The sequence below is a fragment of the Acinetobacter nosocomialis NIPH 2119 genome (genome assembly GCF_000368085.1).
GTDB classification, from domain to species: domain Bacteria; phylum Pseudomonadota; class Gammaproteobacteria; order Pseudomonadales; family Moraxellaceae; genus Acinetobacter; species Acinetobacter nosocomialis.
In genome coordinates this window covers 2341091-2394159 of sequence record NZ_KB849239.1, presented here as the reverse complement: position 1 = coordinate 2394159, position 53069 = coordinate 2341091, and the positions used below count along the sequence as shown (strand labels likewise).

Sequence of the window (53069 nt, the reverse complement as noted above, 5' to 3'; positions counted from 1 at the left end):
GCACCGACTGCACCGACTGCACCGACTGCACCGACTGCACCGACTGCACCGACTGCACCGACTGCACCGACTGCACCGACTGCACCGACTGCACCAGAGCTTCCTTTAACAGTTAGTAAAACTCAGAAGGAGGAAGTTAAAAAACAGGCTAGTAGCGTTAATACAGAAAGTGTTCCAGCTAAAATTTATTCATCTTCACAAAGTACTTCTCAAACTGTTTCAATACCAGATCCTTCAAATGATCGATCTAAATTTACAAGTATTGATGGCGTGGAGTATGTAAATAATGAGTATCTTGAAGACCAAGAATTTAATCTTGAAGGCAAAAAACGCTTTTATGTTATGCCAGATGGTTTAGGACGAACAGAGTTTGTTGAGCGGAAAAAAGGTTTAAGTAAATCTACATTAGAACAATTTTTTAATAAGCAATCTCAGGAAGATCAAGGAGCGATTGTTTTAGCTCCAACCTACATACGTCTGTCTCAAAAAGAATTAGAAACAACTTTTGAGCAAGATAAGTGCTTTGTTCAGGGCTACAAAAAGTCAATCAAAGTTCTTAGAGCAAAAAAAGAAGTAAATTTATGGCCTCGTAAGCCATTAAAAGAAAAGTTTGAATACGAGCTAGTAAAACTTGAGCCATCTGTACAACATTTACAGCTTATGTCATTTGCAGCGAGTAATTCCGCACCTCTATATTATTGGCCTTTGGCTATATTTTTAGATGAGAAGGGTTGTATTTTAGAGGGTGCAAGTGGGTTCAAGAGCAAGTCTTATCCTTCTACAATATTACAACATGCATCAATTCAAGGTACTTTAAGAGTGCCACCTCATGCACGTTATATGATGTTAACTCCGTTATCTTCCTCTGTAGATGTAGCAGAACAAGAGTTATCTAATCAAGGACAGATTCAAATTTCAGTATTACGTTAAAAATAAGTAGGGTATCTAATGAATAAAAAATTATTTTGGCCTTGTGCTTTAACCACATTGGCAATCATGCTGAATGGTTGTGGCGGTGGTAGCTCGACAATTAATGAAGATCCAAGCTCTGGTAGCAATAACGGAAACTTATCTTCTGGCAGTTGTACACCGACCACAAGTAATATTGGTGCAGTAGATACAACTTGTTTACAATTCGCTTTAGATTATCCGATAGCTGGTATTAATTTTGATTGTAGTTCAGCTACAAATTTTCATTATGCTACAAAATTTTCAGGAAATGCTGTAATTGGATCATGTAAAGTTGGTGATACGGCAAGTTTTTATATTCAAAGTAAAGATAATAAGAAGGTTTACTTAGGAAACGTTAATCTTGATACAGTTGGAAAGTTTACTTCTGTTAATTCTAATACCAAGCAAAGCAATCCTATATATTTAAGAATATTAGATTTAGCAAGTGGAATTACAGGAAAAACACCAGTAAGCTTAGATAAAAATGATGAAACTATTAAAGTAGCAATTGCTTTAGTAAAAATTTTTCAAAGCATTGGTGTAGAAAATGGTGATAATGTTATCGGTGATATACAACCAACTCAACTTACAGATACAAAAAAAGATCAACTTACGAAGATTTCTCAGAGTATAACAGCTACCGAATTTCAGAACGGAGCTTATGCAAACATTTTGAAACCATGGTTAGATCTAGACCAAATTTCTGATGATGAAGCATATAGGCTTTTAGTACAAACAACTAATTTAAGTAATGCCGGTGTTTTTCAAGCATTCAATCTCCTTCTTAACTCAACAGTACTTCAGACTTATCAAGTGTTTAATGGATGTAATAGATCTACACAACAAGAGTGTTTTATTAATACACCTAACTTGCGTCATTCCACAGATGATCTTTATTTATTATCGGATCGTCAAGGTTATACGCTAGGATATGGTCTGCAGTGGAAGGGGGATGCGATTATTGCTGGAACTGAGGGTAATCAAGTAGTACAAAATCCTTATTCATTAACTTCAAAAGTTAAACCAGCTAAACTCAATGTATATGCACAAAATAATTGGTTAAACCCGGTTAGTCGAGAAGTTCAGTCAACTACACCACTCCGGTTGAGTTTTTCTAATAACCCAAGCGAAGATCTGCAGATTTATCAGGGAAAATTTTTTAATGATTATGCAGTAGCAGGCACAGAGGCATTCTATAAATACTTAACAAAACTTAGTACAGGTAATCCACAGCATTACGGGCTCTGGCGTCAAAATGTTGATGGAGATAGTTACAATGGTATGTTGAGTATTATTAAAAGTAGCCCTATTAGTTATCTAGAGCAAAATGTTTTTAAAACATTAGGTAATGTAAAAACAGGCGAAAATTATATTTTTCCTCTTTATGCTACTTTGACATTCAATTTTTCAGATACCACTATTCAACCTGTAAATTTAGGTATTGTGATTGATGAGCATGGAGATATTCGGACTGATATCAAACCTAATTCGACAACAACGGATATGTCAGGTCAATGTGCTACGGTATCAGATGCAAGTTTAGTTGATAGCAATGGTGTGCAACAATATCGAATTGGTACTACAGCAGCGACGGTTAATGACCCTTTAAATGCTGATCAATCTGTATATGTCCGTATGATTTTATCTAATACTAAATTTGCCAATATCGATGGTGTTATGGTTGGGCTGACTTTTGCAGGTGTTTCTCCAGGTCCTGCAAAATTGAATCTATTTAATTTATTGGCAAATAAGGTAGATAGTACAAGCATAGATTTTGATAATAATACTCCTTGGTATAATCAATATGCGGCAGCTCAGGCTAGCTATAATAAGCTTGATAAAGTAACCCCTACTGAAGATGATAAAGCTTTAGCCAAACGCCAATTGGGTACGGTCACAATTAAACTAGCTGATCAGTCTATTCCAGCATGTAAAGCGATCAAAATTAAATCTTAATTAAACAAAATAAAAAAGACCGTGAAAGCGGTCTTTTTTATTAACTAAATTAACCTGTATGGTCTAAACGAGTTCCTAGTGTTTCTAGGTGCGTTGGAAAAACTTGTTTTTTACGATCTTCAAAATAATGTCTGAGTGTGTGTTCGACACTCGGAAAGGCAAGTTCACCCCATGGAATCTCATGCTCTTCGAATAATCGGCTCTCTATGCTTTCTTCACCCGCACCAAAAAGTCCATCTTTTAGCTGAGCTTTGAAAAGTACATAAATTTGACCAATACGAGGAATATTGTATATACAGTAAAGTTGTTCTATTTCAATTTCGGCTTCTGCTTCTTCACGAGTTTCTCGCGCCGCACCTTGTTCCATGGTTTCGAACAACTCCATATAACCAGCGGGCAAAGTCCATAAGCCATAACGAGGTTCAATTGCACGACGGCAGAGGAGTACTTTATCTTCCCATAACGCTAAGGCACCGCAGATTACTTTGGGGTTTTCATAATGAATATTTCCACAATGAGTACAAACACGGCGTACTTTATGATCACCTAAAGGAATTTTTTGTTCGGTTTTATGCCCACACGCTACACAGAAACTCATAATTATCATCGAGTATAGAGATGCCTCAGCATAACTGAATTTTTGGACTTACGCATCAACTCTATTCCCTAAGTTTGATTTTCAGATATGATGCAAAGAGAGACAGAATAATAGGTGAATGGTATGGAAGAGCACTTGCTAACACAAAAGTTACAGCAAAGATTGCGCTTTTCCACCCGCATACAAGAAGCACAAGCTGCAGTACTGATTGCGATTACAAATGAAAATAATCCTAAGGTACTGCTTACACGCCGTTCAATACATATGAACAACCATGCGGGGGAGGTTTCTTTTCCGGGTGGCAAACGTGACCCCAGTGATACAAGTAATATTGTTGTAGCGCTAAGAGAAGCTCAAGAAGAGACGGCTTTAAATCCGTTTGATGTACAGTTGCTAGGTGATCTGCCTATGCAACGTGCAAGAAGTGGCTTGTCTGTAAAACCGATTGTTGGGCTTATTCCTCCTGAGGTAACTTTAATTCCTCAGCCCACCGAAATTGATCGAATTTTCTTTGTGCCTTTACAGCAACTTATAGAGACGCGTCCGACGCCATATGAAGTTCGATATGCTCATCAATCTTTATACTTCCCAAGCTTGCAGATTGATAATGAAATTATTTGGGGCCTCACAGCGCGGATGTTAATTGCCTTATTTAAATATGGTTTAGGCTACCAAAAAGAGTGGCCATTTCTACTGAACTCACCAACGTTTGGAATGCCAAAATTTTCTCATAAAAAATAAAGATCAGGACTGATAAATTATGATGTATAGCTATCAAGGACAGCATCCAAAAGCCTTACATGAGCCATGGGATGGCTGGGTTGCTCCAACCGCAACGCTTATTGGACAAGTAGAATTAGGCCGTCAGGTCAGTATTTGGTTTGGTGCTGTAGTACGTGCCGATAATTGTATAGTGCGCATTGGTAATTTTTCTAATATTCAAGAAAATTCTGTATTACATACTGATGCTGGACTTGAGCTAAATATTGGTGAATATGTCACGGTCGGACATAAAGTCATGCTGCATGGTTGTACGATTGGTGATAATAGCTTGATTGGTATGAACGCCGTCATTTTAAATCGAGCTGTGATTGGTAAGAACTGTATTATTGGTGCTAATGCTTTAATACCAGAAGGTAAAGTGATTCCAGATAACTCAGTAGTGATGGGTTCACCAGGCAAAATTGTGAAAACTTTGGATGAAGATGGCGCGGCAAAAATACGTTTGAGCGCACTACATTATGCTGAACACTTTAAAAGCTATACCGATTTGAAAGAATTTCACTTTTAAAATTTTAGTAAGATATTTTCTATGCCAAGCACTCGCTTGGCATTTTTATTTAGATAGGAACAACTCGCCTAACAGGGCCGAGTGGGGTATCATAACTTCCGTTTTTAATCTGATTGAATACTAAGGTTGTGCATGAAACTGCTGGCGTTGGAAACTGCAAACGAGCAATGTTCCATTTCATTAATTGATGAAACCCAAGAACTATTTTTCCAACTCGATACGCGAGCGAAAGCACAAACTCAGACCATTCTGCCAATGATTGAGCAAGGGTTACAACAAACCGAACTTGACGTAGCTGGTTTAGATGCAATTGCCTTTAGCCGAGGGCCAGGTTCTTTTAGTGGTGTTCGAATTAATGCTGCTGTTGCTCAGGCTTTAGCTTGGTCACAAGATTTACCTGTGGTTCCCGTTTCTACCTTGCAAGCTCTCGCACAAGCGGCTTACCGACTTGAAGGATTAGAGCAGGTAACTGCGGTACTCGATGCACGTATGAACGAAGTTTACATTGCAAGTTTTGTTCTAGATGAGCAAGGCATCATGCAGTGTATCGATGAAGAAAAATTAATGAACTACGAGCAAGCGGCTGCCTATGCAAAGCATTGCTTGATTGGTTCAGGTGCTAAACTTCTTCAAGCTGATGCAGAGTATCAAACAATCACTGCCACTGCACAGGACATTGCTTCGATTGCACGTGTCTATGCTGCCCAAAAGCAGTGGGTTGATGCTGAACATGCTTTACCGGTTTACTTGCGTGATGATGCATGGAAAAAAATTGCGGATCAGGGTAAAGCAAAGTAAAGGCACTGCGCATGCATATATATTTTGAAGTGGATTTTCAAGAACAAGCACAGCATTACCAAGCTGTGCTTTCTTCTAGAGGCGTGACTGCCGATTTACAGCCGATTGAAAAGCTCAATGCCCGTTTTTTACGTTTAAATCCTGAATTAGCACTTTGTGTAGATGAAAACGGACTTTGGTTATCTGCGAACGGCATGAAAATGCAGCCTGACTGGAAAGCTGAAATCCCACGTTTAAAACGAGCAAGTCTTAAATCGGAAATGATTGCTCGTGCTTGTCAGTTAGGGGAAAAGCCAGTACTGGTCGATGCTACAGCGGGCTTAGGTCATGACAGCTTACTTATGGCTTATCTGGGTGCCCAAATCCAGCTTGTTGAGCGTCATCCGATTTTATTTACTTTACTTGAAGATTCAAAAGCTCAGGCACAGCGTGATCCATTTTTAAGTCAATTTATAGATCGTATTCAACTAATCTTTGCTGACTCTGCAAGCTATTTACAGCAATTAGATCAAGACGCACAAACGGTTGATGTAGTCTACCTTGACCCGATGTTCCCACAGCGCGACCAAAACCAACAAGCAATTAAAAAACAAGCCCAGGTCAAAAAGCAGATGCAACTTTTGCATTTACTTTTACCCGAAGATGGAGAAATGGATTTGGGAGATAATTTGCTTGATTTGGCCAAAAAAGTTGCCAAGCGAGTGATTGTAAAACGTCCACGCTATGCTGTTTTCTTAGCAAATCAAGAGCCAGCTCATCAGTGGCAGGGGGATGCTTGTCGTTTTGATGCTTACTTTCAGTAAGCTTATGTAAGGTTAAGTTTTATTGCTTGAATAATGCACAAATATATGTGATATAGTTCGAAAGCATGATTGCTAAAATTCTTAGCAGGCATACACTTATGATGCCTGACAAAAACGAAATTTTTGAAACCTTTTTATGATTGATCTCAAACCTTCCATTAACTTTTGGCATGATTTTAAAAGTAACCAGCTTGCCGGAATGTGGTTATTTTTGGGGTCAAGACGTTCCTTACAGATCGTACATCCCTCTATTCTTCAACTTATAGTTTGGGGAATATTAGGCGGATGTACCAACTCACTTTATAGCTGGCTCGTAGCTGGTCAAATGGGTGATTTTAACTCCCAAGGCCTAATTGGGTACGCACTCTGGCCTTTTATTGCGCTTATTGTTGGTATTTTTTTATCACAGCGTATTAATCAGCCGCGTTTAATGTTAGTTCCAGCCTTACTGTGGCTAGTTTTAGATACCAATATTTTATTAATTCAATGTTTAATTCAATATCTGGGCTCTAATGGTTATTTGAACTTTGTTCCCGACGCTATTTATAACGGTATTTTACCGAGTCTGTTTGTGGCACTTTTTGTGTGGCAAAGTTTGGCAGTTATTTGGGTTTTCTCGCGTGAGCTGAAATGGCCTTGGTGGGAGCGGGCGTTGGTCATGGTTGCGACCATTGCAACTATGGTTGTTTGGCAGCTTTCTGTAAAAGATCAGCCTATTTGGAAAGTGGAAGATTCTCCACCTACCTTTGCCGAAGATGCTTTCTATGCACAAAGTAAGTTACTTCATGATGCGTTAGAGCAAGTCCAATATGGTGAGCTAGCGAAAAGCCACTGGTACTTCTTAGGTGTTGCTGGCGACAGTTACCAAGACGTTTTTAAATCGGAAGTGGTTCGTATTAAAGAACAATTCGATACACGTTTCGGTACTGTCGGACGTTCGATGATGTTGGTCAATAATCCAGATACTCGAACCGAAATTCCGATTGCGTCTAAAACTAGTATAGAGTTGGCTCTACGCCGTATGGGCCAGCAAATGAACCGTGATAGTGATGTGTTATTTTTATATATGACATCGCACGGTGAACAAAACCATTTTGAAATTGAAAATGCACCGCTAGATTTGGGGCAAGTCGATCCGAAATGGTTACGTGAAACGCTTGATAAAGCGGGGATCCGTTGGCGTGTAATTGTCATTTCCGCCTGTTACTCGGGAAGCTTTATTCCGGCGTTACAGTCACCTGATACATTAATTATTACGGCATCTGCTGCGGATAAAACTTCGTTCGGTTGTAATAACGAAGCTGACTATACTTATTTTGGACGAGCTTTCTTTGATTTGGCGATGCGAGAGCAGTCTTCTATGAAAGATTCGTTTAATGCCGCTAAGCAAACTGTGACGAAATGGGAAGTCGCTCAAGGTGTAGAACCTTCGGAGCCACAATGGATGATTGGTAAGAATATGGAACTTATGCTACCTCAGTTGGAAAAATATCTTTTTCCTCAACCAAATACAGGTAGTGTAAATATTGCTCAGACACAAACAGAGGCTAAAAACGATGCAACTCCTGCAAAAAAACCGCTGCTTTGAGGGTGAGCAGCGCATTTATCAGTTTGATTCTCAATTATTAAAAGATTCTACTAAGTTTGGGGTTTATTTGCCACCTGCTGCTTTAGAAGGTAAACCTTGCTCAACTTTGTTTTACTTAGCGGGTTTAACGTGTACTGAAGAAACTTTTGCCATTAAGGCACATGCACAGCATATGGCAGCCCAGCTTAGTCTTATATTGATTACACCTGATACTTCTCCTCGTGGTGAACAAGTCGCTGTAGGTGACCATTGGGATATAGGGCAAGGTGCTGGCTTTTATATTAATGCAACGCAAGCGCCTTGGTCTGAGCATTATCAGATGGAAAGCTATTTAATTGATGAGTTATATCCACTCATTTTAAAAAGTTTTCCGGTAAATGCTAAACAAGTTGGTGTCTTCGGACATTCGATGGGGGGCCATGGTGCCTTAACTTTAGCTTTTAAATATCCTGACAAGTTTAAGTCGGTATCTGCATTTGCACCGATTTGCGCGCCAAGTGAATGTGCATGGGGTGAAAAAGCATTTAGCCATTATTTAGGTACAGACCGCGATAGCTGGTTGGCTCATGATGCTACAGCTTTAGTCTTAAAAAATGGTGCAGTTTTTAGCGAAATTTTGGTTGATCAGGGATTGGATGATCAATTTTATGAACAACTTCACCCTGAAAAATTTAAGCAAGCATGTTTAAAAGCAGGACAGCCCTTAACTTTAAGACAACATGCTGGCTATGATCATGGCTATTATTTTATCCAGACCTTTATGGATGAGCACTTACAGTTTCATGCAATCCAGTTAGAAAAGGTAACATCAGCGAGTTAGTGCTGCCACTCCACCTGAAATTCTTGTTGAGCCATACGGTTTAGGTGATCAAGGACAACTTTTTCCAAGTGGCCGTGATCATCTAACTGACTATCAATAGCAACATTTAATTGCTCTGTTTGAGGTGCAAGTGTAATGGTTGCACTAGGCATGAAGATTTTAAAATCTTGATCAGTTTCTTGTACTTCAAATTTGTGCTTCCAATGATTGACTAGACGTTTTGCAATGCGTTTACCATCATTTGTTAATAGATGAGTTGTGCTTTTCATTATCAATCCTCACATTGGTTTAATGTACCTTAACAAATTCGTTTGGCACTTAGCATTCTATAGTAGCAACGTTACGTTGCAAGTTTGAAATGTTGCCATTTAAGCAAGGAAGAGCGGGCCAACTAGGTTCTTTTTTGTTATAATTTTTAGCCTCTCCTTAAACTTCTAGCCAGGTCATCCACCTATGTCCAAGCCTTATTTGATTGCTCCTTCTATTTTATCTGCCGATTTTGCTCGTTTAGGCGAAGATGTAGACAAAGTGTTAGCTGCAGGTGCAGATGTAGTGCATTTTGACGTTATGGATAATCACTATGTTCCAAACTTAACTTTTGGTGCAGGGGTGTGTAAGGCTCTAAAAAAATATGGTGTTAAAGCTCCTATTGATGTGCATTTAATGGTATCTCCAGTTGATCGTATTATTGGCGATTTCCTAGAAGCTGGCGCAGATATTATTACGTTTCACCCAGAAGCATCTCACCATATTGACCGTTCACTACAGCTTATTAAGTCTGGTGGTGCTAAAGCAGGTCTAGTTTTCAATCCAGCAACCCCATTACATTATTTGGACTACGTACTTGATAAAGTTGACCAAATTTTATTAATGAGTGTAAACCCAGGTTTTGGCGGACAAAAGTTCATTCCAATGACTTTAGAAAAATTACGTGAAGCTCGTAAAATTATTGATGCAAGTGGTCGAGATATTCGCTTAGAAGTAGATGGTGGTGTTGGTCCTGCAAATATCCGTGAAATTGCAGAAGCTGGTGCAGATATGTTTGTTGCTGGTTCAGCAATTTTTGGTCAACCAGATTATAAAGTTGTAATTGATCAAATGCGTGCAGAGCTTGCTAGAGTTGGTACTGTGAGCGTTTAAAAAAGCTTATTAAGCTGAGAGTAAACTTGTGGATAACTTTGTTTATAACTTTATGGATAACTGTGTTGATAACCGTATGGATAAAATGTTGGTAAAATAAACAAAAAAGAGATCAACCGTTTACTCTCTACACAAAATATATGAAAAAAGAACGCTTTGGCGTTCTTTTTTTATACGTATTGGATATTTTATTGTCTGTTTTTTTATTAAGCTTTGCTAAAAAATGACCTGTGCAAAAAATGAGATGGAGCTGTGTAAAACTTTTAAAACATAATAGATAGAAAACTGTAAAAGTGTCATGAAAAGTAAAGCTAAATTTGATTTAATAAGATTTTAGTAAGAGACCTAGATCATTAATGACAGTAAAAATTTTAGCGGTAGATATGGATGGGACTTTTCTTAATTCTAAGAAGCAGTACAACAAAGCACGTTTTTTAAAACAGTATGAACAACTAAAACAAAATAATATTCATTTTGTGGTGGCCAGTGGTAACCAACTTGCAAAGCTTGTTACTTATTTTCCAGAAATTAATCATGAAATTGCTTTCATTGCAGAAAATGGGGCACATGTTGTAGATGCAGGGCAAGAACTCGCTTTTGCTCATTTAAGCAAAGAGCAATTCATTGAGATTTTAAATGCGATTGACCCAGTATATACCTCTAAAATGGTGATCTGCGGAAAACAGAGTGCTTATGTACATACGAGTATGAATGCAGAGGACTACGCTAAAGTCGCTCGATATTTTGAGAAGCTGACAGTTATCGATGACTTTTATGCGTTAGATGATCTGGTATGTAAAATTACTTTTACTGCTCAGGAAAACGAAAGTTTTGCAATTTTTGAACATTTTCAGAAGCAAAGCTTCGTAGCAGATAAGGTTTTAGTGCCTGTTTCTAGTGGCTTTGGTTTTATTGATTTGATCCTTCCAGATCAACATAAAGCGCATGGTTTGAAGCTATTACTACAAAAATGGCAGATTGAAGCCAATCAAGTGGTTGCGATTGGCGATAACAATAATGATATCCAGATGATCAAAGCAGCAGGTTATGGGTTTGCGGTTGAAAATGCTATTGAAGCTTTAAAAGCAGTAGCACCTTATACAACACGAAGTAATGAACGAGAAGGTGCACTAGAAGTGATTGATTTAGTTCTTCAGCATCAACCTCCGTTTGCTTAATGACCATAAAAACAATCAATTAAGATGTAAAATTGTATCTGTTTTAAAACTTGGTTATGCTTATACCCCATAGATAAATGGATTGCTCAAGGCAATAAATGATGACGCTGCAACACTTACGCAAGTATGCTTGGTTTGTGTTCCTAATGACTTTGGTCATTGGGTGGAGTGGCGTGTCTGTTGCTCAGATGCCTATGCAGCGTGATCTTCATACAATGCCATGCCATAGTAAACAAATGACACATCACACTATGCATGTTCAAGCTGATAATCAGGCGATATGTCATCAATCTATGGTTAAAGTTTCTCATCAACATGGTGAACACTGTCAAGACTGTAACCCAGTGCATTGTCAAATGATGAATCTGGCTTTACAGCAAGCTGTACCAGATATTGAAACATCATTTATTCCTATTTCATCTCAATTTAGTAGTATTTATCAGGCACAGCATTTAGCTGGATACTGGCAAGAAATCTTACGTCCACCAAAAGCTTAATCCTTTCTTACTTATTTTTTTAGTTAAAAGGATTACAGCAATGTCTCATAAAACAATTAGCAGCCTCGTCGCTGTATTTGGTCTATTGGTTTCACCATGGACCCTCGCGGCAATTAAGGAATATCACCTTAATATTAATGAACAACAGGTCAATGTTACGGGCAAACCCCTTAAACGAATTACCGTAAATGGCAAGTTTACTGCCCCACTTCTTGAGTTTGAGGAAGGGGATGAGGCTGTTATTCATGTTCATAACCAATTAAAGAATCAAGATACCTCTTTACATTGGCATGGCTTATTACTACCTGGGTTAATGGATGGTGTGCCCGGTTTCAATGGTTTTAAAGGAATCGCGCCAAACGGAGATTTTGTTTACCGTTTTAAAGTGAAACAAAATGGCACATATTGGTATCACGCCCATAGTAAAGGCCAAGAACAAGATGGTTTATATGGACCACTCGTGATTTATCCAAAAGGAAAAATACCCGTTGCGGCGCATGAAAAAACTGACCGTGATTATGTGGTGATGCTTTCAGATTTTCATCAGTCTTCTAGCGATAGTATTTTAAAGAATTTAAAGAAATCTGCTGAGTATTATCAAAACCGCCGTGAAACCGTATCTGATGTTTGGAAGCAAGTGAAAACACAGGGCTTAAAAGCAACTTGGCAAGATCGTTCGATGTGGAATCAGATGCGGATGTTAAAAACCGATATGTCTGATGTGACGGGTTATACTTTCTTGGTTAACGGCAAGACACCAGAGCAAAACTGGACAGGTAACTTTAAGACTGGCGATAAGGTTCGATTACGATTTATTAATGCTTCAGCTATGTCTTTTTTTGATGTCAGAATTCCAAATTTAAAAATGACTGTCGTGAGTGCAGACGGACAGCCAGTTAAACCTGTTGCAATTGATGAGTTTCGTATTGGTACAGCCGAAACCTACGATGTCATTGTAGAACCTACGCAATCAAATTATCAGATTGAAGCAGAGTCTATTGACCGCAGTGGTTTTGCTATCGGCACTTTGCACAATGAAAATACCCAAGCTGTAGGGCCAATTCAAATGCCACAGCCGCGCCCACGTGCTTTATTAACCATGGACGATATGGGCATGAGTCATGGGGGTAAAAGCGATCAACATGCTGACCATCAAATGAACATGCAACATGACATGTCGGCTATGCCTGAGATGAAAAAAGAGACGAGTCAGGCTAATCATGATCACACAATGATGAAAATGGACCATGATATGAAAGATATGTCATCTGACGGGCATGACCATTCTATGATGCACATGAAGCATGACATATCGGCCATGCCTGAAATGAATCAGGATATGCAGACTATGTCATCTAGCGAACATGATCACGCTATGAAGAATATGAATCATGAGATGCCTGTGCAATCTGAGAATAAGTCCAAAAAAGATGAACCCGTTTATGGCTGGGCAAATGCTTCAACACCAGCAGATATGAAAGCACTGCAATATAGTGATTTGCAGTCTTTAATACCGCAGCCAGATACTCGTGCGCCCGAGCGTGAATTAGTCATTCGTTTAGGGGGCAACATGGAGCGTTATATCTGGACTATTAATGGTAAGAAATTTAACGAAGCTGAACCATTACAAGTTAAATATGGCGAACGTATTCGCTTGAAGTTTGTAAATGACAGCATGATGGCTCATCCAATGCATTTACATGGCATGTTTATGCAATTGGAAAATGGTCAACAAGCTGAAAACTTACCAAATAAACATACCGTTATTGTTCCACCCGGAAAAACCGTTACTGCGTTATTGACAGCCGATGCTTTGGGAGAATGGGCGATTCATTGTCATTTGCTCTATCACATGAGTGCGGGAATGATGAATAAGTTGATTGTTGCTCAAGTAAATGACAGCCAACAACCAGCTCAATCACAGCCACCTGTTCAATCTGAAAATGAGAAAGGAGCTAGTCATGCGCATCACTAAGTTATTTTCTCAAATGATATGTTGCGGTGCTTTCTCGGGTATATCTTTATTTGCTTTTGCTCAAGAACCTTTAACACACGATCATTTACGCGAACATGGTGGACAGGTTTATCAAGCAACTAAGATTGATACTGGCTGGACTCAAAATGAAGAGGGTGAAGGCAGTTTTTCTTCTGAATTGGAAAGCTGGGTGGGAACGGATGAAAATAAATTGTTCATTAAAGCCCATGTTGAAAAGGCCGAGTCGGAAGATGCCAATTATGGCGGTTCAGTACTTTATAGCCACAATGTAGCTGATTATTGGGATGTACAGGCTGGGGTAAACTATGAACGTTTACAACGGGAAGACGAAAAGCAAGAACGCTGGGCTGGTGTAGTGGGTTTACATGGCATGGCGCCTTACTTTTTTGAAACCGATGCCTATCTTTATGTAGGTGAAGATCAGTTATGGAAGTTAAGCCTAGAGTCTGAAAGAGATTTGCTTTTTACCCAAAAGTTGATTGGTAAGCCCTATTTAAAAGCAAACGTTGTTTTGCAAGATGAATCTCGCTATGCCAGTAAAACGGGATTATCGAGTTTACAGGCAGGTTTTCAAACCCGTTATGAAATCAATAAAAAGGTCATGCCATTTGTTGATGTCGGTTATGGTTATGAAAAAGGTTTAAAACAAACTGCTTGGCAAACTGGAACCGACTCTAAAAATGGTTGGTATTATGGTGCAGGGTTAACACTAAAATTCTAATTGCCGAACAAAAAGTAAGCTTAATGACATGCCATTAGTTTATACTAATGGCATTGTTTTTTGTGTCAGTTATGGTGCAAAGATGGCTTTAGAAAAACAAGAGAATCAAATAAATGTAAATAAAAGCTGCTCAAGCTGTGGGTGTTCAAGCGTAGCAACTCAGGAATATTCTATGCCGAGTGAACCTATGGCAAATAAAATCCAATGGGTGAGTTATTACCATATTCCTCACATGGATTGTGCAGCAGAAGAGCAGATGGTGCGAATGGCGTTAGCACCTTATGCTGGACATATTCAAGAACTTGAATTTGATTTGCCTGCTCGGCATTTAGCGGTGTATCACAGTACAGAAGCTGAAAAAATTACCCAAAGTCTGCAACGCCTAGGTTTAGGGGCAGAGTTACAGCAAACTCAACCTCACTATGAACCCATTGAAAAGCCTAAAAAGGTACGTGTTAGCTCTTCAGCCAATGCAGCACAAAAACAGGTTTTACAATGGTTGTTACTTATTAATGCAGTGATGTTTTTTATCGAATTTATGGCAGGCATCATTGCGTCATCAACAGGATTAATTGCTGACTCACTCGATATGTTTGCCGATGCGGCAATTTATGGAATTGCTTTATTTGTGGTAGGTAAAAACCTCAATGCTCAATTAAAGGCTGCACATATTTCCGGATGGTTTCAGTTTGGCTTAGCCATGATTGTGTTAGTTGATGTATTACGTCGTTTTATATACGGCAGTGAACCTGTTTCAATTCTCATGATTTTAATTGGTGGTTTAGCGCTTGCAGCCAATGTTAGTTGTCTTTATTTAATGAGAGATCATAAGGAGAGTGGGGCACATATGAAGGCAAGTTATATATTCTCTGCCAATGATGTCATCGTAAACTTAGGTGTCATTATTGCGGGAATATTAGTTGCAATCACTGGCTCTCGTTATCCTGATTTAATTATTGGATTGATTATTGTTTTGTTTGTTTTAAATGGTGCTCGGAAAATTCTACAACTCAAAAATGAATAATATTTTCTGATAAAGGCAAGCTTGAGTTCGGGTTTGCCTTCATTTTTTATTTTAAAGTAAACTGAGTCTTCACATAAGGAGGAACGACCTCCCCCATAATGGGTAATCATGTCGGGACGACCTGACACTATAAAAATTAGTGAATGTTATGGCTTGGGCTATTTTAATTTTAGCAGGTGTATTTGAAATCATTTGGGCATATTCTATGAAAATGTCTGAAGGTTTTACACGTTTAACCCCTAGTGTTATTACCGTAGTTTTTATGATTTTGAGTGTAGTTCTACTTTCAATATCAATGAAAACTTTACCTCTTGGTACTGCTTATACGGTTTGGACAGGCATAGGTGCAATTGGATCATTTTTAGTGGGTATATTTTTTCTCAATGAACCTATTGGTGCAATGAGAATGATTGCCGCTGTACTGATTGTATCGGGACTGGTTCTAATGAAAATTTCGTCTCCATCTTAAAAGGATAAAGTATGTTGCTGTCTTATAAGTATATCAATTCGCCTGTTGGGCAATTAAAACTAGTTGCGAATGAAAATGCTTTGGTGGCAGTACTTTGGGACAATGAAAATCCAAAACGTGTTCGACTGGCAGAGCTGGTCGAACAAGCTGAGCATCCGGTTTTATTAAAAACTGAGCAACAGTTAAAAGAATACTTTGAAGGCAAACGCCGTGAATTTACATTGCCATTAGATTTTGAAGGTACACCATTTCAAAAACAGGTATGGACCGCATTACTCAGCATTCCTTATGGCGAAACAAGAAGTTATAAAGAAATTGCTGTTCAAATTGGAAATGAAAAAGCAGTGCGAGCAGTAGGGGCTGCCAATGGTAAAAACCCAATTTCGATTATTGCACCTTGTCACCGAGTCATTGGCGCGGGTGGCGCTTTAGTAGGTTTTGCTGGTGGTCTTGATAAGAAAGATATTTTATTAAAATTAGAGCAAAAATAAGCTATTTTTAGCGCTCGATTTTTTCAGGCTTTTCTAATAAGCTGTCAATACTGATATTTCATATAAAGCGGGTTTTATGACCTCGCTATTTTCTGAAATATTGATCTTTTCATAACAAACTCTGGATGTTCTAAAAATGGCTGTCGGCGACGTAACAATGCCACAAATGCATGTGGTAAAAGGTGTAAAAATTGGCTCAACAGAAGCATATGTACGTTACCAAAACCGACGAGATTTAGTCATTTTTGAGTTTGCAGAAGGTTCAAATGTTGCGGGTGTATTTACTCAAAACGCCTTCTGTGCAGCACCTGTTCATGTCTCTAAAGCTCATCTCGCTCAAGGCAATCCTCGTTATTTAGTAATTAATACAGGTAATGCCAATGCAGGTACTGGACCTACAGGCTTAAAAAATGCTCAAGCTACTTGCGCGAAGTTAGCTGAGCTTGCTGGTGTGAACAGTTTTGAAGTACTTCCGTTTTCTACAGGGGTGATCGGTGAACAGCTTCCAATGGAACGTTTACTTGCTGGTCTTCAACCTGCATTAAATAGCGTACAAGATGCTGCTTGGAATGATGCAGCAACTGGCATTATGACGACAGATACAGTCCCTAAAGGTGCATCTGAACAATTTGAACTTGATGGCATTACTTATACCATGACCGGTATTAGTAAAGGTGCAGGCATGATCCGTCCAAACATGGCAACCATGTTGAGCTTTGTTGCTACAGATGCGCCTATTAGCCGCGATTTAGTCCAAAAGCTATTAAAGACCACGGTTGAGCATTCTTTTAACCGTATTACCATTGATGGTGATACCTCAACAAATGATTCTTGTATTTTTGTGGCAACTGGTCAGGCTGGTGGTGCTGAAATTACATCGGAAAGCGACGCGCGCTACGCAAAAGTATTAGAAGTGCTTGCTCGTGTCATGAACCGTTTAGCACAGTTAATTATACGTGATGGCGAAGGTGCGACCAAGTTCATTACTGTTGCGGTAGAGGGCGGCGGTAACATTCAAGAGTGTTGTGACATTGCTTATAGCATTGCGCATTCACCACTCGTTAAAACTGCACTATTTGCATCTGACCCGAACTGGGGACGTATTTTAGCGGCAATTGGCTACGCAGGAGTTAAAGACTTAGACGTGTCTAAAATTCAGGTGTGGTTAGATGACGTTCAAATCTGTAAAGATGGTGGTGCAGCCGAGGACTATACCGAGGAAGCGGGTGCGCGCGTTATGGCACAAACCGAAATTACCATTCGCGTTGATTTAGGTCGCGGTCAAGCCAAGGACACAGTCTACACATGCGATTTATCTTACGACTACGTCAAGATTAATGCAGATTACCGTTCGTAAATATTCAGTTATAATCAAGCCTCGACAAAGAGGCTTTTTTATTAGCCCCATCTTTTGATATTAAATGATTCAATTTAGTAAATCATTTAAGCAGTAACGTTATATGCGAGCAGGTATGCCAGCATGAAGGATAGAGAAGACGTTTTATGAGTGATGCGACTTTAATTGCCAACGATGCAAAAAACATTGTACAAGCGCATTTAGACCGTTTAGGTGAACCAAAAGACAACCGCCTAAGTGAAGAAGCAAAACAACAAAAGTTTGCACAGATCGAAGCAGAGCTCAAAAAACGTGATGCTGTCCTTGTTGCTCACTACTATTGCGATCCCGATGTACAAGAACTTGCAGAAAAAACAGGTGGATGCGTTTCTGACTCTTTAGAAATGGCCCGTTTTGGACGAGATCATGCAGCCTCTACACTGGTTGTGGCTGGTGTTAAGTTTATGGGAGAAACAGCTAAAATTCTGTCTCCTGAAAAAACAATCCTGATGCCGACACTTGAAGCAACCTGTTCACTTGACTTAGGTTGTCCAGTCGATGAGTTCACAGCATTTTGTGATCAACACCCTGACCACACCGTAGTGGTTTATGCCAATACATCGGCTGCTGTTAAAGCACGTGCGGATTGGGTAGTGACTTCCAGCTGTGCAGTTGAAATTGTTGAGCACCTAGACAGTTTGGGCGAAAAAATTATTTGGGCACCAGATCAGCACTTAGGTCGCTATATTCAAAAGAAAACTGGTGCAGATATGTTGCTTTGGGATGGCGCATGTATTGTGCATGAAGAATTCCGTGCACGTGGCATTGCCAACATGAAAGCACTGTATCCAGACGCTGCTGTATTGGTACATCCAGAGTCGCCAGAGTCGGTAGTAGAAATTGCTGATGCGGTAGGTAGTACTTCTCAACTCATTAAAGCTGCACAGACTTTGCCAAATGAAAGACTCATTGTGGCAACTGACCGTGGTATTTTCTACAAAATGCAGCAAGCAGTACCAGATAAGATTTTAGTTGAAGCTCCAACAGCGGGTGAGGGAGCAACTTGTCGTTCATGTGCTCACTGTCCGTGGATGGCAATGAATGAACTCGACGGAATTTTAGAAGTTTTACAAAAAGGCGATCAAGAAATACATGTTGATCCAGCGCTTGCTGAACGTGCCAAAATGCCTTTAGATCGAATGTTAGCCTTTAGTGCATCGTTAAAACGTTAAAAAGGCTCAAAATGCTTGTTAAATATACATTTGATAAGGATTTTTAACTTTTTTTGACAATAGGTGTTGACGTCTGAGGGCGTCGCGCCTAGAATGCACACCGTACCGCACGATGTGCGATACAGCAAAAGCTGAGATAGATCGGAGCATAGCACAGCCTGGTAGTGCACCTGGTTTGGGACCAGGGGGTCGTAGGTTCGAATCCTACTGCTCCGACCACTTAAAAGAATATTTTAAGATCGGCGAAGTATCGCATGATAAGCATCATCGGTTAAGCGCCTGTAGCTCAGTTGGATAGAGCATCCGCCTTCTAAGCGGATGGTCACAGGTTCGAATCCTGTCAGGCGCGCCATTTGGTAGCTTGGTACATAGAACTTATTTGATGGTGGATGTAGCTCAGTTGGTAGAGCCCTGGATTGTGATTCCAGTTGTCGCGGGTTCGAATCCCGTCATTCACCCCAATTTCGGAGCATAGCACAGCCTGGTAGTGCACCTGGTTTGGGACCAGGGGGTCGTAGGTTCGAATCCTACTGCTCCGACCATATTTAAAAGCGTTCAAGCTTTCTCAAATATTGGAAATAATTTCTTCTAGTCTTACAGACAGAAGGAATTTTTTTGTTTTTATATATTTAAATTTTAATTCATACACACTCCAATATTTGAACTTGTTTAAATAAGTTCTGTTCTCTGCTATTGATATTTCTGCCTTAACTCATCTTTTTCTTGTTCTGATAAAAATGCGATTTTAAGTCCATTTTGTTGAGCTGTATAAATTTGCTCAGGACTTAAACCTGCCAGTGGAGCAGCAGTTAAATATTCATGTTGTATTTCAATACCTTCGACAGCAGGGTCATCTGTATTAATGGTGGCAAGCACACCATGTTCTAAAAAAGTCTTTAATGGATGTTCTGCTAAAGAGGGTACTGTGTTGGTTTGAATATTTGAGGTGAGACAAGATTCAATACCAATCTGGTGTTTTGCCAAATAATCTAAAAGTTTTAAATCTTGAACCGCTTTAACACCATGTCCAATTCGTTCGGCACCTAATTCTTCAATGGCTTGCCAAATACTTTCTGGACCGGCAGCTTCACCTGCATGTACCGTAATGTGCCAACCTGCATCACGTGCTTTTTTAAAGTGATCAATAAATAAATTACCCGGAAAACCAAGCTCATCTCCAGCAAGATCCAACGCTTTAATATCATTTTTATGGGCGAGTAGAGCATTTAACTCTTTTTCACAGGCTTCCTGACCAAAAGTACGGCTCATAATGCCAATTAAATTCGCTTTTACTCCGTAAGCTTGACTGCCTTCTTTTACGCCCGCAATAACCGCTTCAACAACGCCTTCAAGAGGGAGTTGATGGGTCATGCCCATATAACCTGGTGAAAAACGTAGTTCTACATAGTCTAGGCCTTGTTGTGCTGCATCTTGCATGTTTTCAAATGCAATACGCTTACAGGCATCTAAACTCGCTAATACTTTTACGCCCCAATCGAGCTTCGATAAAAAACTTAATAAGTCAGGTTGGTTATCCATCACTTGTACGTGTGGTCGCAAAGATTCAATGTCGTAAGCAGGCAAATCTAAATGGTATTGTTGGCCTAATTCTAAAATAGTTTGAATGCGGATGTTGCCATCAAGGTGGCGGTGTATATCTGTAAGCGGGAGCGTTTTTGTAATCATAGATTTCTTCTTATCTGTTTGCATCAATTTATCATGCCTGTTTAGAGCCACTGATAAAAGTTTGGTTTTGCTATGTTTTTGTGAAAAGCGTTGAGTTGAGTTTTTTGAACTTACTATATTTGTATAAGTTTTAATTTTGATGACATTGTTCTGGCCTAAGAAGATAACGCAGTCTGTGTAAGATACAAGCACCAAGATTTTTATTGTTTTTAATTTCGCTGAGCCTGTTTTTGTTGACTCTTCAAGAGTAGATTGGCTGAAGAATGGTCATTGGTATTTTGGCTTTTACTTGTAAAGATGAATAAAGGCTTGCTAAAGACCAAACCGATAAAGCGATTAATTTATCTGTAGAAATCTATTTCTGGCAAGTAAATGAAAAAGAAGAAATAGGAAGCACTCCAATGAAGTCGGTACTTTGTCATCAAGCAACATTACAAGTCGTGGATCAACCGAACTTAACACCTGCAAAAGGGCAAGTTTTATTGGAAGTGGTGCGATGCGGGATCTGTGGTTCAGATTTACATATGCAGCACCACTGCGACCACATGCATGATTTGGCTGCACGTGTAGGGTTTAATGGTTTAGCGAAGTCCACAGACCCGTTTGTACTAGGACATGAGTTTTGCGGCAAGGTTTTAGACTACGGTCCAAAAACACGTCATAAATTTAAAGCCGACACACTCGTTTGTGCAATGCCGCTTTTAAACGTTGATCAGCATGGTTATTTGTCTACAGGCCTTTCTCCAAATGCTTCGGGTGGCTATGCCGAGCAAGTATTGGCTCAATCAAGCTTGATATTTGAAGTACCGAATGGTCTAGATGCAGATAGTGCTGCCATGACTGAACCTATGGCAGTTGCATTGCATGCGGTTCGCCGTAGTCGTGTAAAAACGAGTGAACCTGCGATTGTGGTCGGTTGTGGTCCTGTCGGGCTAGGTGTCATATTAATGCTTAAAGCAGCGGGGGTTAAAACTGTAGTTGCCAGTGACTTTTCACCAAACCGTCGTAAGCTTGCTGAGCAATGCGGTGCCGATATAGTGGTAGATCCTAAAGAGACATCACCATTTGCTAACTGGAAAGAATTTGGTTTGCTTGGCAATGTTTCTGATGCCATTAATATGGGCATGGGGCTGTTTGATAAATTGCAAGCGACACGCTTACCGTGGTGGCATGGATGGCGCATGATTGATAAATTAGGCGCTCTGCCAAAACGTCCTGTTATTTTTGAGTGTGTTGGCGTACCGGGCGTTTTACAGCAAATTATTGAAGGTGCACCTTTGTTTTCCCGAATTGTTGGGGTGGGCGTGTGCATGCAAAGTGACAAAATAGAACCAGCACTTGCGATTAATAAAGAGTTAGAAATTCAGTTTGTATTGGGATACACGCCGCTTGAGTTCCGAGATGCGCTACATATGATTGCAAAAGGTAAAGTGAACTGTTCACCGCTCATTACAGGTGTTGTTGGCCTAGAAGGTGTTACGAGTGCATTTGAAGCATTACGTGACCCTGAACAGCATGCCAAAATCTTGATTGACCCGAAGCGTAGTGGTTCAGATATTCAATTAATGAGTCATTAATTTCAAAGTTATTTATGCTTAACTAAAAGATTGTGTTTTGATTAATCACAATCTTTTTTTATGAGTATAGGTGTAGATACGTGGAGTTTAATAAAAGCTGCTGAGCTAATTCGTATTGGTCTTTAGTTGTTCTAGTTCTTGGTAAATCCACTCAACAAATTTTTGAATAGTCGGTGAGATGTCTTGGCTCGAATGAATGAGATAGTACTTTCGGCTGCCTTTTAGTTTTTTATTAGAAACAATCACCAGTTCCTTTTTTTGCAGTTCAGACTCAATCAACATTTGTGGAATTAAAGCCATTCCCATGTCATGACTCGCGGCAACTGCAAGCATTGAAAATAACTCGTGACGTTGTCCATCAAAAGGCTTCGGGTGCTGCATGTGATGAGTCAGAAACCATTCTTGCCAAATGCTAGGCCGAGTGGTTTGTTGCAGTAGGGGGATTTTCAGTAGATCTTCAGGGCTTAAATCATAGGTATTTTCATTAACCATGACCGCATCTGGAAAATACTTTTCGATGAGTTTTGGTGAGCACACAGGTACAATTTCTTCATCCATTAAATAATGTGCTTGTATGCCGGGCCAATGGTCAATTTGCTGCTGCGTACCTGCAAAAATAGCAGCATCAAAAATATTATCGTTAAATAAAAAAGGTTTCGTACTGGTTTCTAAATGAACCGTAATTTCAGGGTGTTTTTGATTTAAAAGATGGAGCTTGGGTAACAGCCAGCGCGTTGCAAAGGTAGGAACCACACCTAACTTTAATGTTCCACCTAAACCCTTATGAGAAATCACATCGGCTGTACATTTCTCTAGCCCTAACAAGTAGGGTTTAATGCTTTTAAAATATTGTTGTCCTGCAATGGTTAGCTCGACGCCATGCCGAGTACGTATAAAGAGTTCAACACCTAAGAAATCTTCTAACTGCTGAATTTGGCGCGAAACTGCACTTTGAGTAATGCATAGCTCTTGCGCAGCATAGGTATAACTTAGATGTTTTGCTGCACTTTCAAAGCAAATCAGGCCCTGAATGGACGGGATGCTTCTTCGCATAAATAAATCCTTTTATTTGTCGTCATATTTCAAAACAGCATATGACCTAAATGCAGATATCCGAGTTTATTATAAAAATAAGCCATTTTTAATGAAATACAACGAATTAAATCCTTAAATTTAACGTAACTCATTTTAAATATGCGTAAGTCGCATATCTGCATGAACATTTATCGTTTGATTACTGCATTTTTCATGCATAACATCGAGTTAAATAAAGAAGATCCAATCAAGCAGAGGATGCGATGAATCACATGGTGACAACAAAAAAAGCAAAAGTTCAATTTAACTGGCAAGACCCATTTTTAATTGAGCAACAGCTTAGCTCAGATGAGCGCATGATTCGTGATGCGGCTCATGCCTATTGTCAAGAACGTTTGCAACCACGTGTACTTGAACAATTTCGTCATGAAACTACAGATCCATCTATTTTTCGTGAAATGGGAGAGCTTGGCTTACTGGGGCCAACCATCCCTGAGCAATATGGCGGTGCAGGTTTAAACTATGTGAGTTATGGTTTGGTTGCGCGTGAAATTGAATATGTGGATTCGGGTTACCGCTCTATGGCGAGTGTGCAAAGCTCATTGGTCATGGTTCCAATTCATGAGTTTGGTACCGAAGAGCAAAAGCAAAAGTACTTACCTAAACTTGCCACTGGTGAATACATTGGCTGTTTTGGTTTGACTGAACCTGATCATGGCTCAGACCCAGGCAGTATGATTACTCGTGCTAAAAAAGTTGACGGTGGTTACCGTTTAACTGGCGCAAAAATGTGGATTACCAATAGCCCAATTGCCGATGTATTTGTGGTTTGGGCAAAAGAAGTTTCTGCTGAAGGTAATGTAGGTGACATTCGAGGCTTCATTTTAGAAAAGGGCTGGGAAGGCCTATCTGCACCTGCCATTCATGGCAAGGTCGGTTTACGTGCATCGATTACAGGTGAAATTGTAATGGATAACGTTTTTGTACCTGAAGAAAATGCATTCCCTGAAATTCGAGGTTTAAAAGGTCCATTTACCTGTTTGAACAGTGCGCGTTATGGTATTGCATGGGGGGCGATGGGTGCTGCCGAGTTCTGCTGGCATACTGCACATCAATACACCATGGACCGTAAACAATTTGGTCGTCCGTTGGCTGCAAATCAGTTGATTCAAAAGAAATTGGCAGATATGCAAACTGAAATTGCTTTGGGTTTACAGGCAGCTTTACGTTTTGGCCGTATGAAAGATGAAGGCATTGCATCAGTTGAAGGTACATCTTTAATTAAGCGTAATAACTGTGGAAAGGCACTTGATATTGCTCGTATGGCACGTGACATGATGGGTGGAAACGGCATTAGTGACGAGTTTGGTGTGGCACGTCATTTGGTCAATCTTGAAGTCGTAAATACCTATGAAGGCACACATGACGTTCATGCCTTGATTTTAGGTCGTGCACAAACAGGCATAGCCGCATTTAGTAACTAACTCATTCATTTTTAAAGGTAGAGGTGTTCTTTCGGGAGCACCTTTAGGGATTTTTACGCAAAAATTTATGGAAAATGACAAGATTCATCGTAAGGATACTCATGTGAAGATGTGCCTCTGTGTACTTAAAACCAAATGTAAGATGATGAAAATATAGAAGATTAAGTCATACAGAAAACATAAGTAAGCTACCGATGACTCATTTGGGAAAATGAGGAACTAAAGATGAACAATGACGTTCAAGTAATATCGAAAGAATTAAGAAATACATTTCCAAGTAACCTTGGAACATACGAAAGGATTGGACCTCATACATGGAAATGGGCGTTGTTATTTGCCTATTTTGCGATGGTGGTCGATGGCATTGATATTATGCTGCTGTCTTATAGCTTGACCAGTTTAAAAGCAGAGTTTGGGTTAAGTACCTTTCAAGCGGGTGCCTTAGGTAGTGCTTCTTTGGCGGGTATGGGTATTGGCGGTATTTTGGGTGGTTGGGCATGTGACAAGTTTGGTCGCGTACGGACCATTGCCAACTCGGTGACTTTCTTTTCTGTAGCGACTTGTTTGTTAGGCTTTACGCAAAGCTTCGAGCAATTTATGGCTCTACGCTTTATAGGTGCTTTAGGAATCGGAGCACTCTATATGGCCTGTAATACCTTAATGGCTGAATATGTACCGACTACTTACCGTACCACGGTATTGGGCACGTTACAGACGGGTCAGACCGTAGGTTATATTGCTGCAACGTTATTAGCTGGTGCAATTATTCCAGATCATGGCTGGCGCGTTTTGTTCTTCCTGACCGTAGTACCTGCTTTCGTTAATATTTTCCTGCAACGATTTGTGCCAGAGCCAAAATCTTGGCAGCTCACCAAAATTGAAAGCTTACAAGGCAATAGACAACCTAAGGAAATGGTTGTGGCTGAAAAGCCAAAAAGTAGCAGTATCTATAAGCAAATCTTTAATAACTTTAAGCACCGTAAAATGTTTTTGTTATGGATGACCACAGCATTCTTCTTACAGTTTGGTTATTACGGCATTAACAACTGGATGCCAAGTTATTTAGAAACAGAAGTGCATATGAACTTTAAAAACTTAACCAGTTATATGGTGGGTTCATATACAGCAATGATTTTAGGCAAAATTTTAGCAGGGTATCTTGCTGACAAATTTAACCGCCGTGCTGTTTTTGTGTTTGGCACAATTGCGAGCGCCGTGTTTTTGCCAATCATTATTTTCTTCAATACCCCTGACAATATTTTGTATTTATTAATCACCTTTGGCTTCTTATATGGCATTCCATACGGTGTAAATGCGACTTATATGGCTGAAAGTTTTTCAACTGATGTACGCGGAACAGCCATTGGCGGTGCTTATAACATTGGTCGTGTCGGGGCAGCGATAGCACCAGCCACCATTGGTTTCTTGGCATCGGGTGGAACTTTTGCTATGGCCTTTATTGTGATGGGTGCTGCGTATTTTGTTGCAGGGGTATTGCCAGGCTTATTTATTAAAGATCGTCAGTACGATCCACAAAGACAATCATAAACAATGACAGGGAGGTGCATTAGCGCCTTCTAAAAAGATAAGGGTATCGTTATGGGTGCATTACAAGGAATTCGAGTTTTAGATTTAAGTCGTGTACTTGCAGGGCCGTGGTGTGGGCAAATCTTGGCAGACCTTGGCGCGGAAGTGATTAAAATTGAACGTCCTCGAGTCGGTGATGACACCCGTATGTGGGGACCGCCATGGATGCCTGATCAAGACGGAAGTATGACCCGTGAATCTGGCTATTTTCAGTGTACTAACCGTAATAAATATTCGGTTGCGGTAGATATAACCACACCCGAAGGTCAGGCCTTAATTTATGAAATTGCCAAGACTGCCGATGTCGTGATTGAAAATTATAAGACAGGGTCTTTGGCTAAATATGGTTTGGACTACGCGTCATTAAGTGAGTTGAACCCGAACATTGTTTATTGCTCGATTACCGGTTTTGGGCAAGATGGCCCGCGTGCAGAAGAACCCGGTTATGATTTTATTATTCAGGGTATGTCTGGCTTAATGAGCATTACTGGCGAGCCTGATGATGTAGCAGGTGGTGGTGCGCAAAAGGTTGGTGTGGCTGTGGTAGATATTCAAACTGGATTGTATTCCACCATTGCCATTCAAGCGGCACTGATTGCACGCTCACACACAGGACGCGGTCAGTATATTGATATGTCACTCCTTGATGTGCAGGTCGCGGCACTGGCAAATCAGGGAATGAATTATTTAGCTTCAGGTAAAGCGCCACAACGCATGGGTAATCAACACCCAAGTATTGTGCCGTATCAAACTTTTAAGGCTAAAGATAAAGAATTTATTATTGCTTGTGGCAACGACAAACAGTTTAAAGATTTGTGTATTGCGATTGGTTATCCAGAGTTGCTCGAAAATGATAAGTTTGTGCGCAACCAAGACCGCGTAAAATATCGAAATGAACTGATTCCTTTATTGTCGGAACACTTTTTGCAGAAAACTGCTAAAGAGTGGGTCGAGAGGATTCATGCACTTAAAGTACCCGTAGGTGTTATCAATTCTATTGAAGATGCTTTGGCTGAACCACAAATCGTGCATCGTAATTTGGTGGTCAATATTCCTCATCGTTTAAATGAAAACTTCCAAACCATTGGCTCACCCATCAAACTGTCTGATACTCCCGTTGAATATCATCATGCACCTCCAGAGCTTGGTGAACATACTGCTCAAATCTTATCGAGATTTAAAACAGCAGAAGAGCTTGCTGCATTAAAAGAGAAGGGCATTATTGATGGGAAAATTGCTTAAGCTATTACCGTTTTCAATATGTCCATTCAATTATCATTGTAGTTGAATATAAAAAACCGCTTTTATAGCGGTTTTTTATTAGGAAGTTTTTCTAATCTTAAACATTATGACTTCTTGGAAATACGCTCTTCGATGGCGAATTTGAGTAAAGAAGCACTGCGGTAAAAACCATGTGCGAACTTTCCAAATGGCATGGTAATGAAGAATGTCATGACCGTGGCTAAATGGAAAATCAGTAAAAGTGCCATGTAAGGGGTATTACGAAATGCCATAAGTACTAGCCCTGAAGCGCTAACGATAAGTAGAAGGAAAATAAAGCCTCGATCTACAGGTTTTTGCTCACGGTCACCATGTAATGGGTGACGTTTAAGATTTAAATAGAGCAAGCCCGATGGACCAATCACTAAGCCAATCCCACCCAAAGTACCCAAAATCACAGGCAAGCTAAAGATAGGGTAAGGCGCATGTAGGTCAAGAAAATAGTGATATAAAGTCGCTACACCCGTAGCTGCAAAGCAGAGCATAAAGCCATAAAAAGTCAGGTGATGGAACACACGGCGGATTTGTGTGTAACGGTCATCTTGCTCATTACAGCCTTTGCCATGTCCACCATCTAAATATTTAAGTGTTAATACATTTTGGGTGGCTTGAACTAGGTCTGGTTTCTCAACTTTGCCATGAATGACTTTAGACGTCTGTCGCCAGAATTTACTAATCCCAATGCCGAGCAGAACAATCGCAACTGTAAAGGTCGCTCCAAACAGTAGCGCTAAAAAGTTATGCGGGAAAATCGCATAGAAATTACCTTGATAGCCTGCAAACAGGTCGGTGCCTTTGTACCACACCACAGCTAACATGCATAAAAAGAAAATAGCTGATAGCGCCGAAACAAAAGGAATCCCAACAGACTTATAAAGTCGGCCTAAAGGCTGAGGGGTCGCAAACTCTTGGTAAGTTTCCAAACGTACTTGCGCCATCGCTTTTGGAATATTTACACCAAACTCATGTGGCGGGGCATATTGGCAAGCATGTAAACAAGCACCACAGTTATGGCATAGGTTTGCGAGGTAATGAATATCGGCTTGATTAAACTCAAGACGTTTGGTCATGGCCGCAAATACAGCACAAAATGACTCGCAGTAACGACAAGCATTACAAATTTGTAGTGCTCTTTGAACTTCCTGCTCATGGTCAGAGAGCTGAACAACTGGAATTAGGGCTTTAGTACTAGCATTCATGTTCAACTCCTTGTGAAAGTGCATAGTGGGCTGCATTTTTTCCTGCAATGCGTCCAAAGGTCGTGCCAATCGACATACCGACCCCAGCGGTATAACCCTGACCGAGTACGTTACCTGCCATCATTTCACCTGCGACAAACAGGTTGCGGCTGGCTTTATTGTTAAAACGCACAGCAGCATCATCTTCGACTTTTAACCCTAAATAGGTAAAGGTAATGCCGGGTTTAAGGGCATAGGCATAGAAAGGTGGGCGATCGAGAGGGACAGCCCAATGGGTTTTGTTGGGAACAATATTTTGGGTAGTGCAGTCATCTAAAACGGTATGGTTAAAGGTGCCTTGCACACAGGCTTGGTTAAATTCTTCTACGGTGTGGCATAAGGTTTTTGCATCTAGTCCGATTTTTTCGGCCAGTTCTTGAATGCTATTTGCTTTTACACCCGCAAACACAGGTGGCATAAAGCGCCCAATCGCTTTTGAGTCGATAATCGAATAGGCAATTTGCTGTGGCTGTTTGGCAACAAGGCGGCCCCAAATCGCATAACGTTTTGGCCAGAAGTCTTCGCCTTCATCATAAAAACGTTCGGCTTTGTTATTGACCACAATACCCAGTGAAACGCAGTCAATACGAGTGCAGATGCCGCCGTCATATAACGGTGCGCGTGCATCTACGGCGACACAATGCGATTGCGATGGGTCACCAATAATATCGGCGCCTTGATCTATCATAAATTTGAGTAAGTTGCCTTGATTAAAGCGAGTTCCACGGATAATGAAATTATCGGCAGGCCATTCGCCGTTTTCATTTTGTCCCCATGCTTCTCTTAACCATTCCAAATTTGACTCAAAACCACCTGCGGCCAATACACAGCTTTTCGCCTTAAACACGCGGCCATCTTCCGCAATTGCAGCTTCAAAATGTCCTTGGTTTAACTTTAGATCTTTAATTTTTGTGTTGTATAAAATCTCAATGCCAAGTTTTTCAGCACTACGGTAATACGCATTAATAAGGGCTTTACCGCCACCCATAAAAAAGGCATTGGTACGTGCAACATGTAAAGCACCCGATAGCGGCGGCTGAAAATTCACACCATGTTTACGCATCCAGTCGCGGCAGGTGGCTGTGCTACGAATAACGAGACGAGCTAAGTGCTCATTGGTTTTTCCGGCAGTGACTTTAAGTAGGTCTTGCCAATATTCCTCTTCGGGATAAGCATCGACTAATACGTCTTGAGGAGCATCATGCATGCAGCGAAGGTTACGAGTGTGTTGTGAGTTACCACCACGCCATTCTTTGGGTGCTGCTTCTATGACCAGCACAGAAGCGCCACTTTCTTTTGCTGTGAGTGCGGCACACAACGCAGCATTCCCACCACCAATCACAATTACATCATGCATGGATTTCTCCCTTTCTCAGCTAAGGCTAATGTAGCTTTAAAAGGGAAGGTGAAGTGAGAGGCTAAACTTGAATGGGTGTTTAGTAAAAATAAACACTAATGGCTTAAGTGTTTATGAGTTCAGCACCGGGCCAGCGCTTTTCATTAATGAGGTTGGTGACACAAGCGCGAATCACCACTTTGGTGGCTAAAGTAGCAGGCGAGAGTTCTTCTTCAGAGAGACTAATTAAATAGTTAATACGTTCAATGGTAGGTTCTACAACGCGTAGCAAACATAGATCTTGCCGCGAGTTTAACGATGCACCCGCAGGTTGAATGGTTGCCATTTCGAGTTGGCTAATGCTTTCCATTAACAAATGCAGCCCATCAATTTCATAGGCCACTTTAAGCTGATGAATTTTCTGTTCGAGCAACAAGCGTAGTCCATGTCGTTGGCTTGGCAAAATCAGGGGAAGTTCTTTAAGCTGCGAATGATTAATGGTCTGGGTGTCTATACAGCTTTCAAGATGGTACTGACTCAGCACTTCTTTAGGTGAGATTAAAAACATCTGTTCTTTAACTAAAGGCTGTATGGCCCATTGTGGGTCGACATCGTCACTAAAGATGATGGCAACATCGAGCTGCCTTGCATTAACTAAAGCTTTTAAGTCACCTGATAAGCCTTCGATTAAACGGACTTTAATATCGGGATAGCGGTTTCTCATAAGTTTTAAAAAATGCGTGCCTATAACAGACGCCACACTCGGTGAAAAACCCACGGTGACATGACCACTTAAACGTGAGGAGTGCGCAGAGTCTACCGCATGGTCTAAGTGTCTAAGCGCCAGTTGAACCTGTTGAAAAAAAGCTAAACCCGCAGGGGTAGGAACCGTACCCAAAGCAGTACGTTGTAAAAGGCGAATGGAAAGCTCACTTTCTAATTTTGAAATTTGCTGACTTAATGCAGATGTTCCAATATCGAGATTTTTTGCAGCTTTACCCAAGCTTCCAGACTCGATCACTGCAATAAAATACTTTAATTGTTTAAGTTCCACGGCAAATTCTACTTTGACCTTTGTTAATTATTCTACACTGGTTTATTGCTATACATTTTGTTCTATTGCTTTGAGTAAACCGTTCAAAGAGTAAAGGCAACACCTGCTCAAGACGTTGCCTTTTAGAGCTTTTATTATTTAACCTGCTCAAGACCCTGTTCTTCAATAATTTGTGTCGCTTGAGGCGATTTCACAAATTTGATTAACTCTTTTGCGACTTTTGCATGTTCCGAGTTTTTACCAATACCAGCAGCAAATACGGTAACTTTTTGGTAAGGCGCAGGGATTGGACCAACTAACTCAACTTGACCATATTTGCCGGTAAAAGGTTTGATTTCACTAATTTGCTGGAAACCAATATCAAACTGGCCTTCGGCAATACGTTTTGCAACGCGGTCGCCTACCACTTTTTCTGCTTTACTCGAAATTACTTTGTATTCGACAGGCGGGAAGCTTGGAAAAACATCTTTTTCAAGATGTGTACCACTCGCACTTGCTGAATAGCCGATGTGCTTGGCATTTAATAAAACTTTTTCAAATTTTGCCGCAGAGCTAATGTCTGGCTTTGGTGCACCTTTAGGCACAGCCATACCAATGCTTGAATTGACTAAAGCGCTTTGTGAATTTGGGTCGACATAACCTTTTTCTGCAAGTTTGTTCAACTCAGGAGCAGCCAATACCACCACATCAAAGCGTTCACCACGATCGAGACGGTTTGGAATTGCAGTTGGCGATTCACCCATAGATGAACCAGACGAAAGGTGAACCGTATGACCAGTTTGCTTTTCAAATATTGGAATGAGTTTTTCCATAGATGAATAGAAACCGCCAGAGCTAATCACTTCTAACGTATCTGCGTTAGCAAGCGTTGAACCTAAGCCAGCACCAGCTAGGCAAATGGTCATGAAGATAGGGGACTTTTTCATAGTATCTCACTTTTAATGACAGGAGAGCACAGTACGGAGACTTAAGATCTGCCGTACTGTTCATTAAAATTTCAGGTTAAGTAGTTAGTTGTTTTAAGCGCTAACCTTTGCAGGTTCAGCAATCGCGTCAGATTTTTTCTGCTTAGAACCGCGACATAGATATAAACTTGAGATGAGACTACATACCGCAGCAAGCATGAGCCAGAACGCTGGTGTGCTTGCATTGCCAGTGTTTTCTACTAGGAAAGTACACGCCATTGGAGTCATACCACCAAAAATCGCGGCTGCAAGACTAAACGCTAAAGAGAAGCCAACGGTACGAACACGTTTTGGCATTACTTCGGCAAGTGTTGCGACCATAGTCCCGTTGTACATACCAAAGAAGAACGAGAAGTAAGCAAGCGTGATCAGTAAGTTTGAAAAACTAATGTCGCTTACCAACCAGCTTAAAACTGGATAGCTGGTAAAAATCGCAAGAGTCGTAATACCCACTAACACAGGACGACGACCAATTTTGTCTGAAAGTAAGCCACCCATTGGTAACCAGAAGAAATTCGATAAACCTACAAACACGGTTGCTAATAGGCTGTCTGTGACCGACATTTCTAAAGTACGTTTTGCATACACTGTGGTGTAAACCGTAATGAAATAGAACGTGGTTGTGGTCATCGCACTCATCATCATACCGGCAAGTACAATGCGCCAGTTGCTCGCCAATGTGCTGAAAATTTCTTTGGTTGAAGGATGAGTTTTTTGTGCTTTAAATGCTTCAGTTTCTTCTAAGGTACGGCGGAATAAGAAGATTAAAGGAATGATCAAACAACCAATTAAGAACGGAATACGCCAGCCCCATTCACTCACTTGTGCATGAGTTAAAACGGTGTTGAGCCAATAACCAAATAACGCTGCAAACACGACCGCAATTTGTTGGCTACCAGACTGCCAGCTAGTAATAAAACCACGGTTTTTATCGGTTGCAATTTCTGCAAGGTAAATCGACACGCCGCCAGATTCAACACCTGCCGAGAAGCCCTGTAACAGACGGCCAATGACCACTAAAATAGGGGCCATAATACCGATGGTGTCATAACCCGGTACAAAGGTAATTAAAATCGTACCGATAGCCATCAAGCTTAAAGTCACAATCAACCCTTTACGACGACCAATTCTGTCGACATAGGCACCCAAGAAAATAGCGCCAAGAGGACGCATAAGAAAGCCCGCAGCAAACACGGTAAATGTCATCATTAAAGAGACATATTCATTATCTGAGTGGAAAAATTTTGCTGCGATATAGGTGGCATAGAAACCAAAAAGAAAAAAATCGTACTGTTCTAAAAAGTTGCCACTCGTTACGTTTAATATTTTTTTAAAAGTAGCCCTACGGTTATTAACGACATCCATTGGAGACCTCCTTGGCCTGACAAAATGGAAACATTCACGATCTTCAAAGTTTGGACGTAAATTGATTCAATCAATAAACCTAAATAGGAAATGGGTTAGAGATGAGATTTAAAGGTGTCCTTGGTAGAAAATGTGATGCCTTGTTTCCAGTTAAAACTACACATCTATATTTCGATAAACAGAAAACCACTTATCATTCGTATAAAAATGTAATCTTAAAAAGCAGGGAGGAGTGAGAGGCGAAAATTAATTAGGTATTTAGAAAAATTAATGACCCTTTAAACAATAATTTCAGAACATGGCCAAATTTGGTTTTGAATTAACTCTTTCACACATGCCTTAATGGCTGACTTGGCAGCAAGTGCAGCAGGTGATAATTCTTCTTCGGCAAGGCTCACCAAATAGTTAATTCGTTCAACTTCGGGGTCGACGACCTTAAGCAATTGCAGCTTGTGTTTATACTCTTGTAAGCAAGCACTTCCGGGGCGAACACTGGCAAGGTCAAGATGAATCAGGCTGTCCATAAGCAAATGCAAGCCATCAATTTCATAGACGACATTAAGCTGTCCAATCTTGTGCTCAAGCAGTTTTCGTAAGCTATGGCGTTGACGTGGCAACACTAAAGGAATATCACCAATTTGCTGCGACTGAATAATGCCGCTTTTAATACATTCGCTAAGTCCGTATTTTTCGAGCACTTCTTTGCGTGCCATTAAATACATTTGCTCGCGTACTAAAGGCTGTATAGACCACTGTTTATCAATTTCATTGGTAAAAATAATGGCGATATCAAGCTGACGTGAATTAATCGACTGAATCAGGTTTCCCGACAGGGTTTCCACAATCTCTAAACGAATATCTGGATAACGTTCAGACATTAGTTTCATTAAAGGGATGCCAATCAAAGCGGTAATGGTCGGTGGAAAACCAAGGCTCACATGACCAGATAGCCGTGCTGAATGGGCAGCGTCTATGGCAAAGTTCACTTGACGCAAAATCAGTTGCGAGTGTTTTAAAAAAGCAAGACCTGCTGGGGTTGGGGTCACACCAAAAGCATTACGCTGTAATAAGCGAATGCTTAACTCTTGCTCGAGCTTACTAATTTGCTGACTAATCGCCGAAGCACCGACATCGAGCTTTTGGGCAGCTTTTCCAATACTGCCCGATTCAACGACCGTCAAAAAATACTTTATTTGCTTGATTTCCATAATAAATGTATTCGCTCATCATCCTTGATTTATAGAGATATGAAGGATTGGGAAATCTATCATGCGTTTTAATATTAACAGCAATATATAAAAAAGTTTCTTAAAAATTAACGAGCTCTACTGAAACTTGGTAAAAAGTAGAATCACACCTAATACACATAAAATAGAGCCAATCAACTTATTAATCTGTACTTGCTTGGCTAACATTTTTTGTCTCAGCAGCATGGATGAAAACAGTACAGCCACCAGTGAAAACCATGCAAAATGTGCAAAAGACATAAAAAAGCCATAAGCCAAGAGAATGGTTTTCGGGGTGGTTAAACTCACAATTTGCGTATAGGTACTAATCACAAATAGCGTGGTTTTAGGGTTTAGGGCATTGGTAAAAAAGCCGTACTTTATCGCTTGAAAATTGTCTATAGCGGTTAAAGCAGCAGTGTCTAAAACTGGTTTTTGCGTAAAAGTTTTATAGCCAATATAGATCAGGTAAAGCGCGCCAATATACTTCACAATATTCAAAATTTGCGGCGTATAAGCCATCACAAAGGCAACGGCTACAAGTGTATAGGTTACATGTACCAACACGCCAAGCGATATGCCGAGTGAAGTGAACACACCTTTTTTTCTGCCGTACAAGTAACTATTTTTGGTCACAATCGCGAAGTCAGCGCCGGGGCTTACCACTGCCAAAATCGTAATGAGAATAACCGCAATAAACTCTGCCATTATTTTGCCCCCACACTGCAAAAGAACAGTTTTATCTGTACTTTTTGGAATGTATTCGAGAGGAGAACTGTTTTACTGAAAGCTGCTATTCTTTTGGTGAGAAAGATTGGGGCTTTACATTTATGAAGGTAGATATAGATATTTAAAATATTTTTCATCATCTAAAATAGGGTTTAATAAAGATGATTTTTATTTTGAACAGAAACCTAAAAATAAAAATCGATAAAAACGACTACATATCTATGAGTTTTTGGAATGATCGAAAGAATATCGCTGAATTCACTAAAATTTTTCTATTTTGTGGCGAAGTATGGCAGCGTGACTTTAGCTGCAAAGAAATTATTTGTGACGCAAAGTGCGGTCAGTAAACAGATTTATAATTTAGAAGAAGCTTTAAATACGACTTTATTCGAGCGAAAAAATAAAACGCTTGTGATGACCGAGCAGGGTGAAACTTTATTGAGTTGTTGCCATCAGGTGTTTGGTCAACTCGATGAATGTTTAATACAACTCAGCCAGCCTAAAGCTGAAAACAAACAACTGGTTTTGTCTTGTGAACCGACTCTTTCCATGAAATGGCTCATTCCGCGTTTATCTAAGTTTAAAAAGCTTGGTCATGATTTTGAGGTTGTGCTACTCACAGCAGGCGGCGTGGTCGACTTTGAAAAAGACAATATTGATATCGCGATTCGTAGAAATGATTTTGATTGGGGTGAGCATATTTATAGTGAAAAAATTGCCGATGAATATATCGCTCTAGTTCAACCAACCAAGCCATCGGAAACCAACGACGTACTGATCTCGACCTCTAGACCGAATTTTTTCAAAAGTATGAGCCGCATTGCTGAGTTAAAGCAAAATTTAAAAGGCTACACCAAAGTTGAGCTTGAACATTTTTATCTATGTTTAGAAGGTTGCTTGGCGGGACTCGGCGCGACGGTCATTTCAATTTATATGATTGAAAAAGAGCTTGAGTGGAACTTACTGCAAAAAATTTCACCAATCGTTCAAGACGGTTCAGCCTATTTTTTACTTTCTCATCGTGCTTTTGAGGAAGATCCACGCAAAACCATATTTTTAGAATGGCTAAAAGCAGAGATGAATGAGAGTCAACATAAATTGCTTTAGGTTGAGCATTTTTATTTAAAGAAAAATTGTTTAATTAATTGAAAATAATCATAAATTCTAAATTTTCAGGCGCTACAACGTGAGCGCTGTATATTGAATTTCTGCTGTCTAAAACCTCCTAAGATGAAAAATATTTAACTTCCTACTTATTTATTAAACCCTAAACATGAATTTCACTCAGTTTTGAATGAGACTAAATCATTTTTATTCATGTTGTGATTGCGGTATAAATCTATCCATGCTCTGAAGCGCTCCAGTTATTCACTTTTGATAAGACCACAAGGCGCAAAACTGAAAAGGTTGGAATGTTCAAAAAGAGCAAAAAGATTTTTTAGGTTTATCTCAGAAATTAGGGTACTGATCACAATGAGTAAAGAATTTACATTTACGATTAAGAGTATTTGTTTCGATGAGAACTATCGTCCAGCAGACAATACGCGTATTACCACCAACTTTGCTAACTTGGCGAGAGGGATGAGCCGCGAAGAAAATTTGCGCAACACATTACGGATGATCGACAATCGCTTCAATGCCTTAGCTCATTGGGACAACCCTAAGGGCGACCGTTATGGCGTTGAACTTGAAATCATTTCGGTTGAAATGAATATTGATGCCGAAAACCGTACCAGCGGGCTTCCTCTTATTGAAATATTGAAAACCAATATTGTTGATAAGAAGACCAATGAACGCATCGAAGGTATTGTAGGTAACAACTTCTCGTCTTATGTACGTGACTATGACTTTAGTGTGTTGTTGTTAGATCACAACAAAAACAAGTCTACGTTTAGCACGCCAGAAAAGTTTGGTGAATTGCACGGCAACTTGTTTAAGAGCTTTATTAACTCTGAGACTTATAAAGCCAACTTTAAAAAGGCACCTGTGATTTGCTTAAGCGTTTCAACAAGTAAGGTGTATCACCGTACTGAAAATGAACATCCTGTTTTGGGTGTGGAATACAAGCAAGAAGACTATTCATTAACCGATGAATATTTCCAAAAAATGGGCTTAAAAGTTCGCTACTTCATGCCGCCGCATAGCGTTGCGCCGTTAGCGTTCTACTTTACTGGCGATTTGTTGAGTGATTACACCAACCTTGAGTTGATTAGTACCATTAGTACGATGGAAACCTTCCAAAAGATTTACCGTCCTGAAATTTACAATGCAAATTCAGTGGCTGGAAAGTCTTATCAACCAAGCTTGAAGCACCAAGATTATTCACTTACTCGAATTGTGTATGACCGTGAAGAACGTAGCCGTCTGGCTATAGAGCAGGGGAAGTTTGTTGAAGAGCAATTTATCAAACCATACCAAGCGATTCTTGAGCAGTGGTCTGCGAATTACGCTCCTAATTAATCAACATATAGGTCATTTATTATGAAAAAGTTATTACCGACTTCAACTGCTGGCAGCTTACCAAAACCGTCTTGGCTTGCAGAACCTGAAAAGCTTTGGTCGCCGTGGAAACTCGAAAACGAAGGCTTAATTGAAGGTAAAAAAGACGCGTTACGTTTAGCGTTGCACGAGCAAAAACTTGCGGGCATTGATATTGTCAGCGATGGCGAACAAACCCGCCAACACTTTGTGACGACATTTATTGAACACTTAAATGGTGTAGATTTTGAGAAGCGCGAAACAGTTCGTATTCGTGACCGTTACGATGCAAGCGTACCGTCTGTGGTTGGTGCGGTGTCTCGTCAAAAGCCTGTGTTTGTTGAAGATGCAAAGTTTTTACGTCAGCAAACTGATCAGCCAATTAAATGGGCATTACCTGGCCCAATGACCATGATTGATACGCTTTACGATGGTCACTACAAGAGCCGTGAAAAGCTTGCTTGGGAATTTGCCAAAATCTTGAACCAAGAAGCGAAAGAGTTAGAAGCTGCTGGTGTAGATATCATTCAGTTTGATGAACCTGCATTTAATGTCTTCTTTGACGAAGTAAATGACTGGGGTATTGCGACTTTAGAGCGTGCAATTGAAGGTCTAAAATGTGAAACTGCGGTGCACATTTGCTATGGTTACGGTATTAAAGCCAACACTGACTGGAAAAAGACACTCGGTTCAGAATGGCGCCAGTACGAAGAAGCTTTCCCGAAACTTCAAACTTCTAACATTGATATCATCTCGTTAGAATGTCACAACTCTCGTGTGCCAATCGACTTACTTGAACTTATTCGTGGTAAAAAAGTCATGGTCGGGGCAATTGATGTCGCATCTAACCAGATTGAAACACCAGAAGAAGTGGCTAACACACTGCGTAAAGCGCTTCAGTTTGTAGACTCAGACAAGCTTTACCCGTGCACAAACTGCGGTATGGCGCCTCTTTCTCGTGAAGTGGCACGTGGCAAGTTAAATGCGTTAACGGCAGGTGCAGAAATCGTTCGCAGAGAACTTACGGGTTTTGAACTTACTGCTTAATACTTACCAATAAGTGGTATAAAGGGTTACTTTTTTGATGGTAGTTGATAATCAAACAAGTAACCCTCATTTTACTTACTACATGTCGCTCTAATCAGAACGCATGTCGATAGTACCTTCCTGATGGAGTTGGGCGGTATAGCAAACACACAGGACAAGGTACGGTTCAATTTAGGAATAATGTCATGGTTCAAGCAACAGACTTTAGAAATGCAATGTCTTTACTCACAAGTGCGGTTAGCGTTGTGACCACGGCAGGCATGTCTGGCCGTTTTGGATTTACTGCCTCTGCTGTTTGTAGTGTGACTGACACACCGCCGACATTATTGGTGTGTATGAACCAAGCTGCGAGCTCACATGCACATTTCCTAGATAACAAAATCTTAACGGTGAATGTTTTAGGCGCGCACCACGAACATATTTCAAAAGCATTTTCATCTAAGCTCACACCAGAAGAACGCTTTAAACATGGCGAATGGATTGAGTTAGAAACAGGTTCACCTGTGCTGGAAGATGCTTTGGTAAGTTTCGATTGTGAGATTGAGCAAATTCAACAAGTCGGCACACACACGATTTTTATATGCCCGATCGTAGCGATTAAACAAAGCCAACATGACCAAAGTTTGGTTTACTTTAACCGTGCTTATCACCAAGTGGGGCAGACAGAGACTGTCTAATCCTACTTATCATTTCGTTGTTTCATGATAAAAGACTCATTAAGAAATCAATAAGCACGGATCGCTTCTGTTTAATTTTAAAAATATAATTAAATATAATATCTTAAATAATAATTAAGTTAATCTAATGAAAAACAATAAGAAATTTAATCACTTGTCATTAAAGCTACATTGACACATCTCAGCTCTCGGATTATGCTTTGCGTGCTGGCCACATTGCCAGCTGGCTTTGACAGGCCAGAACCTAAGTACATTGAAAAAACTTGTTTTTTTAATGTAGACTCGTTCGTCCCCCTTTTTTGTTGCGGTAGGACGGAAGGGGGACACCCTCGGGTGTGCTGATTCTTAGGTTCAGTCTGTCAACCCTCTTTCGTTCTGCCACCATTATTTGACAGTAATGCGGTAGGACTTCTTTTACCTAAGGAGTCGCTCATGCGTAACATTTCTATTTTGTTGGCAACCATTGCCAAATCTTTTATTCCTATATCGTTTAGCACATCTTTAGAACTTTTTAATTAAATAAAAGTTTTAACGTATTAGCTCGTCACGACTAAAAACTTATATCAACAACAAAATTTGAGATGTGCCAAGCACCGTCTTACGGCTTTGCTGTGCCTTTTTTCTCCCAGAAAGGGCACAGGCTTTTTATCTCATTTAGAAACAACAAGAATTTATAACGGTAAAACTATGCCAACTTTAGAAATATCTTCCAGAAAATTGCAGGTTATTCAAACAGCAATCCAACTCTTTACCACGCATGGATTTCATAATGCAGGGGTAGACCTGATTGTTGAAAAGGCCCAAATAACCAAAACCACCTTTTATAAATATTTTGGCTCAAAAGAAGGGTTGATCGAAATGTGCATCGCCTTTCAAAAAAGCCTGCTCAGAGAAGAAGTGCTCTCCATTATTTACTCAAGTCGTTACTACACCCAAAAAGATAAACTCAAAGAAATTATTGTTTTTCATACCAATCTAAACAGCCTGTACCATTTGCTGCTTAAAGCGGTTTTTGAAATAAAACGGCTGTACCCGCAAGCCTACCGTATGGCAGTTGAATACCGAAAATGGTTACATCGGGAACTTTTTGACCTGATTTTTAGCTGTGAGACTCGTGCTTTTAAATTTGATGCAGATATGGTTTTAAACCTGATCGATGGTTTACTGCTACAGGTTTTAAGCTCAAATAGTTTGGATGAAAGAGATGTGGTGTTGGAGAGGCTTTGGGGGAAAGCCATCTGAGGGATGGCTTTTTTATTACATTAAATTTTAAAAATAATTAATTAATAAAAGAGGGTGAGTTCGCAATAATACATTCGCTTATCCCAGAAATAGCTTTAATACCCATTTTAAAAGTTGTATGTTCTTGTGTTGATCTAGTCTGGTCCCATAGGAAAACTATTACTTTAGCATCAGAATAGCTTTCCGAGGATAAGTATAAGGAGGCATCTTCTCCAATTTCACCAATTAATTCAGAAAATGACTTCGAAGTATTTTTTCTATATTTAACTTCAATTAGAGTATGCAAAGATGGTATATATAAATCTATCCTAGGTTTTTTTTGGCCTATTGATGGTAAATTTTCCTCGTCTTTGATGTCTGGGAAAATAGGGGCCAGTAAAGTATATAATAAATTTTGAACATGATATTCGTTATTTATTTGCCAGCGAACAATTTCTGCTCCTTGTGTTCTTGGTTTTAACTCCCAAGTCCATCTTCTTAAATTAGGTGTAATATTATTTAAATAGTTACACAGATCTTCAAAAGACCACCCATTTGGAGGAACTGTCGAAATATCTTTATCTGCCTTATCAAAAACGTAAATTAATGCAGCTAAAATATTTTCAGAAAAGTTTTCTTCGATAAAGCTATTTTTAAATTCTGTATTTAAAAAAATATGGATTAGATTTAATCTGTTTTTATTTTCATAAATAGGTTGTATTTTAAGATAATGTAAAAATAAAGGAATAATAGCGGTATTATATTTTTTATTCTCTCCAATAATAAATAGGGAGATATCTTTTTCATAAGAATTCAAGTGTCCTTTATTTATTTGATTGGGTAAAAAACTGGATATCCATATTTTAAATTTCTCAGTTAACTCTAAGTCTTTTAAATTATCGACATAAATTTTTATAGATAATAAACCCCAGATATCCATAACCCATGGCCTAGGTGTTCCATCCACGATAGCTGCTTGCCCAAATAGTCTAACTAACTCATTGTGTAAATCAACTTCTTTATTAATTAAGCTTTCTATTGTGCATTTTTCATAATTTGTTAGATTTGAAATATCAATTTCAGTAAAAGGACTTAAATTCAAATGAATTAAAAATGCTTTAAGGAAATTATTACTCCTTGAAAACAAATGTAATTTGTTTAGTAAGAACTCTCTTAATTCAAAATTATTATTTATAAGAACCATTGTGTCTGCCCTAGTTTACCTAAAAGAATAGTATCATCCCAACCAGATAGTTTATTTAACCATCCTAAGTTCTCTGCAATTAAATCAGAATAATGAATAGTAACTGGTAAAGGGCTAGGGAAATAGCTACGCCATGAGTGTGAGGAAAAACTAAAAATTTGATTAGAGAGATATTTTAAATCTTGGAAAGAAGAATCTTTATGTAAACTAACTATAACTCCTTGAGGATGACCATCAGATACTTGTTTTAATTCTTTTTGACCTACCAAGTAAAGTAGAATTTCATGAGAAGACAATTCAAAATATTTACCTCGCTTAGGAGCAAGTTTTCCTTTGTTCTCATTTTTAGTAGAGTGATCAAATAAATGTAAGCCATGATCTGATGAGATTTTTAAAAAAGCATATTCGATTTTATATTCACTATATTTTTTAATAACTTCTTTTACTGCTAAAATTTCATTTTTATTAAATGTTTTAACTGCTGCATGAAATATTAGGCGAATAGTGTCGTTACTTTGCCAATTCATAAGTTTTTCTAATTTTTTAATTGTTTGCTCTAGAGTATCAATTAATGCACAGCAATATTCATTTGGTGCTACTGCTTTGGATGTATTACTTACCATATAACTTCCATCTCCAGAAAAGACAGTCGTAATTCCCATAATTCTTTGATTTAATGAGTCTTCTTCTATGATTATATTAGAACTACCGATACCAATTACCAATTCATGAGATATTGTAGGTGATGACTTAAGTAACCATGGCTTTCCATTCATTTTAGCGTAGCATGCTAATGCCATATTATTTAAAGAATATTCTAAGTTTTTATCATTTTGGTTTGTTAGTTCTATAGTAAAATCTTGAACTGGAATTTGATGTTGAAAAAACATTTTTTTACTAATGAAATATGGGTTTTGCTCTACTAATAGTTTTTTAAAAGACTGTCTTGTTTGTACTAGAGCAAGATCCCATTGAGAAGAGTTTTGATTTGTTCTAGTTTGAATAGCTTTTTGAATAGCCAGTTGATAGCTCCCTAAAGAATCATCGGATGTTGTAAAAAATTCAATTTGACTAAGGCCGATATGAAATTTTCCTTCAAAACCGGTTTTAAAATTGTGACTATTAGGAATACCTTTTAAAAATTTATGTAGAAATTGTTCAACCTTTCCTTGTTCCTTAGCATTACAAATTACACAAATAGAAGGATTATTTCTATCAAAATAATTTCTAGTGTAAGGTCCATAGTCTTTAAGACCATTTTCTTTTGAATTGTTTTCTCTACTATTTGAGAAAAAGAATCTAGGATAAACTAAATTTTTACACTGTTGACTAATATCTGGAGGTAATCCTATATTTATTCTATGCCCATTAAAAAGAAAAATGCCTTTTTGACTAAAAAAATCCCATATTTTTCCAATGTTAATCTGCTTGCTTGTTCCCTGAGTAAAGGTAGATATAGCTTTCTTTATACTTTCTTGAATTTGTTCAAATTTATATGGGAATTTATAAGCTAAATAATCTTTTGTATTTTTACTGTTTGCCTCTAAAGTAATTTCTTCTGCAGAATATTTTTTTATTTTATCACATGATTGAACTGTAACAATATTGTTGTCTATACTTAAAATTTTCCCAACTCTTTTATACTTTTCATTTTGCTTGCTAATCACATATCTATTTATTAAATTAAAACCATCATTAATAAAGTAAATTAAACTTTCCTTGTTATATTTTTTTGTTGAGCAATCAATAGTTAAACATGGAACACCTTGTATTATTCTGGTATCTATACTATATTTTGCATTTATTTGGAAAGGGTAGTTAATACCTAAAATATTTTCAGTAATATTTTCTTTTGGACTTATAAATTCAATTGGATTGAATTTGAAAGGCTCTCTTTTAATTTGAGTTAAAATTTTAATAATTGATTCTTTAATAAGAAAAAATAAAATTCTATAATCTTGTGCTAAGTTTATTTCTTTTATAGTACCTTGAATAGGATAGTTTTTAGAGTTTGAAAATATTAATATCTGGTTTCCATTGCGAATTGCATGATAATCTTTTTGTGGATTATCATGTAATGAATATAATACTTCTTTATCATAAGGTACTTCACAAGCTTCTACTATACCTATATTACGTATATCTATTGGAAATGCATTTAACTCTACAAACATTTATCCCTCAAGTTTTTATCAAAATTTATTTTATAATTAAGAGAATTTATTTTTGATTCTAGATAAATTCTCATATTGAATTACTATATCAACTCTTTCTTTTTTTGAAAATAACTATGTAGGCTTTAAAACTATGTTTTTAAAAAATTGTAGAGTATGTAAATTAATAATCTTATAGAAAGATCACTTAATCGATTCGTTCTATGAACTGGAAGAATTGATAATTGTATAGATTATTGCGTTACTCAAAGGTAGATAAGTAAGTTCTATAAAGAACTCTCATACTCCACATACCCATCTTCAATTGCAGGAATAATCTCTACAAACTCAAAGTAGGGCACTGTACAAAACTCAGAGTCTCGTATCGCATCAATCACAAAATAATAATCTTGCATAGATGTAGTCTCAAACACCGCAATATCACTCGCTTTAGTGCTAAACGCTTCAACGTCATACCACCGAATTTTTACAGTCGGGTACTTCGCAAAAATAGGTTCAAGCTTCTGTGCACTAAACTCAGCACGCTTTTCACGAGCTAAAGCCAACCAAGCAGGCAAAGCCCTTAAATGAATAAAAAAAGTATAGGTTCTAGACATAACCACTCCATGACTGAGCCGAGTTGTAATTCAATTGAAAAGACAGGATTTTCTTGTCATATCAATATGACTCAGTCAGTATATGAGTGATTACTCACATTAAATACTCGCATTTCGGGCCATGTCAGAAACCCTCCAAAACCCACGCAAACGCCCGCGTCAAGCACGCTCAGTGGCCACCTTTGAAGCTATTTTAGAGGCGGCTGCTCGCATTTTAGAGTCGTTAGGCTTTGCTGGATTTAACACAAATGTCGTGGCTGAACTTGCTGGTGTAAGCATTGGTAGCTTATATCAATACTTTCCTTCTAAAGATGCCTTAATCGTTGAGTTAATTCGACGTGAGCGTACTAAACTTTCAAGTCGTATTGTTGAAGCCATACAGCAACGTGATGCCGCAGACTTAAAAGAAAAATTAAAACTCGTTATACAGGCTGCTGTGCAACATCAATTGAACCGCCCGCAGTTGGCACGAACCCTTGAATTTGCTTCTGAACTCATTGGTAAAGACACTGAGGAAAGTGAACTTCAACACGAACTTGAAACCATAATTTCTGATCTGTTTATACGCTCTGGCATTTCACATGCGCAGACAGTCGCGCAAGATGTGATTGCTTTAAGCAAAGGAATGATTAACGCGGCAGGCATAGCAGGGGAAAGTGATTTAAATCATTTACAGCAGCGAGTTGAAAAGGCCGTATTTGGTTATTTAGATCTGGATTAATGGCCTATACGCATGAGCGTATCTGTCAAAAGCTCTTTAATGAAAAACACCTTCCAAACATAAAATTTGAAAGGTGCTTTATAGGTTTTATATCTTTACTAATAAATTAGACAGTCGGTAAAGCATGTAAAAGTTGGTCAGTTAACTGATTTACTGTGTTAAGTGAAATCGTATGAATCAAACTACCGCCTGTTGGATCAGGCTCACCAACAGCAATACCTTGATTTGAACCGACCGAGCCGAGAATATTGCCTAAAATACCGCTTACATCAACTTGCTGACTATTGTCTGCACCACCATAATTAATATTAATTAAATCATTAAGGCCACCTAGGAAACCGCCATTTCCATTATCAATACCGCCGATAATATTGGTAATCGGACCGAACAGATCGCCATGCTGAGCCACAAGATCATCACTTATAATATGCTGAATAATATTTGAAGCTGAAGAACCGTTGGCAATTAGGGTATTAAGTACGCCACTGATTGAGTTATGCGCACCATTTAGATCGGCTCCAGCAAGGTCTGAAATCGCTTCAAGTGTACCGTTGACGCTATCACGAGAAGTTTCAAAAAGTAGTTTGCCTAGGTCGGCAAAATCACCGACAGGGTGTTCTGCCTGAGGGAATGCGCCAATAATCGTTCCTGCAATGGTATCAATACCACCATTGATCAGGCTGGTTTTTAAGCTTTCAGCACCTTGTAAAACATCTATGCCGCTTTGAATAATTCCTGTCAGCGGATTATCGCCCAGATCGCCACCGATGCCGCCAATACCTCCAATAACATTGGTAATAGGGCTTAAAATATCGCCTGTACCTTCACCACCAACCAATGAAGAGGAATTTCCTAATATATTTATTGGTGTGGTAATAGGTGCAGTAATATCAGCACCATCGCCATTACCGTTACCAATGCCATAATTGTGTTCACCGTTGCCAGATGAAATGCCATTTAATAGGCCATGACCAGAGCCGTTGCCTGAATCACCAGAGCCAATCACACCACCTGATGCATTACCGTTATGGGTGGTGTCGTTATCATTGACTGTATTTGAAGCGTTGGTTGGTGAGATATTTATAGACTGAGTTGAAGTCCCACCTATACCAGACCAAGCATTACCCAAAATATTTAAACCACCAGTAAATGGAAGTGTGAAGTTTGCACCTTCGCCATTACCGTTACCAATGCCGTAGTTGTGTTCGCCATTGCCCGACGCTGCGCCATTTAATAGACCATCACCAGAGCCATTACCAGAACTACCCAGACCACCAGAGTTACTATTAACAATGGTGTCATTATCATTGACTGTATTGGTTGTGGTGGTTGGAGCAATATTTAACGAGTGGCTTGTTGAACTACCGAAACCTGAAAGCGCATTTCCAGAAAAGTTAAGTACGCCAGTGAAGGGAAACGTAAAGTTGGTATCGTTACCGTTTCCGTTACCAATGCCGTAATTGTGCTCACCATTACCAGATGCTGCACCGTTGAGTAAGCCATCACCAGTTCCATTTCCAGAACCTCCAACAGTACCTAATGTGCTTCCAGTATTACCATTATTCTTCACGTCATTGTCATTAACTGTGTTAGTCGTTGTGGTTGGAGCAATGTTAATTGAACTAGAAGAAGAGTTGCCAATCAGTGAAAAAGCATTACCTGAAAAGTTTAGTGCACCTGTCAGTGGGGCAGTAATGTTTACATCGTTACCATTCCCGTTGCCAATACCATAGTTATGTTCACCATTGCCAGAAGCTAAGCCGTTGCCGATGCCATCACCTGAACCATTGCCAGAACCACCAAGTGCATTTACACCACTTGCACCATTTCCATTATTCTTCACGTCATTGTCGTTTACAGTGTTTGAAGTTGTTGTTGGTGCAGTATTGATTGAGCTAGAAGAAGAGTTACCAATTAAAGTAAAAGAATTTCCAGAGAGGTTTAAAACTCCGGTAATTGGGGAGGTAATGTTAGCGCCATTACCAATACCATTTCCGATACCGTAATTTTGCTCGCCATTTCCAGAACCAATTCCATTTAACAAGCCGTCACCTGAGCCATTGCCAGAACTGCCAAGCGTGCCTACACCACTTGTACCCGTGCCATTGCCATTATTGGTTGTGTCATTGTCGTGAACGGTATTAGAAGTAGTTGTTGGTGATGTGTTAACTGAACTGGCAGATGAGTTGCCAATTAATGTAATTGAATTGCCAGACAGGTTCAGGGGAAGAGTGATTGGGGCTGTAACATGTGAACCTTGGGCAATACCATTTCCGATACCGTAATTTTGCTCACCATTTCCAGAGCCAATTCCATTTAACAAGCCATCGCCTGAACCATTACCTGCACCCGAGCCATTACCGTTATATGTGGTGTCGTTACTATTAACAGTATTTGAGGTATTGGTTGAAGAGTTGTTGATTGAGTTAGAGGATGAATTACCGATTAAGGTAATGGAATTACCTGCCAAGTTAAGAGGAATGGAAAGTGGCGCAGTAATACTTGCACCGTTGGCAATGCCATTACCAATACCATAATTATGTTCACCATTTCCTGAAGCTGCACCGTTTAAAAGCCCATCGCCAGAGCCGTTTCCTGTACCGGCACCTAAAGTAGAACCATTACCATTATTTGTTACGTCGTTGTCATGAACCGTATTCGAAGTGGTCGTTGGTGACGTGTTAACTGAACTTGAAGATGAATTACCTATGAGTGTAATTGAATTGCCTGAGAGGTTAAGAGGTATGGTAATTGGGGCAGTAATACTGGCGTCATGAGCAATACCATTTCCTATACCATAGTTGTGTTCACCATTTCCCGAAGATATTCCGTTCAGTAGGCCGTCACCAGAGCCGTTACCTAAACTACTGCTTGTGTTAGTATTTTCAGGAAGTGGGATAATCTTGGTAATCGAAGATAAAATACTTTTAATTAACATAATCTATTTCCATGTGATTTGTTTGAGATATTTTTATTACTATTTGTTGATTATGTGCTTCTGTGCACATAATTGGTAAAGAGTATTTAATTTTTTACTATTTGGTGTCAAGATGTGTAATCTGTCACTGGTCATGTGAAGCATATCTAAATATATTTAAAATCAATAAAATAAAAAATAGAGTTATTTTTAATAACATTTTTAAACACAAAATATGAGGTAACCTAATAAGGTTTTATAAATTTTAAATAATATATTTTTATTTAAATTATAAAATAAAACATAATCTATATTATTGAAATAAAAATAATTTTACTTCTTTATGGTGGTTTTAATTTGATAACTCTTTGTTTTTATTCTAATTGTTTAATTCGGTTTTTAGCGGTTTGTTATTCTTTAAATAAAACAAATATTTAAATTGGATATATTTGTTTTCTGAATTTTTTAATTAATATTCTATTTTTATTTGTAAAATAATAGTATTGATGTTGGTTTTTATTGAAATAATTTGGTATATCTAGCTCGTCGGCTGAGTTTATATTCGTTTAAAAGCAAAAGCGGGTCAGCCGACGCCTAGTTTTAATTATAAAAGTTTTTTAAAAACAAGAGTTTTTTATATATTTATATTATTGGTTTTTATCTATAAAATATTTTGGTATTAGTATTAGACCTCTTGCGAAAGTCGTTATTGCAAGTTCATCCGATTTACCAGTGCAGCGATTAAGTTAATGCGTAAACCGAATCTTTTCCGTCTATTTCGATAGCGTTCACTTAATATTCTAAATGTTTTCAATTGACTATTAATATGTTCGATCACAACTCGTATTTTTCCAATCATTTTATTGTACTTTTTCTCAACATCAAATAAGGGTAAATTCTTCTTTTTCTTTATTGGCATCAATAATTTAAAGCCATCTTGCTCTAATCCGTAGTACCCTAAATCGGTCATAACATATTTACAATGTTTGAATTTTTTAACCGTTCTTCTTGCCAATTTAATGTCATGCTGACTGCCATTCGATATATCTAGCCCTATGATTTGTTTGCTGTTCGGATGATAGATCACTTGTGCTTTTAGCGTATGTTTCTTCTTTTTACCACTGTAGAACTTACTCTGATTTTTTTTTCGGACGTTCTATTGAACATTCTGTCGCATCAATAATGACCCAGTTAAACTGTTCGTCTGCTGTGGTAATGCTTCGTTTTGGCAGAGTAAACCGTCTTGATTTCATCAATGCATCTTCAACCTTTTTAATGGTTCGATTCACATTACTTTCAGCGATATGGTAATTTGCAGCCAACTCCAATTGAGTGCTGTAATTCCGTAAGTAATTGAGTGTTAATAATAATTGATCCTCTATAGCTAAAGTATGAGGACGCCCAGATTTCTTTTTAAGTGATTCTACTTCTTTTAAAACTTCGATCATTTCACTAAAAACTGGTCGAGGTACACCAACCAAGCGCTGGAATTCAGAATCTGAAAAACGATTTAATTTCTGATATCTCATGAAATTTAGATTGAGGTGGTTTTTACTTTCGCAAGAGGTCTATTATTGTTTTTAAATTAAGAAGCCATTATTTATTTGTTGCTAATGTGAAGAAAGTTCTATTTAAGTGAAAATGACATATTTATATAGTGAATAATTTAATATTATTTAAAATCAAATTTAAAAATACTCGCGATAAAAAAGCCACTCAAGAGGAGTGGCTTTCTTATTGCAAATGCTAAATTAACGTCAGACGACACATCTGATGTCATTTTCCATTTCAGAAATTCAAAAGCTTAGCGATTCTTGCGACGCATAATGACATTAGAAAACGACACAACCAATGACATTTTGATAAGAAAACGACACATCTGATGTCATTTTCCTAAAAGTGGTTTGTTGATTACCATTTTTAAGTTAGTACGCATTAGCAGCTTACTATATAGCTAGAAATTTTTCTTTTTAAGAAATGCGTTCTATTTCATCGATCGAAGCTAACAACGATTCTCCTTGATTAAGGAATGCTATAACCCCTGAAGGTTGATCAGAAGTTTCAGTTCTCCATTCATTGATTGGTCTAGCTTTAGCTAATTTATGAGCATTTTCGGATAGCTTTTCTAATTCATTGTTCCTTAGATTAGATTTAGATAGATAGTATTCACACCATTTGCAGAAGGCTAATATCCATAATGAAATCTTCAATGCCTTATCCCATCGTGACCAGTTTGAAGTGCTAGCCAGAGGCTGCTGAATAATCCTTTTCTGTTGGTGCAAAATATTATTTATCAATTGAAGACTACTTTGCTGTTGCTCTGGGCTGCTATGAGCTATAAGGAATGCACAAATATTAGTCGTTTGGCCCTCTCGTGCTTGGTCAAATAATAAAGATGTATTTGGACTTTCTGGCTCAAGCATTGAAATGAGTTCTTGAGTCCAAATCTCACAGGCATCATCGACGTTAACTCGATTATTTTCTAGTAGAGGAGAAATGACATCTTGGAATAACCACGGTTCTGCCCAAGCCAGTTGTTTCATATGGCCGCGCATTGAGTCAATTAAACTTTTTAATTCATCTTTGGAAATCTTGGACGGTAAAATTTTATGTAATGCTGTAATAAGACCTTTATAGGTTTCGGTATTTTCTGTTTTTTTAGCAGCATGATTAATCATCCAACCAAGGGCTTGTATTTGATGGGCGGTTGTAAAGTTAGTTATCAATGATATAGCTTTGGAAAGGCTATTCGGTTTTTCTAATTGTATTTGAATAGCGTGTAGTCCCATCCAATAGAATAAGGCGCTACTACTACTAAGTAATCGATCTAGTTGTATTTCACTGATTCTGATGTGTACAGAAAGAGAAATTTCACTAACGATTTGGCTTAGGAGGGATAGTCGTATGATTTTTGAGCTTTGGTTGTCTGTAGGAATATCTAATATTTGTTTTTCGGCAATTTCCAAGAGTACATCTGGATTAAATTGCCATAAGAACTTAATAGCGAAGTATTCTGACCAAGTTAAAGCAGAATATTTTGTCGTATGAAATAAGTGGTGTGGTTGATATGGGCTATATAGTAACTCTTCGATGGTTCTTGTAAAGAATTGAGACTCTACTACAGTTAAATTCTTATCTATTTCTGTATATTCACGATTAAATGATAACTTGAGAAAATGAGCTAAAAATTTTAAAAAATTATGTTCAGATTCAAGTTCTTCCATGTAATAGTCATTAGTATGTGAGTGAGCAAGTATATCTCCAAGTATTTCCCAGATTGGGCCGAAGTTATTGAAGTTGTCTGCTTGTTGACCTAAAAAGTTATGAAAATTTGTTACTCTTGTGGATAAATTGAGAGATTCTCCTTCAAGTAGGCCTAGGGTAGTCATTTGTTCTTTCAATACGTTACTGTTTAAGCCGTGTAGTGTAGGCTCACTACACCAAAGACTAAGTACTTCACCTGCAAAAGGTTTATTGAGAAAGAGTAATGGCTCGTACCGTTTCGGTGTTGAAGGAGGTAAAACTGTAGAGTCGAAGAGAAGACGCATATTGGTATTTTCAATATTTTCTTGATTCTGTGATACTTTGGCTTCTTGTATCAGTGATAACACATACTCTTCTACCTCTAGTAAAGTATCTGATGGAATTGGTGTAATCAGTAGTGGGTGGTTTTCGGCCGCCCTTTGAAATGAGTTTGATAGATGAAAACCTGTAATTGGAAGACCATCATTACCCATAATTATTATATAGCGATCATGTAGACGGCCTTCCTTCAGTCCATAAATGCGTAACTTAAGGTTTCTTAGCTTGTGATGGCTTTGCTCACAATTAGCTAATAGATTATTAATCCCATTCTGAGCCGTATTATCTGATTGGCGGCGTTGAGGTTTATCTTTTGAAGGAGTTTTGGGTAGAGATCTGAATACGATATAGTCTGATTTTTGTACAGAGTAAAGCAATAATAAGCCTAAACCTGCATCTTCAAAATAAGGATCAAAAATGACTATTTGGTGCTGTTGATATTGAGTTAGTAACGCCTTGAACCATTCTACAAGTTGTAAACGCCCATTATCATTACCCTGACTCCAGCGGGGACAGAATAGACCATTCGATTTTGGGGGATGTAACCGTTTAAAAAGAGTAGCTATTTCACGGTTGGCTGGAACCCATGAATCTACCCCACGTCCTCCGACGTGGCCAGCAAAACCTTGATTATTGTTATTAATCGTTAGGGCTGCTTCTACTCTTAGTTTGTCAGCGGGTTGAGCTGTTTTTTCTAGCCAATCGAACTTATATGAACGGCCTATACCATGACCAACAACATAGCTTTGAAAATGCATTTCCCTAATATAATTAATTTGCCAGCGTGAGCATAACGTACCTTGTTTGTAAGCACTATCACGAAAGCCGAAAATCTCTAGTTCAGTACTATCTATACAGGCACTTATTTGGTCATCTAACTCGAACCTACATTCAAATAATCCATCTTCATTTTTTTCTGCTAAAGCGAGTACTGAATAAGTAATTTGACTATTATTTTCGACATTAAGACGAAATTGGAAACTGTTATAGTATGGTACCT

At 38.8% G+C, this 53069-nt stretch carries 45 protein-coding genes and 4 tRNA genes (1 of these 49 cut by a window edge); 32 read left to right on the top strand and 17 right to left on the bottom strand.

Going from position 1 to position 53069, the window contains the following annotated elements:
- The coding region (gene filE / locus F984_RS0104005) for a putative pilus assembly protein FilE (RefSeq protein WP_004710490.1) at nt 1-930 on the top strand (930 nt) is incomplete at its 5' end.
- A gap of 18 nt (nt 931-948) precedes the next feature.
- A complete protein-coding gene (filF, locus tag F984_RS15005) occupies nt 949-2907 on the top strand; it encodes a putative pilus system protein FilF (RefSeq protein ID WP_004710488.1) in 1959 nt (652 codons plus the stop codon).
- 49 nt (nt 2908-2956) lie between these two features.
- On the opposite strand, the gene F984_RS15000 is transcribed toward filF, so the two are convergent.
- Complete coding sequence (locus F984_RS15000; RefSeq protein ID WP_025469344.1) at nt 2957-3505, bottom strand: NUDIX hydrolase; 549 nt, start codon at nt 3503-3505, stop codon at nt 2957-2959.
- Nucleotides 3506-3619: 114 nt separating this feature from the next.
- Here F984_RS15000 and F984_RS14995 point away from each other — a divergent pair, with 114 nt between their 5' ends.
- The 6 genes from F984_RS14995 (at nt 3620) to fghA (ending at nt 8805) form a co-directional block, all read left to right on the top strand.
- A complete protein-coding gene (locus F984_RS14995) occupies nt 3620-4246 on the top strand; it encodes a CoA pyrophosphatase (protein ID WP_006581515.1) in 627 nt (208 codons plus the stop codon).
- A 22-nt stretch (nt 4247-4268) separates the two neighbouring features.
- On the top strand, nt 4269-4796 hold the full coding sequence (locus F984_RS14990) for a gamma carbonic anhydrase family protein (RefSeq protein WP_080631653.1): 528 nt from the start codon (nt 4269-4271) through the stop codon (nt 4794-4796).
- A gap of 132 nt (nt 4797-4928) precedes the next feature.
- Nucleotides 4929-5594 carry a tRNA (adenosine(37)-N6)-threonylcarbamoyltransferase complex dimerization subunit type 1 TsaB gene (gene tsaB, locus F984_RS14985; protein ID WP_004710482.1) on the top strand — a complete coding sequence of 222 codons (666 nt, stop codon included), beginning with the start codon at nt 4929-4931 and terminating at the stop codon, nt 5592-5594.
- An 11-nt stretch (nt 5595-5605) separates the two neighbouring features.
- Nucleotides 5606-6397, top strand: a complete 792-nt coding sequence (locus F984_RS14980; RefSeq protein WP_004710479.1) for a class I SAM-dependent methyltransferase — start codon at nt 5606-5608, stop codon at nt 6395-6397.
- A 136-nt stretch (nt 6398-6533) separates the two neighbouring features.
- Nucleotides 6534-7985: a C13 family peptidase gene (locus tag F984_RS14975; protein WP_004710477.1), complete on the top strand. Its 1452-nt coding sequence runs from the start codon at nt 6534-6536 to the stop codon at nt 7983-7985.
- Nucleotides 7954-8805, top strand: coding sequence for an S-formylglutathione hydrolase (fghA, locus tag F984_RS14970; protein WP_004710475.1), 852 nt, complete (start codon nt 7954-7956; stop codon nt 8803-8805). The genes F984_RS14975 and fghA overlap by 32 nt, the downstream gene beginning before the upstream one ends.
- Here the strand turns inward: fghA and F984_RS14965 are convergent.
- Nucleotides 8802-9074: a DUF2218 domain-containing protein gene (locus F984_RS14965; RefSeq protein ID WP_004710473.1), complete on the bottom strand. Its 273-nt coding sequence runs from the start codon at nt 9072-9074 to the stop codon at nt 8802-8804. The genes fghA and F984_RS14965 overlap by 4 nt on opposite strands.
- Before the next feature lie 184 nt (nt 9075-9258).
- On the opposite strand from F984_RS14965, the gene rpe reads away from it, so the two are divergent.
- The 14 genes from rpe (at nt 9259) to F984_RS14895 (ending at nt 19431) form a co-directional block, all read left to right on the top strand.
- A complete protein-coding gene (rpe, locus tag F984_RS14960; protein ID WP_004710471.1) occupies nt 9259-9945 on the top strand; it encodes a ribulose-phosphate 3-epimerase in 687 nt (228 codons plus the stop codon).
- Between the two features lie 356 nt (nt 9946-10301).
- The gene (locus F984_RS14955; RefSeq protein WP_004710470.1) at nt 10302-11123 is read left to right on the top strand and encodes a Cof-type HAD-IIB family hydrolase; all 822 of its coding nucleotides are present in this window, start codon (nt 10302-10304) and stop codon (nt 11121-11123) included.
- Between the two features lie 101 nt (nt 11124-11224).
- Nucleotides 11225-11620, top strand: coding sequence for a hypothetical protein (locus F984_RS14950; RefSeq protein WP_025469343.1), 396 nt, complete (start codon nt 11225-11227; stop codon nt 11618-11620).
- Between the two features lie 40 nt (nt 11621-11660).
- The gene (locus F984_RS14945; RefSeq protein WP_004710466.1) at nt 11661-13595 is read left to right on the top strand and encodes a copper resistance system multicopper oxidase; all 1935 of its coding nucleotides are present in this window, start codon (nt 11661-11663) and stop codon (nt 13593-13595) included.
- Nucleotides 13582-14337 (top strand): copper resistance protein B, encoded by a 756-nt coding sequence (locus F984_RS14940; RefSeq protein WP_004710464.1) that lies wholly within the window; start codon nt 13582-13584, stop codon nt 14335-14337. The genes F984_RS14945 and F984_RS14940 overlap by 14 nt, the downstream gene beginning before the upstream one ends.
- A 28-nt stretch (nt 14338-14365) precedes the next feature.
- Complete coding sequence (locus F984_RS14935; RefSeq protein WP_004710462.1) at nt 14366-15361, top strand: cation efflux transmembrane domain-containing protein; 996 nt, start codon at nt 14366-14368, stop codon at nt 15359-15361.
- Between the two features lie 148 nt (nt 15362-15509).
- Complete coding sequence (locus F984_RS14930; protein ID WP_002050323.1) at nt 15510-15830, top strand: DMT family transporter; 321 nt, start codon at nt 15510-15512, stop codon at nt 15828-15830.
- 11 nt (nt 15831-15841) lie between these two features.
- Nucleotides 15842-16321 carry a methylated-DNA--[protein]-cysteine S-methyltransferase gene (locus F984_RS14925; RefSeq protein ID WP_004710459.1) on the top strand — a complete coding sequence of 160 codons (480 nt, stop codon included), beginning with the start codon at nt 15842-15844 and terminating at the stop codon, nt 16319-16321.
- 136 nt (nt 16322-16457) lie between these two features.
- Nucleotides 16458-17678 (top strand): bifunctional glutamate N-acetyltransferase/amino-acid acetyltransferase ArgJ, encoded by a 1221-nt coding sequence (gene argJ / locus F984_RS14920; RefSeq protein ID WP_004710456.1) that lies wholly within the window; start codon nt 16458-16460, stop codon nt 17676-17678.
- 146 nt (nt 17679-17824) lie between these two features.
- A complete protein-coding gene (gene nadA, locus F984_RS14915) occupies nt 17825-18889 on the top strand; it encodes a quinolinate synthase NadA (RefSeq protein ID WP_001278265.1) in 1065 nt (354 codons plus the stop codon).
- 142 nt (nt 18890-19031) lie between these two features.
- Nucleotides 19032-19108: transfer RNA gene (locus tag F984_RS14910), tRNA-Pro, on the top strand.
- A gap of 56 nt (nt 19109-19164) precedes the next feature.
- A tRNA-Arg gene (locus tag F984_RS14905) sits at nt 19165-19241 on the top strand.
- Between the two features lie 33 nt (nt 19242-19274).
- Nucleotides 19275-19350 (top strand) — tRNA-His (locus F984_RS14900).
- 4 nt (nt 19351-19354) lie between these two features.
- Nucleotides 19355-19431 (top strand) — tRNA-Pro (locus tag F984_RS14895).
- A gap of 148 nt (nt 19432-19579) precedes the next feature.
- On the opposite strand, the gene add is transcribed toward F984_RS14895, so the two are convergent.
- Nucleotides 19580-20575, bottom strand: coding sequence for an adenosine deaminase (gene add / locus F984_RS14890; RefSeq protein ID WP_025469342.1), 996 nt, complete (start codon nt 20573-20575; stop codon nt 19580-19582).
- 401 nt (nt 20576-20976) lie between these two features.
- Here add and F984_RS14885 point away from each other — a divergent pair, with 401 nt between their 5' ends.
- On the top strand, nt 20977-22152 hold the full coding sequence (locus F984_RS14885; RefSeq protein ID WP_004710452.1) for a zinc-binding dehydrogenase: 1176 nt from the start codon (nt 20977-20979) through the stop codon (nt 22150-22152).
- A gap of 105 nt (nt 22153-22257) precedes the next feature.
- Here the strand turns inward: F984_RS14885 and F984_RS14880 are convergent, their stop codons facing one another.
- Nucleotides 22258-23205 carry a LysR substrate-binding domain-containing protein gene (locus F984_RS14880; RefSeq protein ID WP_004710450.1) on the bottom strand — a complete coding sequence of 316 codons (948 nt, stop codon included), beginning with the start codon at nt 23203-23205 and terminating at the stop codon, nt 22258-22260.
- A gap of 245 nt (nt 23206-23450) precedes the next feature.
- Between F984_RS14880 and F984_RS14875 the strand changes: the two genes are divergently transcribed.
- From F984_RS14875 to F984_RS14865, 3 genes are all read left to right on the top strand, one after another.
- The gene (locus F984_RS14875) at nt 23451-24671 is read left to right on the top strand and encodes an acyl-CoA dehydrogenase (RefSeq protein WP_004710448.1); all 1221 of its coding nucleotides are present in this window, start codon (nt 23451-23453) and stop codon (nt 24669-24671) included.
- 225 nt (nt 24672-24896) lie between these two features.
- The gene (locus tag F984_RS14870) at nt 24897-26219 is read left to right on the top strand and encodes an MFS transporter (protein ID WP_004710446.1); all 1323 of its coding nucleotides are present in this window, start codon (nt 24897-24899) and stop codon (nt 26217-26219) included.
- A 51-nt stretch (nt 26220-26270) separates the two neighbouring features.
- The gene (locus F984_RS14865; protein WP_004710444.1) at nt 26271-27500 is read left to right on the top strand and encodes a CaiB/BaiF CoA transferase family protein; all 1230 of its coding nucleotides are present in this window, start codon (nt 26271-26273) and stop codon (nt 27498-27500) included.
- A 104-nt stretch (nt 27501-27604) separates the two neighbouring features.
- Here F984_RS14865 and tcuB read toward each other — a convergent pair whose 3' ends face one another.
- The 7 genes from tcuB to F984_RS14830 all read right to left on the bottom strand — a co-directional run bounded on the left by tcuB (nt 27605) and on the right by F984_RS14830 (nt 35431).
- Nucleotides 27605-28738, bottom strand: coding sequence for a tricarballylate utilization 4Fe-4S protein TcuB (tcuB, locus tag F984_RS14860; protein ID WP_004710442.1), 1134 nt, complete (start codon nt 28736-28738; stop codon nt 27605-27607).
- Nucleotides 28728-30134, bottom strand: coding sequence for an FAD-dependent tricarballylate dehydrogenase TcuA (tcuA, locus tag F984_RS14855; protein WP_004710440.1), 1407 nt, complete (start codon nt 30132-30134; stop codon nt 28728-28730). The genes tcuB and tcuA overlap by 11 nt, the downstream gene beginning before the upstream one ends.
- Before the next feature lie 103 nt (nt 30135-30237).
- Complete coding sequence (locus F984_RS14850; protein ID WP_004710438.1) at nt 30238-31167, bottom strand: LysR family transcriptional regulator; 930 nt, start codon at nt 31165-31167, stop codon at nt 30238-30240.
- Between the two features lie 134 nt (nt 31168-31301).
- The gene (locus tag F984_RS14845) at nt 31302-32093 is read right to left on the bottom strand and encodes a substrate-binding domain-containing protein (protein ID WP_004710436.1); all 792 of its coding nucleotides are present in this window, start codon (nt 32091-32093) and stop codon (nt 31302-31304) included.
- Between the two features lie 93 nt (nt 32094-32186).
- On the bottom strand, nt 32187-33497 hold the full coding sequence (tcuC, locus tag F984_RS14840; RefSeq protein WP_004710435.1) for an MFS transporter: 1311 nt from the start codon (nt 33495-33497) through the stop codon (nt 32187-32189).
- A gap of 278 nt (nt 33498-33775) precedes the next feature.
- On the bottom strand, nt 33776-34705 hold the full coding sequence (locus tag F984_RS14835) for a LysR family transcriptional regulator (RefSeq protein ID WP_004710433.1): 930 nt from the start codon (nt 34703-34705) through the stop codon (nt 33776-33778).
- 117 nt (nt 34706-34822) lie between these two features.
- Entirely contained in the window at nt 34823-35431 is a 609-nt protein-coding gene (locus tag F984_RS14830) for a LysE family translocator (protein WP_004710430.1), read from the bottom strand.
- Nucleotides 35432-35686: 255 nt separating this feature from the next.
- Between F984_RS14830 and F984_RS14825 the strand changes: the two genes are divergently transcribed.
- From F984_RS14825 to F984_RS14805, 5 genes are all read left to right on the top strand, one after another.
- Nucleotides 35687-36559 carry a LysR family transcriptional regulator gene (locus tag F984_RS14825; protein WP_004710428.1) on the top strand — a complete coding sequence of 291 codons (873 nt, stop codon included), beginning with the start codon at nt 35687-35689 and terminating at the stop codon, nt 36557-36559.
- A 366-nt stretch (nt 36560-36925) separates the two neighbouring features.
- Nucleotides 36926-37912: a DUF1852 domain-containing protein gene (locus F984_RS14820; protein ID WP_000031355.1), complete on the top strand. Its 987-nt coding sequence runs from the start codon at nt 36926-36928 to the stop codon at nt 37910-37912.
- Between the two features lie 21 nt (nt 37913-37933).
- Nucleotides 37934-38977 carry a methionine synthase gene (locus F984_RS14815; protein ID WP_000735348.1) on the top strand — a complete coding sequence of 348 codons (1044 nt, stop codon included), beginning with the start codon at nt 37934-37936 and terminating at the stop codon, nt 38975-38977.
- A gap of 185 nt (nt 38978-39162) precedes the next feature.
- On the top strand, nt 39163-39654 hold the full coding sequence (locus F984_RS14810) for a flavin reductase (RefSeq protein ID WP_002061574.1): 492 nt from the start codon (nt 39163-39165) through the stop codon (nt 39652-39654).
- Nucleotides 39655-40341: 687 nt separating this feature from the next.
- Nucleotides 40342-40896 carry a TetR/AcrR family transcriptional regulator gene (locus tag F984_RS14805; RefSeq protein WP_004710425.1) on the top strand — a complete coding sequence of 185 codons (555 nt, stop codon included), beginning with the start codon at nt 40342-40344 and terminating at the stop codon, nt 40894-40896.
- A gap of 37 nt (nt 40897-40933) precedes the next feature.
- On the opposite strand, the gene F984_RS14800 is transcribed toward F984_RS14805, so the two are convergent.
- The 3 genes from F984_RS14800 to F984_RS14790 form a co-directional block, all read right to left on the bottom strand.
- Nucleotides 40934-42079, bottom strand: coding sequence for a PD-(D/E)XK nuclease domain-containing protein (locus F984_RS14800; RefSeq protein ID WP_004710423.1), 1146 nt, complete (start codon nt 42077-42079; stop codon nt 40934-40936).
- Nucleotides 42067-44253, bottom strand: a complete 2187-nt coding sequence (locus F984_RS14795; protein WP_004710421.1) for a Piwi domain-containing protein — start codon at nt 44251-44253, stop codon at nt 42067-42069. The genes F984_RS14800 and F984_RS14795 overlap by 13 nt, the downstream gene beginning before the upstream one ends.
- Nucleotides 44254-44519: 266 nt before the next feature.
- On the bottom strand, nt 44520-44849 hold the full coding sequence (locus F984_RS14790; RefSeq protein WP_004710419.1) for a darcynin family protein: 330 nt from the start codon (nt 44847-44849) through the stop codon (nt 44520-44522).
- Nucleotides 44850-44970: 121 nt separating this feature from the next.
- On the opposite strand from F984_RS14790, the gene F984_RS14785 reads away from it, so the two are divergent.
- Nucleotides 44971-45570, top strand: a complete 600-nt coding sequence (locus F984_RS14785; protein WP_004710417.1) for a TetR/AcrR family transcriptional regulator — start codon at nt 44971-44973, stop codon at nt 45568-45570.
- A 106-nt stretch (nt 45571-45676) separates the two neighbouring features.
- Here F984_RS14785 and F984_RS14780 read toward each other — a convergent pair whose 3' ends face one another.
- The 3 genes from F984_RS14780 to F984_RS14765 all read right to left on the bottom strand — a co-directional run.
- A complete protein-coding gene (locus F984_RS14780) occupies nt 45677-48508 on the bottom strand; it encodes a beta strand repeat-containing protein (protein ID WP_004710415.1) in 2832 nt (943 codons plus the stop codon).
- A 685-nt stretch (nt 48509-49193) separates the two neighbouring features.
- Nucleotides 49194-50016 (bottom strand): IS5-like element ISAba27 family transposase gene (locus F984_RS22565; RefSeq protein ID WP_076611894.1). Its coding sequence is split into 2 segments (ribosomal slippage): nt 49194-49634 and nt 49636-50016, totalling 822 coding nucleotides; the frame shifts between segments, so codons are not numbered across the junction.
- A gap of 441 nt (nt 50017-50457) precedes the next feature.
- Nucleotides 50458-53069, bottom strand: partial view of a VPA1262 family protein gene (locus F984_RS14765; RefSeq protein WP_004710414.1) — the 3' portion only. Its footprint extends 760 nt past the window's final position; only the last 2612 of its 3372 coding nucleotides appear in the window; the start codon falls outside the window, past its right edge; its stop codon occupies nt 50458-50460.

Excerpts from the sequence above, each read along its gene's own strand:
- filF (WP_004710488.1), top strand. The coding sequence starts at position 949 with ATGAATAAAAAATTATTTTGGCCTTGTGCTTTAACCACATTGGCAATC.
- F984_RS15000 (WP_025469344.1), bottom strand. The coding sequence starts at position 3,505 with ATGAGTTTCTGTGTAGCGTGTGGGCATAAAACCGAACAAAAAATTCCT.
- F984_RS14990 (WP_080631653.1), top strand. The coding sequence starts at position 4,269 with ATGTATAGCTATCAAGGACAGCATCCAAAAGCCTTACATGAGCCATGG.
- tsaB (WP_004710482.1), top strand. The coding sequence starts at position 4,929 with ATGAAACTGCTGGCGTTGGAAACTGCAAACGAGCAATGTTCCATTTCA.
- F984_RS14980 (WP_004710479.1), top strand. The coding sequence starts at position 5,606 with ATGCATATATATTTTGAAGTGGATTTTCAAGAACAAGCACAGCATTAC.
- F984_RS14975 (WP_004710477.1), top strand. The coding sequence starts at position 6,534 with ATGATTGATCTCAAACCTTCCATTAACTTTTGGCATGATTTTAAAAGT.
- fghA (WP_004710475.1), top strand. The coding sequence starts at position 7,954 with ATGCAACTCCTGCAAAAAAACCGCTGCTTTGAGGGTGAGCAGCGCATT.
- F984_RS14965 (WP_004710473.1), bottom strand. The coding sequence starts at position 9,074 with ATGAAAAGCACAACTCATCTATTAACAAATGATGGTAAACGCATTGCA.
- rpe (WP_004710471.1), top strand. The coding sequence starts at position 9,259 with ATGTCCAAGCCTTATTTGATTGCTCCTTCTATTTTATCTGCCGATTTT.
- F984_RS14955 (WP_004710470.1), top strand. The coding sequence starts at position 10,302 with ATGACAGTAAAAATTTTAGCGGTAGATATGGATGGGACTTTTCTTAAT.
- F984_RS14950 (WP_025469343.1), top strand. The coding sequence starts at position 11,225 with ATGACGCTGCAACACTTACGCAAGTATGCTTGGTTTGTGTTCCTAATG.
- F984_RS14945 (WP_004710466.1), top strand. The coding sequence starts at position 11,661 with ATGTCTCATAAAACAATTAGCAGCCTCGTCGCTGTATTTGGTCTATTG.
- F984_RS14940 (WP_004710464.1), top strand. The coding sequence starts at position 13,582 with ATGCGCATCACTAAGTTATTTTCTCAAATGATATGTTGCGGTGCTTTC.
- F984_RS14935 (WP_004710462.1), top strand. The coding sequence starts at position 14,366 with ATGCCATTAGTTTATACTAATGGCATTGTTTTTTGTGTCAGTTATGGT.
- F984_RS14930 (WP_002050323.1), top strand. The coding sequence starts at position 15,510 with ATGGCTTGGGCTATTTTAATTTTAGCAGGTGTATTTGAAATCATTTGG.
- F984_RS14925 (WP_004710459.1), top strand. The coding sequence starts at position 15,842 with ATGTTGCTGTCTTATAAGTATATCAATTCGCCTGTTGGGCAATTAAAA.
- argJ (WP_004710456.1), top strand. The coding sequence starts at position 16,458 with ATGGCTGTCGGCGACGTAACAATGCCACAAATGCATGTGGTAAAAGGT.
- nadA (WP_001278265.1), top strand. The coding sequence starts at position 17,825 with ATGAGTGATGCGACTTTAATTGCCAACGATGCAAAAAACATTGTACAA.
- add (WP_025469342.1), bottom strand. The coding sequence starts at position 20,575 with ATGATTACAAAAACGCTCCCGCTTACAGATATACACCGCCACCTTGAT.
- F984_RS14885 (WP_004710452.1), top strand. The coding sequence starts at position 20,977 with ATGAAGTCGGTACTTTGTCATCAAGCAACATTACAAGTCGTGGATCAA.
- F984_RS14880 (WP_004710450.1), bottom strand. The coding sequence starts at position 23,205 with ATGCGAAGAAGCATCCCGTCCATTCAGGGCCTGATTTGCTTTGAAAGT.
- F984_RS14875 (WP_004710448.1), top strand. The coding sequence starts at position 23,451 with ATGAATCACATGGTGACAACAAAAAAAGCAAAAGTTCAATTTAACTGG.
- F984_RS14870 (WP_004710446.1), top strand. The coding sequence starts at position 24,897 with ATGAACAATGACGTTCAAGTAATATCGAAAGAATTAAGAAATACATTT.
- F984_RS14865 (WP_004710444.1), top strand. The coding sequence starts at position 26,271 with ATGGGTGCATTACAAGGAATTCGAGTTTTAGATTTAAGTCGTGTACTT.
- tcuB (WP_004710442.1), bottom strand. The coding sequence starts at position 28,738 with ATGAATGCTAGTACTAAAGCCCTAATTCCAGTTGTTCAGCTCTCTGAC.
- tcuA (WP_004710440.1), bottom strand. The coding sequence starts at position 30,134 with ATGCATGATGTAATTGTGATTGGTGGTGGGAATGCTGCGTTGTGTGCC.
- F984_RS14845 (WP_004710436.1), bottom strand. The coding sequence starts at position 32,093 with ATGAAAAAGTCCCCTATCTTCATGACCATTTGCCTAGCTGGTGCTGGC.
- tcuC (WP_004710435.1), bottom strand. The coding sequence starts at position 33,497 with ATGGATGTCGTTAATAACCGTAGGGCTACTTTTAAAAAAATATTAAAC.
- F984_RS14835 (WP_004710433.1), bottom strand. The coding sequence starts at position 34,705 with ATGGAAATCAAGCAAATAAAGTATTTTTTGACGGTCGTTGAATCGGGC.
- F984_RS14830 (WP_004710430.1), bottom strand. The coding sequence starts at position 35,431 with ATGGCAGAGTTTATTGCGGTTATTCTCATTACGATTTTGGCAGTGGTA.
- F984_RS14825 (WP_004710428.1), top strand. The coding sequence starts at position 35,687 with ATGATCGAAAGAATATCGCTGAATTCACTAAAATTTTTCTATTTTGTG.
- F984_RS14820 (WP_000031355.1), top strand. The coding sequence starts at position 36,926 with ATGAGTAAAGAATTTACATTTACGATTAAGAGTATTTGTTTCGATGAG.
- F984_RS14815 (WP_000735348.1), top strand. The coding sequence starts at position 37,934 with ATGAAAAAGTTATTACCGACTTCAACTGCTGGCAGCTTACCAAAACCG.
- F984_RS14810 (WP_002061574.1), top strand. The coding sequence starts at position 39,163 with ATGGTTCAAGCAACAGACTTTAGAAATGCAATGTCTTTACTCACAAGT.
- F984_RS14805 (WP_004710425.1), top strand. The coding sequence starts at position 40,342 with ATGCCAACTTTAGAAATATCTTCCAGAAAATTGCAGGTTATTCAAACA.
- F984_RS14800 (WP_004710423.1), bottom strand. The coding sequence starts at position 42,079 with ATGGTTCTTATAAATAATAATTTTGAATTAAGAGAGTTCTTACTAAAC.
- F984_RS14795 (WP_004710421.1), bottom strand. The coding sequence starts at position 44,253 with ATGTTTGTAGAGTTAAATGCATTTCCAATAGATATACGTAATATAGGT.
- F984_RS14790 (WP_004710419.1), bottom strand. The coding sequence starts at position 44,849 with ATGTCTAGAACCTATACTTTTTTTATTCATTTAAGGGCTTTGCCTGCT.
- F984_RS14785 (WP_004710417.1), top strand. The coding sequence starts at position 44,971 with ATGTCAGAAACCCTCCAAAACCCACGCAAACGCCCGCGTCAAGCACGC.
- F984_RS14780 (WP_004710415.1), bottom strand. The coding sequence starts at position 48,508 with ATGTTAATTAAAAGTATTTTATCTTCGATTACCAAGATTATCCCACTT.